This is a genomic window from Rhodovastum atsumiense (assembly GCF_937425535.1).
GTDB classification, from domain to species: Bacteria; Pseudomonadota; Alphaproteobacteria; order Acetobacterales; family Acetobacteraceae; genus Rhodovastum; species Rhodovastum atsumiense.
The window spans coordinates 4,867,918-4,924,537 of record NZ_OW485601.1 but is presented as its reverse complement, the minus strand read 5'-3'; the positions used below and the strand labels follow the sequence as shown (position 1 = coordinate 4,924,537).

At 63.2% G+C, this 56,620-nt stretch carries 48 protein-coding genes and 10 pseudogenes (2 of these 58 running past the window's edge); 25 read left to right on the top strand and 33 right to left on the bottom strand.

From position 1 onward, the window contains the following. Positions 1-895, top strand: partial view of a diguanylate cyclase gene (locus NBY65_RS22220; RefSeq protein WP_250265727.1) — the 3' portion only. Its footprint begins 734 nt before the window's first position; only the last 895 of its 1,629 coding nucleotides appear in the window; its start codon lies beyond the left edge, outside the window; it ends in the stop codon at positions 893-895. Here NBY65_RS22220 and NBY65_RS22215 read toward each other — a convergent pair. After that, positions 859-1,518: a response regulator transcription factor gene (locus NBY65_RS22215; protein WP_150043620.1), complete on the bottom strand. Its 660-nt coding sequence runs from the start codon at positions 1,516-1,518 to the stop codon at positions 859-861. The genes NBY65_RS22220 and NBY65_RS22215 overlap by 37 nt on opposite strands. Further along, positions 1,515-3,857: a GAF domain-containing protein gene (locus NBY65_RS22210; RefSeq protein ID WP_150043619.1), complete on the bottom strand. Its 2,343-nt coding sequence runs from the start codon at positions 3,855-3,857 to the stop codon at positions 1,515-1,517. Before NBY65_RS22210 ends, NBY65_RS22215 begins: the two co-directional genes overlap by 4 nt. Positions 3,858-4,445: 588 nt before the next feature. On the opposite strand from NBY65_RS22210, the gene pufB (NBY65_RS22205) reads away from it, so the two are divergent. The 5 genes from pufB (NBY65_RS22205) to NBY65_RS22185 all read left to right on the top strand — a co-directional run bounded on the left by pufB (NBY65_RS22205) (position 4,446) and on the right by NBY65_RS22185 (position 5,929). Beyond that, positions 4,446-4,583, top strand: coding sequence for a light-harvesting antenna LH1, beta subunit (pufB, locus tag NBY65_RS22205; protein WP_150043617.1), 138 nt, complete (start codon positions 4,446-4,448; stop codon positions 4,581-4,583). Between the two features lie 18 nt (positions 4,584-4,601). Further along, positions 4,602-4,775 (top strand): light-harvesting antenna LH1, alpha subunit, encoded by a 174-nt coding sequence (pufA, locus tag NBY65_RS22200; protein WP_150043615.1) that lies wholly within the window; start codon positions 4,602-4,604, stop codon positions 4,773-4,775. 189 nt (positions 4,776-4,964) lie between these two features. Then, entirely contained in the window at positions 4,965-5,102 is a 138-nt protein-coding gene (pufB, locus tag NBY65_RS22195) for a light-harvesting antenna LH1, beta subunit (RefSeq protein WP_150043613.1), read from the top strand. A gap of 16 nt (positions 5,103-5,118) precedes the next feature. Continuing rightward, positions 5,119-5,295, top strand: a complete 177-nt coding sequence (pufA, locus tag NBY65_RS22190) for a light-harvesting antenna LH1, alpha subunit (RefSeq protein ID WP_150043611.1) — start codon at positions 5,119-5,121, stop codon at positions 5,293-5,295. A 154-nt stretch (positions 5,296-5,449) separates the two neighbouring features. Then, positions 5,450-5,929: a transposase gene (locus NBY65_RS22185; RefSeq protein ID WP_150043610.1), complete on the top strand. Its 480-nt coding sequence runs from the start codon at positions 5,450-5,452 to the stop codon at positions 5,927-5,929. A 266-nt stretch (positions 5,930-6,195) separates the two neighbouring features. Here NBY65_RS22185 and NBY65_RS22180 read toward each other — a convergent pair whose 3' ends face one another. Continuing rightward, on the bottom strand, positions 6,196-6,378 hold the full coding sequence (locus tag NBY65_RS22180; protein WP_150043608.1) for a (2Fe-2S)-binding protein: 183 nt from the start codon (positions 6,376-6,378) through the stop codon (positions 6,196-6,198). Between the two features lie 286 nt (positions 6,379-6,664). Between NBY65_RS22180 and ypfJ the strand changes: the two genes are divergently transcribed. After that, positions 6,665-7,546 (top strand): KPN_02809 family neutral zinc metallopeptidase, encoded by an 882-nt coding sequence (ypfJ, locus tag NBY65_RS22175; RefSeq protein ID WP_150043606.1) that lies wholly within the window; start codon positions 6,665-6,667, stop codon positions 7,544-7,546. Positions 7,547-8,218: 672 nt separating this feature from the next. On the opposite strand, the pseudogene NBY65_RS22170 reads toward ypfJ, so the two are convergent. The 3 pseudogenes from NBY65_RS22170 to NBY65_RS22160 all read right to left on the bottom strand — a co-directional run. Next, a pseudogene (locus NBY65_RS22170) lies at positions 8,219-8,341 on the bottom strand (IS5-like element ISMex42 family transposase); the annotation flags it as partial. A 738-nt stretch (positions 8,342-9,079) separates the two neighbouring features. Next, positions 9,080-10,617: pseudogene (locus tag NBY65_RS22165) on the bottom strand (IS3 family transposase); the annotation flags it as partial. 40 nt (positions 10,618-10,657) lie between these two features. Next, positions 10,658-10,810 (bottom strand): annotated as a pseudogene (locus NBY65_RS22160) (IS256 family transposase); the annotation flags it as partial. A 163-nt stretch (positions 10,811-10,973) separates the two neighbouring features. On the opposite strand from NBY65_RS22160, the gene tnpA (NBY65_RS22155) reads away from it, so the two are divergent. From tnpA (NBY65_RS22155) to NBY65_RS22145, 4 genes are read left to right on the top strand one after another with little or no spacing between them, the layout of a single operon-like run. Next, positions 10,974-11,393 carry an IS66-like element accessory protein TnpA gene (gene tnpA, locus NBY65_RS22155; RefSeq protein ID WP_150045713.1) on the top strand — a complete coding sequence of 140 codons (420 nt, stop codon included), beginning with the start codon at positions 10,974-10,976 and terminating at the stop codon, positions 11,391-11,393. Between the two features lie 29 nt (positions 11,394-11,422). Further along, entirely contained in the window at positions 11,423-11,785 is a 363-nt protein-coding gene (gene tnpB / locus NBY65_RS34125; protein ID WP_150045712.1) for an IS66 family insertion sequence element accessory protein TnpB, read from the top strand. A gap of 7 nt (positions 11,786-11,792) precedes the next feature. Further along, positions 11,793-13,370 (top strand): IS66 family transposase, encoded by a 1,578-nt coding sequence (tnpC, locus tag NBY65_RS22150; protein WP_250265718.1) that lies wholly within the window; start codon positions 11,793-11,795, stop codon positions 13,368-13,370. Next, a complete protein-coding gene (locus NBY65_RS22145) occupies positions 13,367-13,999 on the top strand; it encodes a UPF0149 family protein (RefSeq protein WP_203330783.1) in 633 nt (210 codons plus the stop codon). The genes tnpC (NBY65_RS22150) and NBY65_RS22145 overlap by 4 nt, the downstream gene beginning before the upstream one ends. Before the next feature lie 40 nt (positions 14,000-14,039). Here the strand turns inward: NBY65_RS22145 and NBY65_RS22140 are convergent, their stop codons facing one another. Next, positions 14,040-14,567: a helix-turn-helix domain-containing protein gene (locus NBY65_RS22140; protein ID WP_250265726.1), complete on the bottom strand. Its 528-nt coding sequence runs from the start codon at positions 14,565-14,567 to the stop codon at positions 14,040-14,042. A 1-nt stretch (position 14,568) separates the two neighbouring features. Further along, positions 14,569-15,945 (bottom strand): IS701 family transposase, encoded by a 1,377-nt coding sequence (locus tag NBY65_RS22135; protein WP_150045838.1) that lies wholly within the window; start codon positions 15,943-15,945, stop codon positions 14,569-14,571. A gap of 147 nt (positions 15,946-16,092) precedes the next feature. Between NBY65_RS22135 and NBY65_RS22130 the strand changes: the two genes are divergently transcribed. Further along, on the top strand, positions 16,093-16,734 hold the full coding sequence (locus NBY65_RS22130) for a hypothetical protein (RefSeq protein WP_150045837.1): 642 nt from the start codon (positions 16,093-16,095) through the stop codon (positions 16,732-16,734). On the opposite strand, the gene NBY65_RS22125 is transcribed toward NBY65_RS22130, so the two are convergent. The 6 genes and pseudogenes from NBY65_RS22125 to NBY65_RS22100 all read right to left on the bottom strand — a co-directional run bounded on the left by NBY65_RS22125 (position 16,683) and on the right by NBY65_RS22100 (position 23,864). Beyond that, positions 16,683-17,483 (bottom strand): zinc ribbon domain-containing protein, encoded by an 801-nt coding sequence (locus NBY65_RS22125; protein ID WP_284347523.1) that lies wholly within the window; start codon positions 17,481-17,483, stop codon positions 16,683-16,685. The two genes, NBY65_RS22130 and NBY65_RS22125, sit on opposite strands and share 52 nt — an antisense overlap. A gap of 166 nt (positions 17,484-17,649) precedes the next feature. Then, entirely contained in the window at positions 17,650-18,846 is a 1,197-nt protein-coding gene (locus NBY65_RS22120) for an IS256 family transposase (protein ID WP_250265724.1), read from the bottom strand. Between the two features lie 54 nt (positions 18,847-18,900). Beyond that, complete coding sequence (locus NBY65_RS22115; RefSeq protein WP_150045787.1) at positions 18,901-19,836, bottom strand: recombinase family protein; 936 nt, start codon at positions 19,834-19,836, stop codon at positions 18,901-18,903. Between the two features lie 198 nt (positions 19,837-20,034). Beyond that, positions 20,035-21,120: pseudogene (locus NBY65_RS22110) on the bottom strand (IS256 family transposase); the annotation flags it as partial. Beyond that, positions 21,077-22,439: pseudogene (locus NBY65_RS22105) on the bottom strand (IS701 family transposase). The pseudogenes NBY65_RS22110 and NBY65_RS22105, both read right to left, overlap by 44 nt. An 81-nt stretch (positions 22,440-22,520) precedes the next feature. Continuing rightward, the gene (locus NBY65_RS22100; protein ID WP_150045786.1) at positions 22,521-23,864 is read right to left on the bottom strand and encodes a hypothetical protein; all 1,344 of its coding nucleotides are present in this window, start codon (positions 23,862-23,864) and stop codon (positions 22,521-22,523) included. A gap of 726 nt (positions 23,865-24,590) precedes the next feature. Here NBY65_RS22100 and NBY65_RS22095 point away from each other — a divergent pair. The 4 genes from NBY65_RS22095 to radC all read left to right on the top strand — a co-directional run bounded on the left by NBY65_RS22095 (position 24,591) and on the right by radC (position 28,487). Then, positions 24,591-25,283: a transposase gene (locus NBY65_RS22095; RefSeq protein ID WP_250265723.1), complete on the top strand. Its 693-nt coding sequence runs from the start codon at positions 24,591-24,593 to the stop codon at positions 25,281-25,283. After that, positions 25,175-26,392, top strand: a complete 1,218-nt coding sequence (locus NBY65_RS22090; protein ID WP_250265722.1) for an IS256 family transposase — start codon at positions 25,175-25,177, stop codon at positions 26,390-26,392. Before NBY65_RS22095 ends, NBY65_RS22090 begins: the two co-directional genes overlap by 109 nt. A gap of 155 nt (positions 26,393-26,547) precedes the next feature. Further along, on the top strand, positions 26,548-27,234 hold the full coding sequence (locus tag NBY65_RS22085) for a transposase (RefSeq protein WP_203330782.1): 687 nt from the start codon (positions 26,548-26,550) through the stop codon (positions 27,232-27,234). Positions 27,235-27,725: 491 nt separating this feature from the next. After that, entirely contained in the window at positions 27,726-28,487 is a 762-nt protein-coding gene (gene radC / locus NBY65_RS22080; RefSeq protein ID WP_162530940.1) for a RadC family protein, read from the top strand. 437 nt (positions 28,488-28,924) lie between these two features. Here the strand turns inward: radC and NBY65_RS22075 are convergent. From NBY65_RS22075 to NBY65_RS22040, 7 genes and pseudogenes are all read right to left on the bottom strand, one after another. Beyond that, positions 28,925-29,763 (bottom strand): annotated as a pseudogene (locus NBY65_RS22075) (IS5 family transposase). A 620-nt stretch (positions 29,764-30,383) separates the two neighbouring features. Then, a pseudogene (locus tag NBY65_RS22070) lies at positions 30,384-30,572 on the bottom strand (IS3-like element ISAzo10 family transposase); the annotation flags it as partial. A 44-nt stretch (positions 30,573-30,616) separates the two neighbouring features. Next, positions 30,617-31,834 carry an IS256 family transposase gene (locus NBY65_RS22065; RefSeq protein WP_250265698.1) on the bottom strand — a complete coding sequence of 406 codons (1,218 nt, stop codon included), beginning with the start codon at positions 31,832-31,834 and terminating at the stop codon, positions 30,617-30,619. Positions 31,835-31,890: 56 nt separating this feature from the next. Continuing rightward, positions 31,891-33,238: pseudogene (locus NBY65_RS22060) on the bottom strand (IS3 family transposase); the annotation flags it as partial. 129 nt (positions 33,239-33,367) lie between these two features. Continuing rightward, the gene (locus NBY65_RS22055) at positions 33,368-34,000 is read right to left on the bottom strand and encodes a hypothetical protein (RefSeq protein WP_150045773.1); all 633 of its coding nucleotides are present in this window, start codon (positions 33,998-34,000) and stop codon (positions 33,368-33,370) included. A 657-nt stretch (positions 34,001-34,657) separates the two neighbouring features. Further along, positions 34,658-34,960 carry a hypothetical protein gene (locus tag NBY65_RS22045; RefSeq protein WP_150045772.1) on the bottom strand — a complete coding sequence of 101 codons (303 nt, stop codon included), beginning with the start codon at positions 34,958-34,960 and terminating at the stop codon, positions 34,658-34,660. Positions 34,961-36,401: 1,441 nt separating this feature from the next. Beyond that, positions 36,402-37,964 carry an AcrVA2 family anti-CRISPR protein gene (locus NBY65_RS22040; RefSeq protein ID WP_150045771.1) on the bottom strand — a complete coding sequence of 521 codons (1,563 nt, stop codon included), beginning with the start codon at positions 37,962-37,964 and terminating at the stop codon, positions 36,402-36,404. Positions 37,965-38,943: 979 nt separating this feature from the next. On the opposite strand from NBY65_RS22040, the gene NBY65_RS22035 reads away from it, so the two are divergent. After that, positions 38,944-39,258: a hypothetical protein gene (locus tag NBY65_RS22035; RefSeq protein ID WP_150045770.1), complete on the top strand. Its 315-nt coding sequence runs from the start codon at positions 38,944-38,946 to the stop codon at positions 39,256-39,258. A 671-nt stretch (positions 39,259-39,929) separates the two neighbouring features. Here the strand turns inward: NBY65_RS22035 and istA (NBY65_RS22030) are convergent. The 3 genes and pseudogenes from istA (NBY65_RS22030) to NBY65_RS22020 form a co-directional block, all read right to left on the bottom strand. After that, positions 39,930-40,910: an IS21 family transposase gene (gene istA / locus NBY65_RS22030; protein WP_250265721.1), complete on the bottom strand. Its 981-nt coding sequence runs from the start codon at positions 40,908-40,910 to the stop codon at positions 39,930-39,932. A 327-nt stretch (positions 40,911-41,237) separates the two neighbouring features. After that, positions 41,238-41,543 (bottom strand): annotated as a pseudogene (locus NBY65_RS22025) (transposase); the annotation flags it as partial. 64 nt (positions 41,544-41,607) lie between these two features. Beyond that, positions 41,608-41,952: pseudogene (locus tag NBY65_RS22020) on the bottom strand (transposase); the annotation flags it as partial. A 156-nt stretch (positions 41,953-42,108) separates the two neighbouring features. On the opposite strand from NBY65_RS22020, the gene NBY65_RS22015 reads away from it, so the two are divergent. Further along, entirely contained in the window at positions 42,109-43,284 is a 1,176-nt protein-coding gene (locus tag NBY65_RS22015) for an IS256 family transposase (RefSeq protein WP_150045824.1), read from the top strand. A 96-nt stretch (positions 43,285-43,380) separates the two neighbouring features. On the opposite strand, the gene NBY65_RS34120 is transcribed toward NBY65_RS22015, so the two are convergent. The 5 genes from NBY65_RS34120 to NBY65_RS21995 form a co-directional block, all read right to left on the bottom strand. Continuing rightward, positions 43,381-43,587, bottom strand: a complete 207-nt coding sequence (locus NBY65_RS34120) for a helix-turn-helix domain-containing protein (RefSeq protein WP_408895611.1) — start codon at positions 43,585-43,587, stop codon at positions 43,381-43,383. A 12-nt stretch (positions 43,588-43,599) separates the two neighbouring features. Next, positions 43,600-43,848, bottom strand: coding sequence for a helix-turn-helix domain-containing protein (locus tag NBY65_RS22010; protein ID WP_162530938.1), 249 nt, complete (start codon positions 43,846-43,848; stop codon positions 43,600-43,602). Positions 43,849-43,988: 140 nt separating this feature from the next. Then, positions 43,989-44,489 (bottom strand): IS630 family transposase, encoded by a 501-nt coding sequence (locus tag NBY65_RS22005; protein ID WP_250265720.1) that lies wholly within the window; start codon positions 44,487-44,489, stop codon positions 43,989-43,991. A 47-nt stretch (positions 44,490-44,536) separates the two neighbouring features. Continuing rightward, complete coding sequence (locus NBY65_RS22000; protein ID WP_250265719.1) at positions 44,537-45,055, bottom strand: winged helix-turn-helix domain-containing protein; 519 nt, start codon at positions 45,053-45,055, stop codon at positions 44,537-44,539. A 270-nt stretch (positions 45,056-45,325) separates the two neighbouring features. Next, positions 45,326-47,914 (bottom strand): hypothetical protein, encoded by a 2,589-nt coding sequence (locus NBY65_RS21995; RefSeq protein WP_150045719.1) that lies wholly within the window; start codon positions 47,912-47,914, stop codon positions 45,326-45,328. A 528-nt stretch (positions 47,915-48,442) separates the two neighbouring features. Here NBY65_RS21995 and NBY65_RS21990 point away from each other — a divergent pair. After that, on the top strand, positions 48,443-48,715 hold the full coding sequence (locus tag NBY65_RS21990) for a hypothetical protein (protein ID WP_150045718.1): 273 nt from the start codon (positions 48,443-48,445) through the stop codon (positions 48,713-48,715). A 120-nt stretch (positions 48,716-48,835) separates the two neighbouring features. Here NBY65_RS21990 and NBY65_RS21985 read toward each other — a convergent pair whose 3' ends face one another. Continuing rightward, complete coding sequence (locus tag NBY65_RS21985) at positions 48,836-49,402, bottom strand: hypothetical protein (RefSeq protein ID WP_150045717.1); 567 nt, start codon at positions 49,400-49,402, stop codon at positions 48,836-48,838. A gap of 532 nt (positions 49,403-49,934) precedes the next feature. Then, positions 49,935-50,438 carry an IS1595 family transposase gene (locus NBY65_RS21980; protein WP_203330767.1) on the bottom strand — a complete coding sequence of 168 codons (504 nt, stop codon included), beginning with the start codon at positions 50,436-50,438 and terminating at the stop codon, positions 49,935-49,937. A gap of 161 nt (positions 50,439-50,599) precedes the next feature. Here NBY65_RS21980 and istA (NBY65_RS21975) point away from each other — a divergent pair, with 161 nt between their 5' ends. Continuing rightward, complete coding sequence (gene istA, locus NBY65_RS21975) at positions 50,600-52,135, top strand: IS21 family transposase (RefSeq protein ID WP_150045716.1); 1,536 nt, start codon at positions 50,600-50,602, stop codon at positions 52,133-52,135. An 11-nt stretch (positions 52,136-52,146) separates the two neighbouring features. Continuing rightward, the gene (gene istB, locus NBY65_RS21970) at positions 52,147-52,899 is read left to right on the top strand and encodes an IS21-like element helper ATPase IstB (protein ID WP_150045715.1); all 753 of its coding nucleotides are present in this window, start codon (positions 52,147-52,149) and stop codon (positions 52,897-52,899) included. A gap of 58 nt (positions 52,900-52,957) precedes the next feature. On the opposite strand, the gene NBY65_RS21965 is transcribed toward istB, so the two are convergent. Continuing rightward, entirely contained in the window at positions 52,958-53,452 is a 495-nt protein-coding gene (locus NBY65_RS21965) for an IS1/IS1595 family N-terminal zinc-binding domain-containing protein (protein ID WP_150045714.1), read from the bottom strand. 77 nt (positions 53,453-53,529) lie between these two features. Between NBY65_RS21965 and tnpA (NBY65_RS21960) the strand changes: the two genes are divergently transcribed. The 4 genes from tnpA (NBY65_RS21960) to NBY65_RS21950 are packed head-to-tail and all read left to right on the top strand — an operon-like array spanning position 53,530 to position 56,555. Then, a complete protein-coding gene (gene tnpA, locus NBY65_RS21960; protein ID WP_150045713.1) occupies positions 53,530-53,949 on the top strand; it encodes an IS66-like element accessory protein TnpA in 420 nt (139 codons plus the stop codon). Between the two features lie 29 nt (positions 53,950-53,978). Then, complete coding sequence (tnpB, locus tag NBY65_RS34115; protein ID WP_150045712.1) at positions 53,979-54,341, top strand: IS66 family insertion sequence element accessory protein TnpB; 363 nt, start codon at positions 53,979-53,981, stop codon at positions 54,339-54,341. Between the two features lie 7 nt (positions 54,342-54,348). Next, a complete protein-coding gene (tnpC, locus tag NBY65_RS21955; RefSeq protein ID WP_250265718.1) occupies positions 54,349-55,926 on the top strand; it encodes an IS66 family transposase in 1,578 nt (525 codons plus the stop codon). Continuing rightward, positions 55,923-56,555: a UPF0149 family protein gene (locus NBY65_RS21950; protein ID WP_203330783.1), complete on the top strand. Its 633-nt coding sequence runs from the start codon at positions 55,923-55,925 to the stop codon at positions 56,553-56,555. The genes tnpC (NBY65_RS21955) and NBY65_RS21950 overlap by 4 nt, the downstream gene beginning before the upstream one ends. Before the next feature lie 40 nt (positions 56,556-56,595). Here NBY65_RS21950 and NBY65_RS21945 read toward each other — a convergent pair whose 3' ends face one another. Continuing rightward, positions 56,596-56,620: the 3' portion of a hypothetical protein gene (locus tag NBY65_RS21945; RefSeq protein WP_150045840.1), read on the bottom strand. It continues 167 nt past the right edge of the window; 25 of the gene's 192 nt are visible here — the last part of the coding sequence; its start codon lies off the right edge, out of view — the gene reads right to left on this strand; it ends in the stop codon at positions 56,596-56,598.

The window sequence follows — 56,620 nt, the reverse complement described above, 5'->3', positions numbered from 1 at the left end:
CCTGCGCCGTTACGCGCATCCGGCCTGCGTGATCCTCGTCGACCTCGACCATTTCAAGAACGTCAACGACCGCCATGGCCATGAGGCCGGCGACGCGGTGTTGCGCGACTTCGCGCAGATCGCGCGGGAATGCATCCGTGCCACCGACATCCTCGGCCGCTGGGGCGGCGAGGAATTCATCGTGATCCTGCCGATGAGCGACCTGCCCGAAGCGCTGGTCATAGCCGAGCGGATGCGCCGGTGCATCGAACGGCATATCTTTCCACAGGGGCTGCGCATCACCATCAGCCTCGGCGTCGCCGCCTGTCTCGCCACCGACACCTGGACTGACTGGTTCCGCCGTGCCGATGCCGCACTGTACCGCGCCAAAGCAGGCGGGCGCAACAAGATACAGATCGAGGGATTCGATCCCCCGTCGCTGCCGGCCAATGACAGCCGCCACTACGTCTCGCAACTGGTCTGGCGCGAAGACTATCTCTGCGGCGAGCCCGAGATCGACGCCCAGCACCGGCGGCTGTTCGAACAGGGTAATGCACTGCTCGCCCTGGCCGGCAGGACGTCGCCCCCGGGGGAGATTCTCGCCGCCACCCGCGCCCTCATCGCCGGGACCTGCGCGCATTTCGCCACCGAGGACCGGATCCTCGCCGCGGCCGGCTATGCCGGGGCGGCGGAGCATGCCCGCATCCATCGCGACCTGCTGGCCCGCGGGGAGACGTTGCTGCAGGCCTATGGACGCGGGGAAATCGAGCCGGCGCAGATCTTCCACTTCGTCCTGCACGACATGTTCGCCAACCATATCCTGGTGCACGACCGGCAATTCAGCACCTGCTTCGCGCCCAGCCCCCTCCTTGAACCCGCTCAGCACTCCTCCAGCCAGCCCTTGCCCAGGGCATAGCGCAGGACCTCCACCCGGCTGTGGAAGCCCAGCTTGTCCATCGCCCGGCTCTTGTAGGTCTCGACGCTCTTGACCCCGATGCGCAGCCGGGTAGCGATGGTCTTGTTGCTGTGCCCGGCGGCGGTCAGGCGCAACACCGCCACCTCGCGCTCGCTCAGACGCGGCTCGACGCCACGGCCCATCGGCGCCTCGCGCGGACGGGCCGGACCGCTGCCCACCGCGCGCGCGGCAATGGCCGGATCGAGATAGACCCCGCCATCCGCGACCGCATGCACGCCGCGCAACAACTCCTCCGCCGCCGAGCGCTTGAGCACATAGCCGACCGCGCCCCCGTCCAGCAGCTCGCGCACATAGGACCGATCCTCGTGCACGCTGAGCACCAGCACCTTGCACCGCGGGCAATCAGCGCGCAGTTGCCGCGCCACCTCGGCCCCGTTCAGGCCGGGCATCGACAGGTCCAACACCACCACGTCCGGCTGCAGATCTTCGGCCAGTTGCAGCGTGGTCCGCCCGTCGCGCGCCTCGCCGACCACTTCCAGGCCGGAATCGGCAGTGAGCAGCGCCTTCATGCCGGCCAGCACCACCGGATGGTCGTCGGCCAGCAGCACCCGCACCCCGCTCATGACCGGCCTCCGGCCAGGGGCACGCGGACGAACAGGGTGGCGCCCTGGCCTGGCGCCGATTCCACCTCCAGCGTGCCGCCGACCAGGGAAAGGCGCTCGCGGATGCCCAGCAGGCCGAGGCGCCTGGCCGGCAGGTCGGCCGGCCGGCCCTCCTCCCACACGAAGCCACGGCCGTCATCCTCGACGATCATCCGCACCTCCTGTTCCTTCGCCTCCAGGATCACCCCGACCCGGCTGGCCGCGGCATGGCGGGCGACATTGGTGATCGCCTCCTGCAGCACGCGGTACAGCGTGGTCTCGACCGCCGGATCCAGGCGGCGGTCCTCCAGCGTCAGATGCAGGTCGAACTGCAGCTGCGTCCGCTCGGCCCAGGTCTCGACCAGATGGCGGATCGCAGTCGGCAGGCCGAGATCATCGAGCGCGGTCGGGCGGATTTCCCAGGCCAGCCGGTTGGCCTGCCGGCCGATATCGGTGGTCAGGTCCTTCAGCGCCGCGAGCCGTTCCTGCAGATCCCCGCTCGCAGGCGCGGCGTGGCCGATCTCCTCCAGCCCCAGCCGCAGCAGCGTCAGCGTCTGGCCGAGGCTGTCGTGCAGTTCACGGGCGATGCGCCGGCGTTCGGCCTCCTGGTCGTCCACGGTGCGGCGCAACACCTGCGACAACTCGGATTCCACCAGGGCACGGCGGCGCGTCTCTTCCTTTAACTCGCAGGCAACGGCCTGCCACTGATCGAGCCGGCGGTTCAGCTCGGCCAGCAGCATCTGCTGCTTCAGCCGTGCCTTCTCGCGCTCGCGCGCCACCTGGTCGATGCGGCGCAGAATCACTTCCAGCAGCGACAGGCGCAGCGTCTGCGCCGCTTCCACGTCGACGCTGCGCCAGGGCTGCGACTGCATCCGCACTGATTCGCACCAGGCGGCGAAGCTCTTGCGCGGCGTCAGCCGGATGCCGTCCGGCTCCGTCTCCACCGGCTTGTTCGGATTGCCGGCCCAGGTGACGGTACGGATCACCTCCGGGCGGAACCACAGCACATAGTCGCGCGGCGCCCGCGACACCGCGAGCGCGATCAGCCCGCTCGCGACACCGGCGAAGGCGGCGGCCGGCGGGTAGAGATGCGGCAGGCGATCGGTGTGGAACACGCCTTCGGTCGCGGTCTCGTTCAGCCAGGCGACCAGGGCCGCCACCTGATCGCCGGTCGGGGCGTGGCCGAGGCTGGTGTAATGCCCTTCCACCCAGAGCCCGACACCATCGGCCGGAATATAATCCAGCAGGTTCGGTCGGTAGCGGGTCAGCCCCTGGGCAAGATCGGCCTCCTGGCTCATGCGCGTCACCAGTTCCTCGTGCACGCGCTTGGTGTGCAGCCGGGCCTCGAATTCCTCGGCGGCGACCTTCATTTCCAGTTGCGCGGAGGCCATCTGCGCAAACAGCTCGCAGGCGATGCGCAGCCGGTGCGGCAGGAAGCGCGGCGCATGGTGATGGCAGGCGATCAGCCCCCACAGATACCCGTGCATGACGATGGACAGCGACATCGACGCCTGCACGCCCATGTTCGCCAGGTACTGCAGGTGGATCGGCGAAACGCTGCGCAGCACGCTGTGGCTGAGGTCGAGCGGCCTGCCGTCACGCGGATGCACCGGCGGCACGATCGGTGCGGGGACGTACTGCGCATCGGGGATCAGCCGGAGCCAGTTGCGCAGATAGAGCTGGCGCGCCTGACGGGGAATGTCGGAGGCCGGGTAATGCAGGCCAAGGAAGGATTCGACCCCGGGCGACCGTGCCTCGGCATCGACCACGCCGCTGCCATCGGGGAGGAAACGATAGACCATCACACGGTCGAAGCCGGAGACGGCGCGCACGACATCGGCCATCGCCTGGCAGAAGGCGTGCGAGCTGTCCGCCTGCTGCGTGCGCAGCAACATGGTCTGCACCAACGCCAGCGTGTCTTCCGGCGAGGCCTCGCGCAACGGCTCGAGTTCCAGCAGGATCAGATCGCCGCTGCGATGGACGATGACGTCGGTCGGCTGGCCTTCGGGGGCGATGACGAGGGAAAAGGCATGCAGCGGCCGCGTCATCGGCTCGCCGCCTTCCAGCAGGGCGCGCAGGCGCGCGATCTGCGGGGGGGTGAACCAGGCATCGGCGCCCTTCCCGGTCATGTCCGCAGGCGCCGTGCCGAGGATCCTGAGGGTGTCGCCGCCGGCATGAACGATGTGCAGCTGCCGTGGCTCGAGCGCGAGCAGCGCCCCATGCGGCTGCACCGATGCCGGGATGTGGATCGGCTCGCGGTCGCAATTGGTCAGGTCCGCGCCCCCGAAAGCGGGTACCTGGCTGCCTGGAAACTCGCTCATGGCGCGAGCGACGCCGGGCTGGAGCGCATCGGTCGACCTTTGGCAACGACGCAGGGCCAGTCAGTGTAGGCGCTTTGTGGGCTGGACCCAACCATGACCGCCGCCGCAGATCCTGGGCACATATCCGGGAAAATTCACCCTCGTCTCGGCAATGCCCGTCACATCCATGCAGGCGTGCGGTCCTGGCCGGGGGAAAACCTCCTCCGGCCCGTCGCCCCCCTTTTCCAGGCCCCCTGGCATCCTGTCCGGATGTGTCCGGACAGGGGCGGCGCTATGTCAGGAAAATTCCCGACAATTGTGACGCGTTGTCAGAAAACACACTGACATAACCCGTTACCTGTCCGGAAACTTCCTGACAGAATGACTGTCAATTTCGCTAGACATCCCGATCCGTCCAGCTAACATTACAGCCAGTCAATGTCGCTGAAAGCCGGACGCCTTTCGAAAAGGACTGAAAGCTTCTGGTGAATGACTGAAGTGTGCCCGGCCATTACGGGCAATGCTTGATCGTGACTATCAGATCATTGCACCCTCGCCGCGAGGGATGTGCGCGGCAACGGCTGAAAACTCCTTCTGGAGGATTGACGCATGGCAAACACGCTGTCGGGCCTGACCGACGAAGAAGCCCAGGAATTCCACAACCAGTTCAAGACCACCTTCAGCGCCTTCCTCGGCGTCGCCGCGGTCGCGCACCTGCTGGTGTGGGTCTGGAAGCCCTGGTTCTGAGCTGAGGAGAACGCACCCATGGCAAACCCGCAGGACGACTGGAAGATCTGGCTCGTCATCAACCCGGCCAAGTACCTGGTGCCGATCTGGATCGCCGTGCTCGCGACGGTCGTGGTCATCCATGTCGCCGTGATCGGCAGCCCGAAATACAACTTCCTCGCCGCCCCGGCCAAGGTCGTCGCGGCGAAGTAAGCGCCGCCGCCGCATCACGTACCGACAGTGGGCAGGACGCATCGGTGTTCGTTGCCTCCACCCACTGCCAGGTGAACCGCTCCTATCCGGGCGAACGCATCCAGGACATGGCCAGTGGCAGGATGCCGTTTCGGCATCCCGAAGGGGTCATGCGGCGCCGTCCACCCCACTCCATCGGAGGACAGCTCAATGGCGAACAGCCTGTCGGGCCTCAGCGAGGCTGAAGCTCAGGAATTCCACGAACAGTTCAAGACCACCTTCAGCACGTTCCTCGGCGCCGCCGCCGTGGCGCACCTGCTGGTGTGGATCTGGAAGCCCTGGTTCTGAAGCAGGAGAAACGGACATGCAGTACGATCCCAAGAACGACTACAAGATCTGGCTCGTCATCAATCCTGCCACCTGGCTGGTGCCGATCTGGATTGCCCTGCTCGCGCTGGTGGTGGTGATCCACCTCGCCGTGGTCAGCAGCCCGAAATTCAACTTCCTCGCCGCCAGCAAGGTGACGGAAGCCGTCAAGTAGGACGCGACAGCGTCACCTGCCTGGTGTGGACGGGGCTCCGGTGCATGTGCCCGGCTCCGCCCACACCAGGGCTTGCACGTGGACCACAATCCGGAGGAACAGGCGACGCGACCGGGCCGGGCAAACCCGTCGCGCGCGGCGAAGAGCGAAGCCCGTGACGAAGAACCGCTCCTTCAGCATCGCCTTCAAGCGGCAGGTGGTGCAGGAATACCTCGCCGGTGAGAATCTCAACCGCATCGCCCGCCGGCACGGCATCGCCCGCAATCTCCTCGCCATCTGGGTCGACAAGTTCGCTGCCGGCGCCTTCGACGATCCCGCCCGCGAATTGCACCTGCTGCCCGCCTACAAGGAACGGATCGCGGCCTTGGAGCGCATGGTCGGCCGGCAGGCGCTGGAAATCGAGAAGCTTCGCGACAAGCTGGGGAACACGCGCCCCGCCGCGGCTGTCCCCGCGAACCTCGGCACGATCTCGGCGCCCTGGAACAGGACCGCCCTGGAGCGCCGGCTCGGTCAGCAGGCGCTGGAAATCGAAAGCCTCCGGCAGGCCCTGGACGGCTCGGGGGAGGCTCGGTCGGATGCTGCCCCCATGCCGTCAGCCTGCCTGCCCGTGCGCCCCCTCGATACAACGCCGTGACGCTGCCACGCCCCCCCCGGGGCGGACCGCCCCCGCCCTTGTGACTGACGGCAATGCCGACCGTTCCGAGCCACGCTCCGACAGATTTCGACAGGCTTTACCGGATCAGACGGAACAGCAGGCCGACCGCCAGGATCCAGGCAGCAGCAAACGCCGCCACCACCACGAGTTCAACATCCATGATGTGCTCTCCTGCCGGGACGGGCCATCGCGCGGGCCCCGGGCGACAATTGCCTTTCGTCCGTCCCTGACCAGGGACGCCGCGGTCAGGATCTGGTGCCGCCCTGGCAATCCCCCGCGCGCAGGCATTCCAGCATCGTCCTGACGCAACCGCCGCATTGCGCGCAACACCCACGCCTGCGGTAGATCTCGGCGGGCCGATGGGCCCCTTCCTTGATCGCTTCCGCGACATCCGCGTCGGTCAGGGCATTGCAGGAACAGATATACATTCGCCCCCCTTGCCGACAGGCCAGCCATGGCCACGCGCCCGGTATAAAATTCTATCCTCGGGCACATTCAACAATACGTGAAATTCCGATGTCGCACAAGCTGAATGAAGTTGAATTTTTCTACTTGATACTCACGCCATGGATGAGCAGGCATGCCCGGTCATTGCGGCCGGACTGATGCAATCAGAACCGGCGGCGGTATCATGGTGCGCAATACTGGAACGGCCGCGTCGCGGCGTCGTTGCGGCCCGCGGACACGGCACGGGCTGCGGGAGAGACAAGGACCATGCGAGAGGACGACCTTCGGCCCTCGGAAAACGTCGAGGACCGACGCGGTGAGAGCGGCGGCTTCGGTGGACTCGGCGGCGGCGGCCTTGGGATCGGCGCCATCGTTGCCCTCGGGCTGCTCGGCTGGGCGCTCGGCATCGATCCCCGCCTGCTGATCAGCGGCGCCGAGAAGGTGGCCGGGACCCGTGCGCCGGCACACCAGGAAAGCACCGGCCCCCGTGGCGCACCGCAGGACCAGATGGGACAGTTCGTCGCCCGGGTGCTGGGCGAGACCGAGGATGTCTGGGCGCAGCTGCTGCCCGCGCAGGCGGGGCGGCCCTACCAGCCGCCGGTGCTGGTGCTGTTCTCCGGCGCCACCGGATCTGCCTGCGGCCTCGCGCAGTCGGCAGCAGGGCCGTTCTATTGCCCGCCCGACCGCAAGGTCTACCTCGACACCGCCTTCTTCCAGGACATGCAACGGCGCCTGGGCGGCGGCGGCGCCTTCGCCTATGCCTACGTGATCGCCCACGAGGTCGGGCATCACGTCGAGAACCTGCTCGGCCTGCTGTCGCGGGCGCAGGAGGCGCAGCGCGCGGCCCCGAACCAGGCCGCGGCCAACCGCCTTTCGGTGCGAATCGAGCTGATGGCGGATTGCCTCGCCGGCGTCTGGGCGAACCGGATGAACCAGCGCCACCAGAATATCGACGAGGCCGACGTGCGCCAGGCGGTCGCCACCGCCACCGCGATCGGTGACGACCGGCTGCAGCGACACGCACAGGGCACGGTGGTGCCGGACAGCTTTACCCACGGATCCTCCGAGCAGCGCGTGCACTGGCTGATGACCGGCCTGCGCAGCGGCAGCGTGCAGGCTTGCGACACGTTTCAGGGACAACCTCTATGAGAGAAGGAGTCAGCTCGGCTCACATGAGGTCTGAGGGTCGGATGCTGTATGTATCCTACAAATGCTGCAACCGGCAGCTAGATATCATTTCGATGATGGGATCCAGATCCCGTCGGAGCAAATCAAATTCTATCCAGTAAAATCGTTGATCTTCTCGAAGTTCAGGCCCAACGACAGACCGCACTGTGCCAGGTCGACCCAACCTCGCTATCCGCTTTAGCCGCGGGTCGCGCCACAGTGTCGCAGTCTCGGAGCGGATTCGCACGCGATCGCCGATAGCAAACATTATCATTCTCCATCAATCCTGATATGTCGACGGCATCCCCTTCAGAACATAATAGGAATAATTACACGACCAATGTGGAAAGACCCGTGGATTTTCGATTTAGCCGACCACAGCAGGCCCATCCCAGAATTTGTACCACCGATGCGGATCATCAAAATCAGATGTTGTGCCTTTGTTAGCAATCGCGACATCATAATTATGCACAACAATAGGCACCGAACTCGATGGTGTACTGCACCCAGACTACTGGACAATAGGTTGCGCTATGCGGCCCGCCTGATGTTGAGTTCATCTCATGCTGCACGCATGCCGAGCGGGCTACGGTAGCCGTTCTTCTCGATCGGCCACGTGGCGTTGTAGCGGGCGGCGAAGATGCGAACCGCATCGCGCCACTTGGCGCCATTCTGATGGCGCCAGAAGATCGCCGAGATGGTCCGGCGTAGCTCCTTCGGCGGCGTCTTCCCGCGCGGCCGCACTTCTTCGATCAGCGGCTCCCACATCGCCCACATCTCATTGGTGAAGATCGTGTCCTGCTCCATGCAGCCGATATAGGGACAGACTCAAGCTCTTCCGTAATGGGCCTCCGAGTGTCAAGTCCTCCCGAGTGAGTACCGCGCCACCGGCTGTTCAACGCTGCCGACGGCCTGAGGTGAGTCTCGGCTGCAACAGCTGCGGGCCAAAGTGAACCCGCTGACAAAAAAGGGTATTCTCGCGTCACCGGATCTCTGACTCATGAGGTGGCAACCGAGCCGGAGGTTGCCGTGGCCGCTTTCACGCCGTTGCTGACTCTGTGTCAATCGGCGTCGAAAAGGGAGCTATGCTGGAAACTGGGTGACGGCCCGATCAGGCGGCGGTCTGCACTGGGGCCTCGATGACCTCGAGGCCGTTGCGGAATCTGACACCCCGGACGACCTTCGGCAACTGGTTATCGCCCTTCAGACGGCGGTGCGTGTCAACGTAGTTGCCGCTTGTCTCTCGTAACGAATATTCCCCTATCCCGACTGTGCTGACGGTGCGTGGTTCGGATGTGGCTCACCTCCAACCAGGGCTGAGCCTGCCACGGGGCTCGCTGCGGGGAAGGTCCGGTGCTCGCCGTTCTCGCCATGCTCGCAGTGCTGCGCGTGGCTCCGAGCGGCTCTGCTCCTCTCTTCCCCTTCGCTGCGCGCCGTGGCCGGGGCACTGCCAGGTCGGGACGGGAAAGCAGGTGCACCGATCGAACCGGAAAGCGGGATTTTTGAGACGGCGAGCTGGATGGCCGTGTCGCGCTCCGGGTTCAGCGTGACTGCGCCGATCGGGGTCCAGTTGCGGGTGTGCCGGCTCCAGCGCCGGGGGTTGCGTTCGCGCGCCGCCTGATAGACGGCATGACGGGTGCCAAGCAGGCGGCGATCCTCACCGGCATGGCGCTGGGCGGGGGTGATGTAGCGGATGCCGCTGTGCCGATGCTCGTGGTTGTACCACTGCACGAACCACACCGCCCATTCCCGCGCCGCCGCGAGGTCGACGAATCCCGCCACCGGGAACTCGGGGCGGTATTTGGCGGTGCGAAACAGCGCCTCGGCGAAGGCGTTGTCGTCGCTCACCCGCGGGCGCGAGTAGGAAGGGCAGATGCCCAGCCAGTGCAGCATCGCCAGCACCGTGGTCGCCTTCAGCGTGGCGCCATTGTCGCCGTGCAGCACCGGCCGGGTCGGCATCGCATGCACCCCTTCCGCCAATGCCGTGCGCCGGACCAGATGGGCGGCGTGCTCGGCGGTGTCGCTGTCATGCACCTCGAAGCCGACGATCTTGCGGCTGTAGAGGTCGAGGATCAGGTACAGATAGAACCAGCGGCCCTGCACCGTGGCCGGCAGGAACGTCACGTCCCAGCACCACACCTCGCCGGGGCGGCTGGCGACGTGCGTGGTCGGCGGGCGCGAGGCCCTCGGCAGGTTGGCCCGGCCGCGACGCTTCATCTGGTCATGGGCACGCAGCACCCGATGAAAGCTCGATTCGCTGGCGATGTAGACCCCCTCGTCGGCCAGCATCGGGACGATCCGCGCCGGCGGCAGGTCAGCGAACCGCTTCTCGTTGGCCACTGCCACGATCCGCGCCCGCTCCTCGGCGCTCAGCGCCTGCGCGGGCACCGGGCGTTCAGCCTGCGGCCGGCGATCGACGTGCACCCCGCCCGCCGCCGTATCTGCGCCGGCGCGCCACCGCTGCCGTGTCCGCGGATCGATGCCCGCCTCGGCACAGGCCACGCGCAGCCGCGCCCCGGCCGCATGCGCCCGGGCAACCTCCTCCAGCAGGGTTTGGCGGTCTTCCCGCGAGGTCATGCGTCCTCGCCGTCCCCGAAGACCGCCGCCAGTTTTCCCCGCATCACCAGCAAGGCCGTGGTCTCCGCCAGCGCCTTGTCCTTCCGATGCAACTCCCGCTCCAGCTCCTTGATCCGCCGCCGGTCCTGCCGGGTGTCGGCGACACTGCCGCCGCGCGGCTCGCCCAGCCCGGCCATGGCGTCGCGCTTCCAGCGCTCCAGGTCCGCCACGTAGAGCCCGTGCTCCCGGCACCAGGCGCTGCGGCTCGCCTCGTCCAGCGACGCCGTGGCGATCACCGCTTCCAGCCGCGCCGCCGGCGTCCATCGTTCCGCACCACCCGGCCCCGCGCCAGGTTCGGCCAACGCCGTCGCCCGCCACCGCTCCAGCGTCGCCACGCTCACGCCCACCTCACGCGACACCGCCTCCGCCGCCGCGCTCTCCGGCGGCAGCAGTCGTGCCACCACCCGTCGCTTGTACGCCTCTCCGTATCGAGCCAATGCCCTCGTCCCGCGCCCCCATCGCCTCATCCTATCCAGGCGGCAACTTCAGTGACACAGGGGGACGGCGCCATGTCTTGGCGGCCATCATCACAAGCTTGAAGACCATGAGGCGGGCGGTGTCCTGCGAGAGCGCGCCCTTGGTCCGCACCGTGCGCAGGCGAACGGTGGCGAACACGCTTTCGAACGTGTTTCCATGCTGCCTCTCTATATGACGTTCCTGCTCGGTTTAGGGGGAGTGTGGCTCTGCCTGATCAGGTCGAGTTCAGCCGTAACCATTGTGACGACCCCACCTACGAAAGTCGCGTGCACGCGGAGATGATAGGTGCTGTTCCTGTTTGAAGGAGGGCACGGCGATGGACGGGATGGCAAGGGATGGTGGTCTGGCGAGCCGGGTGAGCGCAGGGGGCGGGCGCCGGCAGTGGTCGGCAGCGCAAAAGGCGGCGATTGTAGCGGAGAGCTATGCGGCCGGTGTGCGAGTGTCGGAGGTTGCGGCCCGGCATGGTGTGAACGAAAGCCTTGTGTTTACCTGGCGGCGGCAGGCGAGGACCTCGCAAGCGATGGTGGCGAGTGAAAGAGCAAACGAGGAATTGCAGTCCTCACCAGCGTCGTTTGTACCGGTGATGCTTTGTGATGACGCAGCTGCGGATCAGCGGCTTCAGCGGGCGGCCGGCAGCATTGAGATTGCGGTGGCGGATGTGAGCATCCGGGTCACGGTGGGCGCGGATGCGGCGACGCTGGCGATGGTGTTGGCGGCGGTGCGAGGGGTGGGGTGATTGCGCCACGAGCTGGGCTGCGGGTGTGGATGGCGACGCGGCCGGTGGATTTCCGAAAGGGGGTGCACGGCTTGGTCGCGTTGGTGGCAGATGTAATGTGCGCTGATCCGTACGGCGGAGATGTTTTCGTGTTCCGCTCGAAGCGAAACGATCGTGTCAAACTGCTGGCATGGGACGGTAGCGGAATTGTGTTAGCGACAAAGTGGTTGGAAAATGGACGATTCGTCTGGCCACCGGTCCAGGACGGCGCAATGAGCTTGTCTGCGAGCCAGCTGGCTCTGCTGTTGGACGGGCTGTCGTGGTCGCACGCGGTGGCGGCCCCTGTCAGACGGCCTGTCTGGCCGTCTGGGACGAGAAATCCCTCTGGTACGACCGCGGCCACGCTGGTATAGGTTGGCTATGCCGCTGCGCCGCGAAGATCTCCCCACCGATCCCGACCAGCTTATCGCGCTGGCCCTGGAACTCGCGGCGGAGAACGAGCGGCTGCGCGCAGCGCTGAAGACGATCAACACCCTGCATTTTGGCACGAAATCCGAGCGGCTGGTGGTCGTCGTGGACGGGCAGATGACGCTGGGTCTCGGCGACCTGGCCACCGACGCGAGTCCACCGCCACCGCCGGCCAACGACGCTGGCACGGCAAAGCCGAAGGCGTCGGCCAGACCTTCGCACAAACCGGCACGCCGCAACATCGGTGCCCTGCCCACGCACCTGCCACGGTGTGAGCGGGTGATCGAGCCGGACAATACCAGATGCCCGTGCTGCAGCGGCCGGATGCACCGCATCGGTGAATGTGCGACCGAGGAACTCGACATCGTGCCGGCGATCCTGCGGGTGCTGCGCACGGTGCGGCCGAAATATGGCTGCCGTGCCTGCGAGAGCGCCGTGGTGCAGGCGCCGGCTCCCTCGCGGCTGATCACCGCCGGCATGGCCTCCACGGCCCTGATCTCCTGGGTCGTGGTCTCCCGCTTCGCCTGGGCCATGCCGCTCAACCGACAGACCCGGATGCTCGCCAGCTACGGGATCGCGCTCGACTGCTCGACCCTGGTGCACTGGGTCGATCGCGCCGCCTGGTGGCTTGAGGGCTTGTATGACCTGCAGCTGAAGACGATCCACAGCTTCCAGCATGTCTTTTGTGACGAAACCCCATTGCCGGTGCTCGAGAAAGGACGTCGCCGGACGCGCAAGTGCCAGCTGTGGGCGCACGCGGTGGACGACGGGCCCTGGCAGGGACCGGCGCCGCCGGCGGTGGCCTACGTGTTCAGCACCGGACGCAACACCGAGGCGATCGCCACCCAACTCGGGGATGACTTCACCGGCATCCTGCAGGTCGACGGCTATGGCGCCTACAAGGCGTTGGTGAAGCGCACCCGGCGCGGCAAGATCCGGCTTGCCTTCTGCCTCGCGCACGCGCGTCGGAAGTTCGTGGCCGTGCACAAGACCACGCAGTCGACAGCCGCTGCCGAGATCCTCGTCGAGATCGCCGCGATCTATGCCATCGAGAAGCGCATTCGGGGCGGCACGGCCGACCAGCGACTGGCGGTGCGTCAGGTCGAGAGCAAGCCACTGATGGCAGCGCTGAAGCGCCGGCTGACCGAATTGCTCGCCGAGATCTCGGTGAAATCGACACTGGCAGCGGCGATCCGCTACACGCTGAGGCACTGGGACGGCCTGACGCTGTTTCTCGAAGACGGCCGCGTGGAAGTCGACTCCAACACGGTGGAGCGCTCGATGCGGATCATCGCTCAGGGCAGGCACAGTTCGCTCTTTGCCGGCTCGGAACGTGGCGGGCGCACTTGGGCGATCCTGGCGTCGCTGCTGAATACGTGCCGGCTGAACGACGTCGATCCGCTGACCTGGTTGACCGACGTGCTGGAGCGCATCGTCTCCGGCCGCACCAAGAGCCATCAACTGCACGAGTTGCTGGCCTGGAACTGGAAGGCCGCCCGCATGCCTCAGTCGTTGCAGGAAGCAGCATGACGCGCCGATTGACCAAGCCAGTGCCGCCATCGGCCGCAGCCAGCGTGGCTCGTCCGCCCATGCCGTTCGATGAACTCGACCGCTGGCTGCGCACACCCCGTCCGCGAACCCCCATCGCCGACGGCCTGACCATGCTCGACGGCTTTCTCACCGCCATCGTCGTCGGCCCGGTTACCTATGAACCGCTCGGCTGGATCTGCCCGCTGCTCGGCGTCAGCAAGGACGCGTATTGCCACGGCAACACGCCGGAGTTCGCCGCCATCGCCGCTGTCGCCAAATATCACAATGCGCTGGCCGCCACGCTGAGCGAGACGCCGGACCAGTTCACGCCGCGGTTCGACCGCAGCGAATCGGGTGCGGTTGATGTCGGGCCCTGGTGCCGCGGCTTCCACGCCGCCATCCAGCTCAATCCGAAATACTGGCGCCCCCTGCTGCCCGCACGCCGGCAGGCCCATCTCTGGCTGATCCCTATCCTCGCCCACTGCACCGACCCCGACGGCCGCCGGGTCCCGGGGGCCCCACCTCCGGGACCACTGACCGAACTGGCCCGCTTCGACGCCCATCGCAACATCCCATCCGCCATCGTCGCCATGCGCGAATTCTGGGCGCCCACCCGCTACGGCCGCTGACCACCGGGCGTGCGGAGCACGCAGCCGCCGTACCCTTACCTCAGCGGCCGCGCGCCTGTGCCAGCACTCCGCCTCCTGCTGCGTCTCCAATCATCGTCCGCGCCCCCGCCAGTCTCGCCGCGCGCGCGTGACAGCGCCAGGTGATCAGGCCGCAATGGTTACGTTCAGCCTCGCTCATCCGTACGAGCCAAACTCGCTGGTCACCACGATCAGCGATGCGCCCGGATAGCCGACCTTGGCGAAGCCAGCGATAGATGACGTGGCGATTGAGACCAAGCTGCGTGGCGATTTCCTGGAGCGTCCATTCAAGGCCCGTTTCCCGCGGGACATTGCTGGTCCAGATCGGTCTTCCCTCCGACAGCTTGTAATGGAGTATCAGGCGCTGGACCGTAGCTGCCTCGAACCGCGTGCACTTGGGTGGCCGCCATCCTGTCGCATTCAGCTGCTCAGCAATGGCCGCAGTCGAGCAGCCCTGTCGGCGCAGGTCACGAATGGCGGCCAACAATTGGTCGAAGCCACGCAACTGTTCAAAGCATCGGACAGGGCGGATCAGCTGGACATTCGCCATTTCAAGCGGCGTAGCAGGCCAAGTCTATCAAGGTGTTGAGTGTGGCTGCAGGAATTTTTGTCGGATCGAACATCTGCCGGGACCCTCGTAAATTGCCATGAGTCCATAGCTGCCGCCGCACGGCGGCAAGGGCGTCGCTGAAGGTTGGCAGTGATTTCCGGTACCAGCTCGCGAGCCGAACCGCAGGTGGGCGCGTGGCGTACAGGTTATTGGCCCACAGCGTGACCAGCGAAAACAAGCTGAGCAGGAACGGCGTGGTACGGGCGATCGCCAGGTCGGACCACTGCCGTTGGGTTTCGACGCCGAGGTGACGACGGACCTCGGAAAAAGTGACCTCGACCGACCAGCGGCGAACAAACCAACGGAGGATGTCGAGCGGATCAGCCTGGAGGTCGGTGCAGAGGAACGCTTGCGGCTCGAGTTTGCCCTTCGGGTCGCGCACCAGGACGTAGCGGATCGGAACGCGGTGGCCGGGCTTGTGCCATAGGGCGGTGCCGGAGACGATCTCGAGGGTTCTTTCGCCACGACCATACCATCCGGTCACCTGCAGAGGACACCAGCGTGTTCTCGGGTTGGCGAGGCGTTGCTTCAATGTGGGTTGGCGCTTGCCGACGAGGCGCGGGCGCCCGCGCTGGCCGGGCCTTCGCCGCGGTGGTGGGTGGTAAAGTCCGGCGTCGAGCCGCAGGCGGGTGATCATGGTGACCCAAGGGCGCACGTCGTTGAGCAGCTCGATGGCAGCGAAGCTGGCGTCGCCGACGCCGATGACGCGCCGGTCCGGGAGCCAGAGGGCCGCCTGGATCAGACCCTGCCGCGCCCAATCGGTGAGCTTTTTGTACTGGCGCTCTCCCGGCCTGTGCGTCTGCCAATACCGCAGCGAGGGGGCCAAGATGGTCAGGAATGGCAGCGCCCAGACGCGCCCGGCCCACGGGATCTCAGGCAGCACCATGAACGAAAGCCAGCGCAGGCCGCTCGCCTTGACGAAATGGCCGCGTGAGGAGCGTACCGGATCGCGGTAAATGCCACGTGCCTTGATTTTGATCCCCCATCGCCGCTCGATCGTGTCGTCGGGGCCGATCACGACCGGCTCGCCCTTCGGGACGAAGGTGTCGACGAGGAGGCGGAGCAGGCAGCCAGACAACCAGCGGTCGGACCATGTGTTGCGGCTCAGCACGCGGTGGTAGTTGCTGAAGCGTCGGACCTGGCCCAGTCCCATGACGCGCAGCACGGACGCGATCGTCCGCCGACCCGGGACGAGGATCGCGCCCGCCACCAGGACCAGCACGCGCTGCCAGGTCGGCGCGGTGAACGCCGCCTCGAATGGCTGCATCCAGGTTCCCAGCCTGCCTGCTGCGAACCCCCCGGCGTCAGTTGCCGACATCTGGTTCTCCCCGTACGACGCGCTGGCAAGCTTCGGCACAGACGGGCTGGCGGGGAATCCCGGCGTCTCTCAAAATCGGGTCACCGGCGTTGCGCCGTCCTGTCGCGCCGGTCGCGTTGCGTGAGCTTGTCGCCTCGGGAGGCAGGAATGACACGCCGGGAAATCCTCCATCGGTATCGCCGCCTGCGCGCGATCACTACCGACCATCACAGGGCCGCGCTGCGGTTCCTGGCCGCGGACACGATGCTCGACCAGGCGCGGCGCCTGGGAATGCGGGCCGGGCCATCGCTGGTTGTCGACGACGTCAAGGAGCTCTCGGTGCTCTACGAGTTTGCTCTTTACACTGCCAGGGCAGGTCGTTCGCGCGCCATCGACCGCTACGCGCGTGCCACCCCGCTGCCGGTCGGTTCCGATGAGGCACTCACGCTCGAGGCATTGCGTCTGGCCCGCTTCTCGCTTTGGCGTGTCGAGCGCCGCCACGACGTCACCGGCCTCATGGTGAGCGATCTTCGGAATGGATCCGCGCTGTGGCTGATCGACGAAGGCATGCAGGCGAGCGTTGCAAACGGCTGGGTATTCGCCGCCCGGATCTTGCAGCCAGACTGCTTCGCCATGACCAATGGCTTGATCGTGCCGGTGCAGCAGCAGACTATCGACAAGCTGGTCACCGGCGGGCAGGTCTCATGCCGGTCGGATCAGGCAGGCGCAGCCGACGAAAGCCGCTTCGCCGCCGAGGTCTACCGTGACGCTCTCGACAACCGGCTTCTGGATCGCGTCGCCTTCAAGTGACCCCATCCGTCAGCCGCAGCGAGCATCCCGAAAATGGCGAAAGTCGAGATCAGTGTATGGTGGGTCTGCGGACCGCCTGCCCAATCACATGCAAGCTCCACATGCTCGCTATTGCCATCCACACGCACCGCGACCTGCTCCAGCATCAGGCGTGTGATCATCTGGCGGTCGGCCGCCGTCGCGGTCGGCGCGCGCCACAGCGCAGGCACGTCCTCGGCCAAGTGTCGGATCGCTTCCATCTCCGTTGCCTGTAGCCGAGCGGGCTGGCGTGCCAGCTCACGATCATGCTCGGCCTGCAATGCCTGTTCGGCGGCAAGCGCCGTCTCCCAGTCCCGCTCCAGCGTGCGCGCCACCAGGCGGTTCTCGGGATCCACCACCTCATAGCGCCGGCGTGCAAGCGTGGTCTCGTAACGTGCCCGTTCCAGGCGCTGTGCCCAGTGTCGTTGCCGCTCGGCGTGCTCAAGTTCGATGTCTTCAGCCAGCTGCAGGCTGACATCGATTGCGGACGGCGTGAGGGCCGCCAGGATCAGCTCGCTGACCAAGTCATCCACTGGTTGGGCGCTGACCGACTGGCATCGCGGTCCGCCATAGGTACTTGCCAGCTGGCAACACTGGTAGCGTGCTTCGTGGCTATTATTGTGATAGCCAACCGACATACGCCGGCCACACCGACCACAACGAATGATGCCGCCCAACAGGGCCGGACCACCTCGTGGGACGCCGCTATTTTTCGTACGGTTCGCGGCCATTTGCTCTTGGTTGCGCGCGTAGGTTTCCCAATCGATATAGGCCGGCCAACAATCTCGGCGCAGCACCGCCCATTGCTCCGGCGAACGGACAACACGATCGTGTCCCGGGGAGTGGTGTAGGAGCGGCGGTGGCGGGCCTGTCTCCGGCGATCTGGGTTTGCCGCGGTCAGGCTGCGACGGCGGGCAGCTTGACGAGCTCAGTATTGCCCATAGGGGCCAGCGCCTCCAGAGGCATATAGCGCCGCTGGACCGCCCATTCGTCGTTCTGCTCCATCAGCAGCGCGCCGACGAGGCGAATGACTGCGGCATCGTTAGGAAAGATGCCGACGACATCGCAGCGGCGCTTGACCTCGGCATTGAGGCGTTCGAGCGGGTTGGTGCTGTGCAGCTTGCTCCAGTGCGTTTTGGGAAAGTCCATGTAGGCCAGCACGTCGGCCTCGGCGGCCTCCAGGAAGGCGGCCAGTTTGGGGAACTGCCCCCGCAGCCGGTCGGTGACGTCGCGCCATTGTGCCTGGGCGGCGGCACGGTCGGGCTGGGCGAAGATGGTCTTGAGCAGGGCGATCACCATCGGCCGCTGCGTGGCGCCGACATAGGCCAGTGCGTTGCGCATGAAATGAACCCGGCAGCGCTGCCAGGTGGCGCGCAGCGTCTTGGCCGCGGCCGCCTTCAGCCCCTCGTGGGCGTCCGAGATCACCAACTTGACCCCGCGCAGGCCGCGCCGGGTCAGGGAGCGCAGGAAGTCGGTCCAGAAGGTCTCCGCCTCCGACGGGCCGGTCGCCAGGCCAAGCACTTCGCGGCGGCCGTCGGTGTTCACCCCCACAGCGATTATCACCGCCGTCGAGACCACCCGACCGGCCTCACGCGTCTTCACGTAGGTGGCGTCGATCCACAGATATGGCCAATCGCCCTCGATCGGCCGGTTGCGGAACGCCGCCACCTGGCCATCGAGTTCGGCGCAGATGCGGCTGACCTCGCTTTTGGAAACACCCTCCAGGCCGAGCGCTTTGACCAGGTCATCCACGCTGCGCGTCGAGACACCGTGGACATAGGCTTCCTGGATCACCGCCGCCAGCGCCCGCTCGGCGGTGCGCCGCGGCTCAAGGAAGCTGGGAAAGTAAGAGCCGTGACGCAGCTTCGGGATCCTGACGTCCAGGCGGCCCGCCCGTGTGTCCCAGGGTCGCGACCGGGTGCCATTGCGCTGGTTGGTGCGCTCGGGGCTGCGCTCGCCGTGTCCGGCTCCGCAGAGTTGCGACACCTCGGCGTCCATCAGCCGGTGCACCATGAAGCTGAGCATCTCGCGCAGTAGGTCGGTCTCCGCCCCCTTCTCAAGCAACTCGGTAAGGGCGATCGTGTCGGCGGTCATGGTCGGTCTCCGGGTTAGGTTACGTGGTCGTGACAACCCAAACCTACCCGGTGATCAGGCCATGGCCACTCCCTCGGGGGGCGCCGCTCCTACACCACTCCCCGGGACACGATCGACAACACGCCGCCCGCTATGCGGCTTACCGGGCAGCTGGTACCTGCGCTCCATCCGGCGCCGACCATAGACATAGGCTCCAGCATAGGCCGGGTGGCGCAGCATGTCACCGATGGTCGCCTGGTTTGGTCGACCCCAGCAGACCTCACCCTTGTGCAACCCGGAGCGCACGCGGTCCGGCAGCTGAATGTCGTGCTCAACCAAGTACTGCAGCACACCTCGGGTCGAGCGGCGACGCTCGAATAGGTCAAACACCAGCCGAACCGTCGACTGGACCTGTTCGTCCGGATCAAGCGCGACCTCCCCCGAGGGACGCAGCACGTAGCCGCGTGGCAGTCCCATGACGAGGTCACCGCGTGCCGCCTTGGTACGACGACCCTCATGCATGCGCGCCTTGAGGATATGCAGCTCCGCCTCCGACATCGTGCCCTTCAACCCCAGCAGAAGGCGGTCGTTAAAATTGGCAGCGTCGTACACTCCGTCCGCATCCGCAATGAGCGTGTCGAACAGGGCGCACATCTCCAGCAGCTGATGCCAGTCGCGGCAGGAACGAGCCAGACGCGAGACCTCAATGCCGAGCACCAGACCCACGTGGCCGAGTCCCACCTCGGCAACGAGGCGCTGGAAGCCGGGACGATGCAGGGTGGATGCCGCCGAGCGGCCAAGATCGTCATCGATAACCACCACCTGCTCCTGGCTCCACCCGAGTTGGCGGGCCCGGTCGGTCAGCGCGTACTGCAGGCGCGTGGACTCCTGGTGCTGCAGCACTTGGCGCACCGTCGATTGCCGGACATAGACGACCGCCTGTCGCTCGCGATGCCGGGCCTGGATCTTGTCCGCAGGCAATGGGGCGGCACTCGGCGGGCTCGCGCTCATGGCCAGTCTCCGGATCGATCACTGCCGCGAGGCGCCGGCGAACCAGCTTGCCGATCAGTACGGTCAGGCGTCGCCGTCGCTCGCGCGGCAGGTCTCGCCACCGGATCTCCCTCTGCCTCGGACTGCCCATGGCGGCTCGCCATCCATCTGACCAAGGCGCGCAGGGCCCCATGGCCCAGCCGCGGTTCGACAAGAACGTCGCACTGAGCGGTCCCGTTGCCATCCCTTCTCAATCGGGTTGGAGGTGCGCAGGTGGTCCCAGTGTTCGGCTGGGAAGTCGTAGAAGGTCAGCAGTGCGTCACGATCTTTGAGCAGGCAGGCAACGGCCTTGGCGTATTTCGCCGCATATTTCTCGGCGAACGTATCCATGGCGTCCTCGGCGGTGGCACGGTCGGGGGCCTGCCAGATTTCACGCAGGTCATGCTTCACCGCGGGCTGAACCGACTTGGGCAGCTTGTCGAGGATATTGGCGGTTTTATGCACCCAGCAACGCTGGTGCCGGGTAGTCGGAAACACCTCCTCCAGGGCCTTCCAGAAGCCGAGACTTCCATCCCCGGTGGCCCCCCGCGGCGCGACCGCCAGGCCGCGGGCCTTGAGGTCGACCAGCAGTTCGCGCCAGCTCTGCGCGCTCTCACGCATCCCGACCTGAAAGCCCACGAGTTCCTTTTTGCCCTCGGGGGTCGCACCGATCAGCACCAGCATGCACTCGGCCTGCGGCTCCATGCGCGCCTGCAGGTAGACGCCGTCAGCCCAGAGATAGACGTAGTGCCGGGCCGACAGGTCGCGGCGTTGCCAGCACGTATAGTCGGCCTGCCATTCGTCCCGCAGGCGGCCAATGACCGCCGGCGACAGGTTCGGTGCCTCCGGGCCGAGCAGCGCCGTCAGCGCTTCCTGGAAATCGCCCATCGAGACCCCCCGGAGGTAAAGGATCGGCAACAGCGCATCCAGGCTGCGCGTCCGCCGCGCCCAGCGCGGCAGCAGCGCCGAGGTGAAGCGGATCCGTTCCGCTTCGGACGCGGCGCCGCGATCGCGCAGCTTCACCCGCCGCACCGGAACCGGCCCGATGCCGGTCTGCACCAGGCGTTCGGGCCCATACCCGTGCCGCACCAGCCGCTCGCGTCCGTCCGGCAGGCGCAAGCCACTCATCTCGGCAAGGAACGCTTCGGCTTCCGCTTCCACAGCCTGGGCCAACAGCCGCCGGGCGCCGCTCCTCAGCACCGCTGTCAGCGGGTCATCCACATCATCGGGCTGACGGAGGGCAACAACCCTGGTATGGCTCGTCATGGCGTATCGCTCCTTCGGGAGGTTCTGGCAGGCTCGTCACCAGCCTCGATACGCCGCCTCTCTCAGGCCGTCGTCACCCAGTTTCTCGCATAGCTCCGGCGACGACGGCGGTCCCGAAACGAGAGGGCTGATTTTTCCCCGGCCTCGTCCGACGGTGCTCGGCGAGGCGCAAATGCTGCAGGTAGGCGAAGGCGATGCAGGTCATCAGGGCGTGGCGATGCAGCCCGGTCCAGGAACGCCCCTCGAAGTGGCCGAACCCCAGTTCCTGCTTGAGCTGCTGGTGTGCCTGCTCGCAGACCCAGCGCGCCTTGATGGTTGCGGCGAGCGTCTTCAGCGACGTCCGGAGCGGCAAGTTGCTCAGGTGGTATTTGCGCTCGCCGCCCGGGCGCCACTCGCCGACCAGCCAGGCTTCCACCCCCGGCAGGTGCCGGTTGTTGGCGAAAGTCGGACCGTCGCCGACGCGGATGCGCATCGCGGCCCAGCGCACGGCGAGCGCTCCCTTGGTACCCTGCCGCCACGTCACGCGCCGCCACCGCCGCCCGGCCAGGATCCCCTCGGCCAGCCGCGGCTCCTCGTCTGGCACGGGACGGCACTTGCGCCCGGTCGGCGGGATAAGCTGCACGCCGCAGCGGTAAACCTTCTGGTTGCGTGGAATGCCAACCGCCCACGGCAACCCGCGCGCGTCCAGCCCCCGCCGGAACGCGGCACTGGCACCGTAGCCCGCGTCGGCCAGAACAGCCCCGAACCGCCCCCCGGCCGCGCGCAGACGATCCAGCTCGGCCAACGCGATCTCGCCCTTGCTGCAGGCAACGATCCGCGCCTCAGGCACGCCCGCTCCAGCGCAGCGTTCGGGATCATCGGTCCAGGTCTCCGGCAGGAACAGCCGCAGGCTGACGGCACCGGCACCTCCCCCTGCGCGAGCGTCAGCGACACCAACGCCTGGCAGTTCGCCCTCTTGCCCAGCGGCCCGCAGTATTGCCGCGCGACGCCGACCGACAGCTCGCCCTTCTTCGGTAGCACCGTGTCGTCGATTACCAGATAGGCGTCCGGCCCGCCCACCAGCCGATCCCCCGTGTGCGCCAGCTCCGTCCACAGCGGGCCGTCGTCCCAGGCCGGGCTGGCGATGAAATGCTGCAACTGGTCGTGCCTCGACAACCCAAGCCGCGCCGCCATGGGCTGCAGGCTCTTACGCTCCCCCAGACCAAGCAGCCCGCGCCGGTAGAGGGGCGCCAGGTCCGGCGCGTCTTGCGCCCGAGCACATTCAGAAAAAGCGCAAGCCAGGCATCCAGATCGCGCCCACCACCCCGGATATCGGCCACTATCTCTTCCCCCCAATCCCCCGCTCAGCAGATGGGGATGGAGAACCTCGTCAAAAAGTGCCCAAGTAATTCGAACCGCCTCTAGCAATTGATTATTTGAATATAGTCATGACCTCCCGTATTCCCAGTAGTATATTTGATGTGTTTGAGGTCTACATTTGTAAGTCCAGCCAGCGTTACGCTACATCCAATTCCATTGGAATTCAAGGCAACAAGTGTTAATCCTTCATAGTCCCTTGCCCCCATACCGTCGTGCCAATCCATGGAGCCACCTGTGTGAAAGTCCCAGATAGTGACCATGTCCCCTGGGTGGAAATTAACAATTGTATTCCATGTAGCTTGTCCAGGGCTCGCTGTCTCAAAGAATACGTCGTTACCGCTGCCTCCTACAAGCCAGTTAGACCCCCGTCCCGCGTCGATTACATTGTCTCCTGAGAGAGCCACGATCGCATCATCGCCATCGCCTGTGTATATCCAGCAGTCTGCTTGCTGCGCGCCAATTGCTAGATTGTGCCCACTGTTATCACCGTACTCCGATTTCAGGTAGTTTACAGGTCCGTCATAAGTCTTTCCGAGCTTAATTCCTGCCTCATTGGTAGTTATGTTTGTAACTGCATAGGAGATTGGATAAGAGGTGATGCCAACAGCGACTGGGCCGCTCGAATACGTTGCTAGATTTTTTATGTAGTCGTTCATTGTAAATGTGGCATTGCTATCACGCTCGACATTGATATCAGCCACGTCTATGCCAAGTCTGCAATTAGAATCAAATACCTCTGGCCCCAAGTACATCCCTGTTAGCTTCCAGTTTGATAAATCTTTCATGCCATCGGTAGCAAGGCCTGCCGCTTGGAAATCACAAACAACTTTGGCGACGTAGGCATTGAGGTTGTAGGTCAGGGTGTGCAAATCGCCATAATCTGTCTGTCTGGGTAGGTAATCGTCTCCTCCAAGAGTACACTGGTCAATGGCAGTGATGCTAGATTCAGATGTGTTATAGCTGAAGTAATTAAGCGGTTTAGATTCGCTATAGCCACCTGTCAGCTGCACGCCCATATAGACAAGAACTGATTTCTCACCATCTACGTATCCGCCCAGAGTCGGATTGTTATATTGAATCTCGAAACCGGCACCCACAAAGCCGTAGCCACCCGATGCCTCGCAAATGCGCGCCCGGAGACTGTAAGTAACTTGGCGTCCAAAATCGACGATGTCACCAGACCACTCGTTGCTAAGGTAAGTACTTGCGCCGCCCGGCCCAGTTCCTTCAATGTTGGCGTCAGGGGCGCCGTTGTCCTGTAGGTGAAAAACATATCCAGTATTAGTCTGGTATATTGAAAACTCAGCATGGTCGCCGGGGCTCGTCCATGAGGAGATCGGCATGCCGAAATAGGGGTCAGCATACCTCGTATCGTTGTAGATCACTACCGATGGGTCCAGAAAGCTCTGCATGTGCCATTGTACAATGGACCAGTCTGAAACCGTCCCATTTCCCGGGATGTTCGAGTACGCCTCAGCCTGCCCGTTAACAACCCGTCCGGTGTAGAATTTGAATCGAGGGTTCCCCGCGCTTGGGTTCGGATATACCTGCTGAATTGCCACTGGACGCATCCTTGCCAAAAATATAATCGGCGATGCGGGCCTGTATTGCGGGGTTCTCGCCAGTGTTAGGCCAGCACGCTATAACCAGTGCAATTAAAGGCAAATAGTTATAAAATCGTAACTAAGCCTGTTGCAAACTCTGCCTGCTGCTTGCATGCTTACTTTGAGCAAGGCGTATTCCAGCCTGTGGCATTGTCAGGTTCACGGTCTCTGGCCGGAACGATGCGGCTGGGGCATTCTGCCGAGATGACCTCCGAGCCTCTAATTGCTCACCGGGTTGGCTGCCGCGGGGTTCAGGCGAGGGCGAACGAACCGTCGATGAGGGCCCGGACGGCGTTGAGGGCAGTCGTTCCTTTCAGGCGGGCCGTCCCGGTGAGCGAGCGATAGCCGGTGTCAATCGGCTTCGAAAAAGGGCTCTTCCGCATTCCCGGTGCAGGCTTTGCCTTATCAGCCCGTTGACAAAATCGCGGTGGCCTGACTCGTTGCGGGTGCATTCAGCAAGGGCAACGGCGGATGGCACTGGGGCGGCAGCGGGAACGGCAGGCATCGATGATGGTGACCTGGGCGGAGCTGCCGCGCTCACCGGACCACGTCTTCTATGACCGCCTCCAGGCCGAGCTGATCGGCGCCGGGTTCGACGTGTTCGTGGAGGCGGAGTGCGCGCCCTACCACGCCGCGAAGCGTGGCCGCCCGTCGTTGCCGCCCGGTCGTTATTTTCGCATGCTGCCGGTCGGCTATTTTGAGGGCATCGACAGCGAGCGCGGCCTGGAGTGGCGCTGCGCCGATAGCCTGTCGCTGCGGGAGTTCCTGCGGCTGGGCGAATGCGACCCGGTGCCGGACCACTCGACGCTCAGCCGCACCCGCTCGCGCCTGCCCCTGGAGATGCACGACAAGGTCTTCACCTGGGTGCTGAAGCGGCTGGCCGAGCGCGGCCTGATCAAGGGCGAGCGGATCGGCGTGGACGCCTCGACGATGGAGGCCAATGCGGCGCTGCGCACGCTGGTGCGGCGCGACAGCGGCGAGACCTACCGCGAGATGCTGGCCCGTATGGCGCGCGAGAGCGGCATTGAGACACGAGACTGTCGGAAATTTCGTGTGCGGGATGACATGATGGGAAGGAAGGAGAATCCCTCATGGCCCGACGCAAGGAGCCGCGTATCCCGGACGCGGTGCTCGACCAACTGCTGGCGGGAGCTGACCCGAAGACGGCCTTTGACCCGAAAGGCCTGCTTGACGAGCTGAAGAAGGCGCTGGCGGAGCGGGTGCTGAACGCGGAGATGGATCACCATCTGGCTGGCGACGAGACCGGGAACAGCCGCAATGGCTATGGACGAAAGACGGTGATCACCGACACGGGGAAGCTGACCCTGGAGATCCCGCGGGACCGGCAGTCGACTTTCGATCCCCAGCTGATTGCGAAGTATCAGAGACGATTTCCTGGCTTCGACGACAAGATCATTTCCATGTATGCGCGTGGCATGAGCACGCGGGAGATTGTCGGCCATCTTCGTGAGCTTTATGGCATCGATGTCTCGCCGGATCTGATCAGTGCGGTGACTGATGCCGTTTTGGACGAGATCACCACCTGGCAGGCCCGACCGCTGGAGCCGGTCTACCCGCTGGTTTTCTTCGATGCCCTGCGGGTGAAGATCCGGGACGAAGGCATGGTCCGCAACAAGGCCGTCCATGTGGCACTTGGCGTGCGAGCCGACGGCACCAAGGAAGTCCTTGGTCTATGGCTCGAACAGAACGAGGGAGCGAAATTCTGGCTGCGGGTGATGAACGAGCTGCGCAATCGTGGCGTGGAAGACATCCTGGTTGCCGTAGTTGATGGATTGAAGGGCTTCCCCGAAGCCATCCTCGCGGTCTTTCCCCAGACCACCGTTCAGACCTGTATTGTTCATCTGCTGCGCCAGAGCCTGGATTTCGTCTCTTACAAAGATCGCAAGGCGGTCGCCGGTGCCCTCAAGGAAATCTACCGAGCAGTAGACGCCACCGCGGCAGAAGCGGCATTGACGGCTTTTGAAGAAGGGCCATGGGGCCAGAAATACCCGGCCATTGGCCAGAGTTGGCGCCGCGCCTGGAGTGAGGTGATCCCCTTCTACGCCTTCCCGAGCGAGGTTCGACGCATTCTCTATACGACCAATGCTATCGAATCTCTCAATGCCAAACTTCGGCGGGCGGTGCGGGCGAGAGGACATTTTCCGAATGACGACGCTGCATTGAAGCTGCTCTTTCTGGTCTTGAACCGGGCGGAGAAAGAGTGGATCATGCCAGCGCGTGAATGGTGCATGGCCAAGGCCCAGTTCGCCATCCTTTTCGGCGAACGGTTCACCCGGGCTCTGGCCTGAACGTGTGCAACGTCATCTCGCACACGAAATTCCGGATAGTCCCTTGAGAACCGACAACGGAGGACCTGATCCGGCTCGACCGCGGCCGCAAGAACAAGATGCTGTCCAACGCCGATTGGCAAAGGCGGGTCGACCCGGCGGCGAAGATCGCCTAGCTGAAGGGTGGCTGCACCTATCTGGCCTACAAGCCGGAGCATGCGGTCGATCTCGACACCGGCGCCATCATCGCCGCCGAGGTGCACACGGCCGACCAGGGTGACACCACGACGATGCCCGGCACGCTGACCGCCGCGACCAAGCAACTGACCGCGGTGGAGGCGGCGCCGACGCCCGACAATCCGGCCGAACTGGTTGCCGACAAAGGGTATCATGCGCGCGCCACGTTGAAGGCGCTGGAGGATGGCCCCTGGAAGACCCGCATTGCCGAGCCGGAGCGCAAACAATGCCTGCGTTGGCATGGTGATGGGGCCGCGCGCCGGGCCGTCTATAACAACAGGGCGCGTCTGCTGTCCGGGGTCGCTCGCGCCGCCTTCCGATTGCGGACCGAGCGCGTGGAACGCGGCTTTGCCCTGATCCTCGATCGTGGCGACATGCGACGAACCTGGCACCGCGGTGGCGAAAACGTTCAGAAGCGCTACCTCATCCACATCGCCGGATACAATCTGGGGCTGATCATGCGGTTCCTGATCGGAGCCGGGACAACCCCGGCAACTTCGGGACCGGGCTTCGGCCTGGCTTGGCGCCGTCGCCACACCGAATGGCGGGCTGGTCTTCCTGTTCATCGCGCCGGGAATTTGCAACAGAATCGGCAAGCATCGGCAAAGGCGCTGAAAACGATCTGATGGCAAATACGCCATCGGCGGTTCGACAGCTTACACTCAGCAACCACTATCACCGCGTCAGTACACTCTCATAAATGACATAACACAAGACAAAAGACAAGTGGCCAACTGGTTGTTCTCCCGTCGATCATAAGGCGGCCTCGGTAGCAACACCAAGTTTGCATTTTTCTATTATTATAGAAGCCATATTAGTTCTGGTAATTTATAGCATGATTTTTATAAGCATGCACATTATTTAAGATGTATGTGCTAATTAACTTCGAGCTCCAGAATATTACAATTTCGCTTTATATCAACTTCTTCAATAAGAAGGCATCTTCCTTCAGCCAAAAAGAGCTTTGTCAATTTATCGTTATCGTTAAATGGCAAATTAACGAATTTTTTATTTAAAATTAACGCTTTAATATTGTTTTTTAAACAAAAATAATTAACATATCGATACATTGTTGTGTAATTATAGAAGTATGAAACACTCTAATAAGAATCCGCCGTTGCCATCTGATGTTATCGCATCAGCTGTGGTAGTTCGTGGTGAGCATTATTCGGGATTCGCGGAACAAGGCCCTGGCCTTGTACAAGAATTCAATGATGCACAGGCCAACTTAGCTCGTTTGTATGATGAAACCGTTGAGCGCGAGTTGGGGGATATGTCTGATCAAGAATATTTAGAAATGCTTGTTTTACCTGGCACAAACAAGAGAAATTCAAGAAAAATTTCAAAAGCATTAATAACAAAGTTTGGAAATATTACAAATGTACTTTCAGCAACAGCATCTGAATTGCTTTCAGTTCAAGGTGTAAATGTTTCTATAGTTCGAATACTAGCAACAACTAAATCTGCTGCCGTTAAAATGGCAAAATCAGAAATAATTAATTTGCCGATTGTAAATAATATTGGTAAGCTTATTGGTTATCTTAATTCAAGAATTAGCAGATCAAGCACTGAACAATTCCTTGTATTATTTCTTGATGGGAAAAATCATCTACTAGCTGACGAAACGCTTGGAAGCGGAACGGTTAATCATACGCCCGTGTACCCACGAGAGGTAGTGAAGCGGGCTTTGGAGTTGCATGCTACCGCATTGATATTGGTACATAATCATCCGAGTGGCGATCCATCGCCTTCCTTGGATGATATACATATGACACAAAAAATAAAACAAGCCGCGAGTGCTCTCGATATATTTATACACGATCATATAATAATTGGAAAAGGGCGCTGGCTCAGCTTTAGATCTGCCAATCTATTGTAGTATCTTTCGTAGAAATCATATGTGAACTACTCCTCTGTTACAAAGAAACCGGGCTCTGTTGCAAATATTACGGCGAAATCCGTCGGAGGTATGATCATCCAGGACAGAGGATCGGAGACGGCGGCGGTGGCGAACTTCAAGGGGCGGCTCTTCACGGCCGAGGTGATCCTTTGGGCGGTGCGCTGCTACCTGATGTTGGACGGAACGGCTCCGCCAAGGAGCAAATCAAAGCTTGGCTGAGCAGCAGGATGTATCTCTTTGGGTCGGCGGGCTGATTGCTTACCGCAGTATCAGCCATAGGAGGTCGTCATGTCGCCGCTTCGCACCAGGATGATTGAGGACATGGACCTCGCCGGGCTGTCCCTGGAGACACAGCGGGCTTACGTGCGCGCGATCTAACCCATCTTATACCAATGCTCAGTGTCTGTCCGAGAAGTTCATGCGGGTTGGCAGAGCCTTCGGACCATCAGGCGAATTGAGGCGAGTCGCAGGAATGCGAGCGCCTTGCGGTTCAGGTTCTCCCAGTCCTTGGCGAGGCGGCGGCAACGGTTGAGCCAGCCGATCGTGCGCTCGACGATCCAGCGTTTCGGCAACACCACAAAGCCGTTGGCGGCATCGGCCCGACGGACGATCTCCAGCTTGACCTGCCGCAGGAGACGCTTCACTGCCGCCTCGAACTTGGGGCCTTGGTAGGCCGCATCAGCGTAGAGCCTGCGCAGGAACGGGAACAGGCCGAACAGGGCGGCCAACAGCAGGACGCCGCCGTCCCGATCCTGCAGGTCGGCGGCATGCACGATCGCCTCCAGCACGAAGCCCTCGGTATCTACGAGAATATGGCGCTTCTTGCCCCTGATCTTCTTGCCCGAATCGTACGCAGGCGGATCGATCGACTTCCCCCTTTTTCGGCGCTTTTCACGCTCTGGCTGTCGATGATCGCGGCCGTCGGGCTGGCCTCACGCCCAGCCTGTTCGCGGCATTGCACGTAGAGCGCATGATGGATGCGCTTCAGCGTGCCGTCCCATTCCCAGCGGTCGAAATAACCCCACAGCGTGCTGCGCGGTGGCAGGTCCTTCGGGATCGCCCGCCATTGGCAACCGGTGCTCAGGATGTACATCAGCCCGTTGACGATCTCCCGCTCGTCGACACTGCGTGTGGCACCACCATGCTTGGCCGGCGGAATCAACGGTGCCACCAACGCCCATTCAGCGTCGGTCAGGTCGCTCTCATAGCGCAGACCGCTACGATCGTAGCGGGCTCGGTTCTCCTTGGTCCACATACGAGGAAACTGGTAACTCATTACCCAAATTCAAGATCCTCGCGGACAGACACTCAGAGGTCGGAACCGATAGCCAGGGGGTTGCTTCCAGCAATGGGGCCATCCCGGGGCAACGATAGGTTCCGACCAACGGACATGGGTATTATTCATGGCATCGCCGGGACGCTGACGGACCTGATCACCGATCGGGGCAAACCCGCGAGACTGTCGGAAATTTATGGAATGGCCCGCCCCGTCGGCAAGCAGTTGCGGCTCTTCCGCGCTTTCGACACTGCTGGCGAAATGCGACCACCCATGGCGATTAGGCGTTAACGGGACCACCCTATCCCGCAGAGGTTGTCATGTGTCTGCGTCCTGCATCACCGCCGCCGGTCCCTGATGACACGGCCCATGTCACCCGCATGGCGTTCCCTCGGGGAACCGGTGCGTGTCAACGTGGTTGCCGCTTGTATCTCGTAACGAATATCCCCCTATCCGGGCTGTGCTGAGGGTGGGTGGGCTGGATGCTGTGCCCCTCCGACCAGGGCGGAGCCTGCCACGGCGCTGCCAGGTCGGGGCAGGAAAGCAGGTGCGCCGATCGAACCGGAAAGCTGGGTCTTTGTCGGGCAAGGCTGAATGACGATGTCGCGCTCCGGGTTGAGCGTGACCGCACCGATTGGGGTCCAATTGCGGGTGTGCCGGCTCCAGCGCCGGGGATGGCGCTCGCGTGCCGCCTGGTAGACGGCATGGCGGGCGGCGAGCAAGCCGCCATCCTCACCGGCATGGCGCTGCGCCGGGGTGACGTAGCGGATGCCGCTGTGCCGGTGCTCAGGGACTATCCGGAATTTCGTGTGCGAGATGACGTTGCACACGTTCAGGCCAGAGCCCGGGTGAACCGTTCGCCGAAAAGGATGGCGAACTGGGCCTTGGCCATGCACCATTCACGCGCTGGCATGGTCCACTCTTTCTCCGCCCGGTTCAAGACCAGAAAGAGCAGCTTCAATGCAGCGTCGTCATTCGGAAAATGTCCTCTCGCCCGCACCGCCCGCCGAAGTTTGGCATTGAGAGATTCGATAGCATTGGTCGTATAGAGAATGCGTCGAACCTCGCTCGGGAAGGCGTAGAAGGGGATCACCTCACTCCAGGCGCGGCGCCAACTCTGGCCAATGGCCGGGTATTTCTGGCCCCATGGCCCTTCTTCAAAAGCCGTCAATGCCGCTTCTGCCGCGGTGGCGTCTACTGCTCGGTAGATTTCCTTGAGGGCACCGGCGACCGCCTTGCGATCTTTGTAAGAGACGAAATCCAGGCTCTGGCGCAGCAGATGAACAATACAGGTCTGAACGGTGGTCTGGGGAAAGACCGCGAGGATGGCTTCGGGGAAGCCCTTCAATCCATCAACTACGGCAACCAGGATGTCTTCCACGCCACGATTGCGCAGCTCGTTCATCACCCGCAGCCAGAATTTCGCTCCCTCGTTCTGTTCGAGCCATAGACCAAGGACTTCCTTGGTGCCGTCGGCTCGCACGCCAAGTGCCACATGGACGGCCTTGTTGCGGACCATGCCTTCGTCCCGGATCTTCACCCGCAGGGCATCGAAGAAAACCAGCGGGTAGACCGGCTCCAGCGGTCGGGCCTGCCAGGTGGTGATCTCGTCCAAAACGGCATCAGTCACCGCACTGATCAGATCCGGCGAGACATCGATGCCATAAAGCTCACGAAGATGGCCGACAATCTCCCGCGTGCTCATGCCACGCGCATACATGGAAATGATCTTGTCGTCGAAGCCAGGAAATCGTCTCTGATACTTCGCAATCAGCTGGGGATCGAAAGTCGACTGCCGGTCCCGCGGGATCTCCAGGGTCAGCTTCCCCGTGTCGGTGATCACCGTCTTTCGTCCATAGCCATTGCGGCTGTTCCCGGTCTCGTCGCCAGCCAGATGGTGATCCATCTCCGCGTTCAGCACCCGCTCCGCCAGCGCCTTCTTCAGCTCGTCAAGCAGGCCTTTCGGGTCAAAGGCCGTCTTCGGGTCAGCTCCCGCCAGCAGTTGGTCGAGCACCGCGTCCGGGATACGCGGCTCCTTGCGTCGGGCCATGAGGGATTCTCCTTCCTTCCCATCATGTCATCCCGCACACGAAATTTCCGACAGTCTCGGTGCTCATGGTTGTACCACTGCACAAACCACGCTGCCCATGCCCGGGCCGCTTCCAGGTCGGCAAATCCCCTGGCCGGAAACGCGGGCCGATATTTGGCGGTGCGGAACACCGCCTCGGCAAAGGCATTGTCGTCGCTCACCCGCGGGCGCGAATACGAAGGGCTGATGCCGAGCCAGTGCAGCATGGCCAGCACCGTGGTCGCCTTCAGCGTGGCCCCGTTTCGCCGTGCAGCACCGGCCGGGCTGGCATCGCATGCACTCCTTCCGCGAGTGCCGTGCGTCGGACCAGATGGGCGGCGTGCTCGGCGGTGTCGCTGTCATGCACCTCGAAGCCAACAATCTTGCGGCTGTAGAGGTCGAGAATCAGGTACAGATAAAACCAGCGGCCCTGCACCGTGGCCGGCAGAAATGTCACGTCCCAGCACCAAACCTCGCCGGGACGGGTGGCGACATGCGTGGTCGGCGGGCGCGAGGCCCTCGGCAGGCTGGCCCGGCCGCGGCGCTTCATCTGGCCGTGGGCGCGCAGCACCCGATGGAAGCTGGATTCGCTGGCGATGTAGACACCCTCGTCGGCCAAGGCCGGGACGATGCGCGCCGGCGGCGCATCGGCAAACCGCGGCTCGTTGGCCACCGCCACAATCCGCGCTCGCTCCTCGGCGCTCAGCGCCTGCGCCGGCCGCGGACGCTCGGCCTGCGGCCGACGATCGGCGTGCACCGCGCCAGCGGCGGCGTCGGTGCCGGCACGCCAGCGCTGCCGCGTCCGCGGATCAATGCCCGCCTCGGCACAAGCCGCGCTCAGACGCGCCCCGGCCGCATGCGCCCGGGCAACCTCCTCCAGCAGGGTCCGGCGGTCTTCCGGCGAGGTCATGCGTCCTCGCCGTCGCGGAAGACCGCCGCCAGTTTTCCCCGCATCACCAGCAAGGCTGTGGTCTCCGCCAGCGCCTTGTCCTTGCGCTGCAACTCGCGCTCCAGCTCCTTGATCCGTCGCCGGTCCTGCTTGGTGTCGGCAGCACTGGCGCCTCGGGGCTCGCCCAGCCCGGCCATGGCGTCACGCTTCCAGCGCTCCAGGTCCGCGACGTAGAGCCCGTGCTCCCGGCACCAGGCACTGCGGCTCGCCTCGTCCATCGTCGCCGTGGTGATCACCGCTTCCAGCCGTGCCGCCGGCGTCCATCGTTCCTCCCCTCCCGCCGCCGCGCCGGGCTCAACCAACGCAGCCGCCCGCCAGCGCTCCAGCGTCGCCACGCTCACGCCCACCTCGCGCGACACCACCTCTACCGCCGCGCTCTCCGGTGGCAGCAACCGGGCCACCACTCGCCGCTTGTATGCCTCTCCGTATCGAGCCAATGCCCTCGTCCCGCGCCCCCATCGCCTCATCCTATCCAGGCGGCAACTTCACTGACACAGGGGGCGGCGGAGAAGGCAGCGGTGCCTCCTCGGCCTGCAGGTCAAAACGGGATGCTATCGGTATCGCCTTCAGAACGGGTTTTCAGCTTCAATACGGGCTTTCAGCGCTTTTCCGACAGTGCAGACGGTCGTCACGAGGCGCAGGGTCCGCTCGCACGATTGCCGGACGAGGCGCTGTTGTGTCTCTGTCGCGTTCTCGTCTTGGTATGTCGAGGGGCCCGCTTTGGTCCAGTAGAACGGCGGATACAGCACCCAACAACCGCTCTCACGAGTAAAGAAGTGTTGCACCAAGAGGGCGTCTTTATCCGTATCAGGACGGACACGGACAAGGTCGACCGATCCCTGGAAGCGGTCGTCGAGTGCGGCTACAAGGACATTGAGCCCCGGGTCGAAATCTGGCTCGCCAGAAACTGGCTGCTCAGCCATAGCTGCCGCGGTGACGAGCCACAGGCGGTGTGCCTGGTACATCATGTCTCGGGTGTCATGGCCGACGAAGCAAGACGTGCAGTGGTGCGGGTCGGAATGATGGTCCTCAATGTCGACCGGCGCCCATTCGCGCATCCAGTCGGCGCTCTGCATGACGTCGTTGAACCGGTTTATGTCGTCCATTTTGATGCCTGGGGACGGCGGGACATGGTGGAGCAGTGATCCCCATATGGTGACGTAGGGGTCAGATGTTTGGTGGGCGTCGTGGGTGAGCATGGGTGCCGTCCGGAATTTGGTTGGAAAGCGGGGTGGCGTAGTTCGGTTGGTAATTGAGGACAGGCGACGTGGCCAATACCAGCGCTTCTGCGCTGAGACCGTTACTGCCCGAACTTTCTTCTCCTTCCGGATCGGCCATTCTTTGACTGGCTTGACCTTGGCGTACGTGTCCAGGAGCTTGGAGTTTATGTCCCATTGCTCCGGTCCTTCATGGACGGAGAACACATTGAACCCTACATACCATTTTGTCCGATGCGTATCACAAACGAAATAATGGTTGCGTCCGACGTTCAGGTACCCGTCCGTCTGACCACACACTGGGCAGCCTCCGAACCGCAGGTCCGTCTCCGATCTTGTATAAAATAATTTTGATTTCATTTTATTTTCCATTCGAATTAATCGTGTTGCGTTGCGCCTATCAATATCGTTACCAGGACCAGCAATAGCCTATACACAAAGGTGCGGCGCCCGCCGATAGAGCACGGAGAACCCCTCCCGGCCGGCCTTGTGGCCGAGCGCACAGGCGAGCCAGGTCCTCGAGCAGCCGCTGGCACGGCGCCGTCTCGCGACTTCTTCGCCAACTTGAACGAGGGCTGGAAGAAGTTCACAAACAGCCGAACCGACCGGTACAGCGAGGCAATGCGCCCAATAGCCTTGTTAGTCATCCGCCTGCATCGTCCTGCAGTCCGGCAACGGCAACCGCCGACCGCGTCCATCCAGTACCTCGACGAGGTACGGCGCCGCCTCATCGTCGTCCCAGCCGAAATGCAAGCCGCTCATGTTAGGGCGCACACGTACGCGAGCGTCGGTCTGCCAGATCCGCCAGGTCAGCTGTGCTGCGCAGCCGTGCAGGTCGCCAGGCAGGCTGTAACGCCGAGCCTCGCGGAGCGCTGCCTGCGGCGTTGATCCCCTTCCCCAGCTCATTGGGCCGAGGCAGTAGTAAAAGATAGTTTCATTCATGTTCAGTTCCCCTATCAGACGCATCGCCACAAAATTATCGGCGATATAATATAATCATATATAGTTTTTTGACGAACCGCAACACGTTTTCCATAAAAATAGGATTTTATAGTATAGCTTTATTTATTTATACTAGCACAGGCCATTTAATAATTAAATTAGTAAAATACAACATGTTTACAAATAGACTATCCACGAGTATCGATTTTTCAAAGATATAAATTTATAATTAATTTAATAAATACCTGTTATTTACACTATTTTTACTTAAAAATCCGAATATAATTGAGAGATGGACTGTCGCATGATTTGGCAAAAACAAATGATAATCTGGGTTCTGTTGCAAATTCCCAGCGGAATGGGAATGGGGCATGATTGCCGGAGGCGAAGTGGCTGAGGAGTTGGTGCACGTTTCAAGGGGCGGCACATCACAGTCCATGTGATCCTCTTCGGTGGTACGCTGGCACTTTTCCGGAATGCGGACCGTCCCAAAGCAATTGCCCAGATGAAGGGCAGCCAACACTACAGTTGCAATCTTGCAAACGTGTTTTCATTTCTTTCTGCAAATGATAGAAAGAACAGAGCCGTCGTTTATGTCGCCTGAGGCGACGCTGAAGTTATTTTCGTCATCATTGGAAGAGGTGAAGGCGAGAATTCGTCCACTGTTTTCCCAGGAGTGAGTGGCGGAATCAGCCGGGTTATTCCTGGAAGCTTTGCTCGGGCCACATGGCTGTTCAGTTCTCTGAGCTTGCCAGGGGATTGAGACGTTCCAAGGCGTCAAGCATGAAGGCTCCATCCATACGCACCGGCGTCTGGTCAGCAGTAACGGGAGCGTCGTACGGCATTTGGGTAATCTCCTGTGTTAGTCGTTGATTTCAGCATGCGTTGGCACGGCGCTCCGTGCAGCGGAGCGTTCTGGTAGAAAGAGTCCATGCGGCCAAGTACAGGCCAGCGATTGCCGCTAATGCGACAGCTTTGCCTTCAACACCGCGCGCCACGCCCCCGGTACCCGCGCCCGTGCGGCGGCACCGATGCTGCTGGGCGGGCCTTCGCCGAAGCGGCGCCGCTGCAAAGTTGGGCACCCTGCCCTGGTGGTGCCGATGGTGCTGCGGGGAGTCCGCCTGGGCGCGGGTGTTCGGCCAGGGCTGGAAGGGCTCCGTTCCGGGCGAGGCTGGCAACCCGACGATCCTGCCCCGGGGCTAGGCGTGAGTGGCATGGACGGGTGATTGCCCGGTCCTCTATCAATGTGCCCCGCCAGCAACAGACCGGTCCCTCAGTCTCGCTGCTCGCGGGACGCAAGCCACACGATGTTGCAGGCGACGCCCGGCCCCTCGGGGGGGGGGGGGGAGGCCGGGTCTTCCTCGGAAGATTCCCTGCGGTGCCGCCCGCATTTCGACGCTGCTTCCCAGCCGGCCATCTGGCGCCGTCCCCAGCGATGATGTCATTTCTCCAACGTCTCCCCGTCCACCTCGCTGTTGCCAGCGACAAAGACCGGAGGGATCCAGTGGTAAATGAAAGCAGTCGGATTGGTCCGTGGGCCACGCCAGTAGCCGTGCCAATGCGCCCGACGCAAATGCGGACGCCTCGGCTTGCCGAGGTTGGCGCCTGCCCCGTCCCACTCGCGCGTCTGCCTGAGGCGCTGGCCGATGCGCGCACCGACATCAAAATATGATACCCGGTCAGCAGGAAACAAGCGCATGCCATCGCGGGTGCGCTTCGGCGCCGGGTTGCCCGGGCGGTGCCCCGGCTGATGAACGTTGTCGATTTCCGGCTCACCCGAGCACAGGTAGAGCACGATCGAGACGAGCGGGTTCACCCACTCGGACCACGTTTCGGCAAGAACAGCGTCGGCGGGAAAAAAGGGATCGTTCCGGCGCATTTCCACCACTGCCCGGTCGACGGCCTCGGTCACAGTCCAGTCGCCAATGTGCAGGATCACCGGCATCACCTCGCTGCCAACATCAAGCAGAAAGCGGAGTTCTGGTCGCCTCTGGTTCACATCCCATTCGAGATAGACCCAAAAGCCCAGGATGGTAAACGGACCGTATTTGAGCTGTGCACCGGGTTCGACGTACGAAGACCACTCTGGAAGACGGTAGAGAACCTCCGACGGGATCGGTCCCTTAACCACCGTTTCCGTCAGTGCCGCCTGCAGGTCGGGATCAATGCGGTAGACACCCTGCGAGTAGCGCCAAGCTCCGATGGCCGCAAGCTGTTGGAGGTCCGCGAGCTCCTGGGATGTCGGCCCAGAGCCGCTCAACCTCTCATGCATGCTAATGGCCAACCACCCGGCCATCGGCAAGACGCACCAGTCCGGCCAGTTGTCCAACCCATTGCCGCGGCCGGCCCGAAAGAGATCAACCGATTTGCCCAGGCCAGGGAACCGCTTCATCAATGCATTCAGGCGGGTGACGGGGCGGGGCAGCTTAGGATCGGGTTCCTCCGGACGCCATGACGGCCCGTTCTGCGGCCCGCTGTCCGGACTGGTGGCGGCCGATGCTGAGGCAGTCAACGGCATGGTTCCTGGGAAAGCCTCGGCGAGCGCGCGGACGACATGCAACTCGGCTTCCGAGAAGTCGATAGGCTGTAGCTTGGCGATCGGCGTTTCAACGACCACCAGCCACGGTACGGGTGGAGGGAACGAAGGCGGTTGCGACCACATCTGTGTGGCTTTGAGAACACTCTCGAGGGAAAGCAGGAGACTGTGCGCCTGCCCCCATGATTCTTTTGATATTGTTACATCAAAGCAGACGATGGCCATCATGGACGGCATCTTCGAAATCCCCGTCGTGCGGGCGATCTCGAAGAACGCTGCCCCGGCCTTGCGGACGCCGGGGGAAGCAAGTGGAAACAGGAGGTCGAGGGACCAACCTGGGTGGCCAGGGATTTCGCCGTCTTCATCGCGCACGATGTCCGCGTACGCGCGCCGCAGGGTGTCTGACTGCTCCGGAAGCGCAACCATGCTGGTGGCGCCCGTGTTCAGATTCAGGCGGGTGATTTCCATTTCGTATCCTGCCACTTTCCGTGGTTCGCGTCAGCGCCAGTGGGCTTCGATAGCGGCTGGAGCGGATGCCATGATCCGCATTTCCATTCCCAATAGGATGTGTTGCAGCGCAATGCCGAACACGGCTTTTGCACGTCACTGATTTTTGCGAAATTAAAAATATTATTGTCTCGTCATGGTTGCCGTTGTTTCTTCTGCCAAGAAAGATACAGTCGTGAATATCGGAACACAACATATTTACATTATTTTCTAAACGTTGACACGCCATCTTCCATTCGCAAAGAAAATTTGGATTTAGAAGGAAAAATTGGTCGTCCTAACGCATTTTATTTCAGTTTATCCTTGTCAATTCTGTAAAAATTCGCTGCGAATGGGTGCCATCATCTTCGATGAGGCGACTTCCAAGTAAAATTCAAGGAAATTTGGGAGCATCGTCCACTGCTGTGGCCATCAGTTCACGTCGTGGGCAAGGGGGTGCCTTGCTGCCTCCAGCCGAGCCGACGAATATCCCTCCGACGCCGACATGGAACACGGAGAATGCCGTGGATTGAGGAGGGATTGCGTCGGAGTGAACTTGTCCAGGAATTGATCGCCGATGCCCGTGCCGACAACCTGCTGCAAATCGTCCGGGTCCGCGGACTTGGGCGCGAGGCGGAAATCAAGGCGCTCTGCCGGAAGATATCCTGGGGCGGACTAAAATCGTTGTTGATTGCGGCGGACACCGTTTCCGATGCCGCGGAACTCATCAAGAGATTCGAGGCAACCGCCGCGCGAGAGAAAGCCGACTTGGAGGCGGGGCGGAGGCACGGGTGCGAGCGAAACTGCTGGACATGCGACAGTCGGTCTAAGTTACGGATCCGTTACCGTGCCACCTCCGTCCAGCCGACAGGGGCGAGAGCTTCCGGTATCTGAACAAGGCCATCAGCAAGCCGATATCTGACGCGTTGCTTGCTGCCGTTGCGCGTGAGAGCGGTATCGAGTGGATGCGCAGCATCGTGCTGATTTCGACAATGCAGGCTTCCACACGCTGCAGAACCTTGGCTGTTCCGGACACAGGCATCACGCTGGGGTTCCTGCCGTCCCACACACCGACCTGCAACAGGCCGAGCGGCTGCGACTCCTGTTCGACGAGCCGGTGGTCAATCAGGGCATGCCTGGCCGGGAACCCCAACCGATTCAAATCAATGCGAAGATGCTCTGTGGCACCGTGGTCGCGCAGATATCCTGCGAGCAGCGCCTGGACTGCCGGGATCTCGTTGGACTTCTCGGCGACATCGACACGGCACCAGGGTAGTGTCGGTGGCGGAGGCGCTCAGCATCTGGGCGGCGGCGTGGTCGTGGAAGGCGTCGAAGCTGCCGCGCAGGGTCTTCCTGCCCTGTCCGGGAATGGCGCGGGCTGCCTGCAACAGGGCTGCATGAAGTCCGAACGCAGCGTTGAGCCCGTAGCGTTGAACCCGTGGCGGTGAACAGCCAGACGATACCGCGGTAGGAGTTTGCCGCCAGTCACCGGCGCCAGGATCGAGAACAGTAACGTGGGAGTTTGTAGCGCTTCCCTTCCGCCTGGCGCGGATCGGGGATCTCGGTAACTGTGAGCCACCGGATTCACCGCAATCAAGATCAAAGAATTGAATAGCCATGAGGGGGGCCTGGCTCTGGCAGCTTCCGGAGGGTACGAATGCTTGTGGGTTATGTGGCAATGGCGATGAGGTGGAAGTTGGTTTGATATTGCCGTTGGCAAGCCGAATTATCCATGGATGCTTCCAGCATTACCATTAACCGTTCAACAGAATCGCCAGAATTGGCTGCATGGTGGTTGCAGGCTTATGGGGGAACAGCATTGAGGCATGAAATGACAGCCATGGCTGATGCCATTATGTGCAGTTCTCTTGCCACAAGCTGCTGTTCTCTTTAACAGGGACATGACCGAATGTGCTGTTTTCCGCCGGCCGTCTGCCGCGGATTCCGTCAGATGACGGCAGGTGGCGGCGGCTGCCAGGCGAGCCAGAACTCGACCACATCCAAATCCAACGTCTCCCCGAGATGTTTGGAGACGTGAACGGGCTCCAGCTCCTCCACCACCAGCTCACACTGGCCGATGACGAACGGCTCGGTGAGCAATGGTTTCAAGGCCGGGCGCTCGATCGCCTCGAACAGCGCGCGGCGGCTGCCCTCTCGCGGTGGGCTGAACGGGCGGTTGTTCCACGCCTCCACCAGTTCGGCGATCGCGGCGTTGGCCTCGGCCAACGACAGGAACCGGCGATGGCGCAACGGTGCCAGCACCCAGCGCTCCGCGTACTTCACGGCGCCTTCCACCGACGACTTGTCCCGCGGACGCCGCACCCGCGCCGGAACGACCGCGATGCCGTAGTGCTGCGCCAATTGCTGGTAGGCGCGGTTCAGCACCGGGTCGTAGTACGAGGCGTCGGTGACCCCGCTCCTGAGGTTGTCCGGCACCAGCTTCTCCGGGCAGCCGCCGATCGCCGTCAGCGCCCGCACGTGTGCGCCCAGCCAGTAGTCCTCCTGGCCCTGCGTCCAGGTCGCCTCGGCGTAGACCAGGTGCGAGCACGGCAGGCAGGCGACGAACACCTGCGCCTCGCGCGGCACGCCCAGGTCCATCACCGTCAGCGTCATCCCGGCGTAGTCGACCTCCAGCACTTCGCCCGCACGGTGCACCTGGCGCATCACCGTCGGCCGCGACGCCCGCTGCCAGGCGCGGAAATGCCGCAGGAACTGGGTGTACTGGTAGCCGTCCGGCTGCCCCGCGACGTACTCCAGCCACAACAGCCGCAGCGTCACGCCACGGCGACGGGATTCGCGGTCAATGACCTCCCAGTCCGGCAGTGGGCGCGACATGTCGCGCAGTTCGCGCGGCGGAAACAAACGGCGGTCGAGTTCCTCGTCGCTCAGGGCGCACAGTTGCGGGTAATCCAGCCCGGTGGCAGCCACCCTCAGCAGGTAGTCCTACACGGTCGACCGGGCCAGCCGCGCCCCGGCCGCGACTTGGCTATCGTTCAGTCCCAACTCGAATTTCAGGCGCAACACTTCCTTGATCCTGCGCATCAACGTTCTCGTCCTCGGCATCCATCACTCCCGGTGAAAGGGAGGGATGTTCTTGGCGATTACTCGCCTGCCAGGAGAGCCCCGTCCGCCGCAGCCGGTGCCGCTTCGCCCCGTGCCAGGGTGCCGGTTTCCTGCGTGATCCACCGCCGCTTTCCAGCGTGGTGAGTTGCCGGTTTCGAGCGTGATCCACAGCCGGTTTGCTCCGTGCTGTACACTCTCGCCTCCGGCCGACGCTCATCGACCGGGGGCCTTCCGCAAAAAATCCCGTTCCATCACCAACTGGCCAATCTTGGCGTGCAGCTTCTCGAGCTCCTCCGCCCGTGCCGTCTCCATCGCCTCCGCGCGGCCCGAGAACACCCCGGTCATCCCTTCAATGGCCTGCTTCTTCCAGGCGTTGATCAGCGTCTGGTGCACCCCGTGCTTGGCCACCAGTTGCGCCACCGTCAACTCGCCCCGGATCGCCTCCAGAGCTACCTTCGCCTTGAACTCCGCCGAGTAGCGCTTCCGCTGCCCGCTCATCCGTTCGTTCTTCGTCCAGTCGGACCAAGCTTATCCAACTGTCCGGGATCCGGGGACCAGCTCAGTCCCGTAAAAACTGCCATATATTCTCGGTCGGGTTGAGCTCAGGGCATTTCGGTGGCAGCGGCACCAAGGTGATGTTGGAGGGCACCGCGAGGCGCGCTGAGGTATGCCACCCCGCCTGATCGAGCATCAGCACAGCATGCGCACCGGGCACCACGGCGGCGGCGATCTCGACCAGATGCAGGTTCATCGCATCGAGATTACATCGGGGCAGAACCAGCGCGGCCTCCTTGCCCTCCCGAGGACAGATGGCGCCGAAGATCGCCGTGCGCTGGTCCTGGGGAGCAGAGGGCCGAGTGCCCCGTCGGGCCCAGCGGCGGGTGAGCTTGTTTTTCTGACCAATGCGGTTGATCGCCTTCGGCGCTCAACCACCACCAACACCATCGATCGTGTCCCGGGGAGTGGTGTAGGAGCGGCGCCCCGTGAGGGGGGGGTGGCCATGGCCTGATCGCCGGGTAGGTTTGGGTTGTCACGACCACGCAACCTTCCCCGGAGACCGACCATGACCGCCGACACGATCGCCCTTACCGAGTTGCTTGAGAAGGGGGCGGAGACCGACCTGCTGCGCGAGATGCTCAGCTTCATGGTGCACCGGCTGATGGACGCCGAGGTGTCGCAGCTCTGCGGTGCCGGGCACGGCGAGCGCAGCCCCGAGCGCACCAACCAGCGCAATGGTACCCGGTCACGTCCCTGGGACACGCGGGCAGGCCGCCTGGAAGTCAGGATCCCGAAGCTGCGTCACGGCTCTTACTTTCCCAGCTTCCTTGAGCCGCGGCGCACCGCCGAGCGGGCGCTGGCGGCAGTGATCCAGGAAGCCTACGTCCATGGTGTTTCGACGCGCAGCGTGGATGACCTGGTCAAAGCGCTCGGCCTGGAGGGTGTTTCCAAGAGCGAAGTCAGCCGCATCTGCGCCGAACTCGACGGCCAGGTGGCGGCGTTCCGCAACCGGCCGATCGAGGGCGATTGGCCATATCTGTGGATCGACGCCACCTACGTGAAGACGCGCGAGGCCGGGCGGGTGGTCTCGACGGCGGTGATAATCGCTGTGGGAGTGAACACCGACGGCCGCCGCGAAGTGCTCGGCCTGGCGACCGGCCCGTCGGAGGCGGAGATCTTCTGGACCGACTTCCTGCGCTCCCTGACCCGGCGCGGCCTGCGCGGGGTCAAGCTGGTGATTTCGGATGCCCACGAGGGGCTGAAAGCGGCCGCGGCCAAGACGCTGCGCGCCACCTGGCAGCGCTGCCGGGTGCATTTCATGCGCAACGCACTGGCCTATGTCGGCGCCACCCAGCGGCCGATGGTGATCGCCCTGCTCAAGACCATCTTCGCCCAGCCCGACCGCGCCGCCGCCCAGGCGCAATGGCGCGACGTCACCGACCGGTTGCGAGGGCAGTTCCCCAAACTGGCCGCCTTCCTGGAGGCCGCCGAGGCCGATGTGCTGGCCTACATGGATTTCCCCAAGGCGCACTGGAGCAAGCTGCACAGCACCAACCCGCTCGAACGCCTCAATGCCGAGGTCAAGCGCCGCTGCGATGTCGTCGGCATCTTTCCCAACGATGCCGCGGTCATCCGCCTCGTCGGCGCGCTGCTGATCGAATGGGCGGTCCAGCGGCGCTATATGCCTCTGGAGGCGCTGGCCCCCATGGGCAATACTGAGCTGCCCGCCGTCGCAGCCTGACCGCGGCAAACCCACACCGCCGGAGACAGGCCCGCCACTGCCGCTCCTACACCACTCCCCGGGACACGATCTCAACCCCATCGGCAAACCAGATCTCTATTCGTTCAGGGGCGATACCCTTCTCGGCGGCGATTTCTTCCAGCCGGGCCGGGAAACTTTTTTAAAATGTTCAATTGCCCCTTCGACCTGGGCATGATGGCGCGGCCGGACCGACAGCTTGCGAAAGCCCATCGCCCGCAACTCCCGGCTCATCGTTTGCCGCGACACCGATATCTGGAATTCTTCCCAGACCCACTGACACAGGTCGATTTGCCGTCAGCGCACCACACCGTGCGCCGCCGGGATCGGTCTGCTGTCGATGACCGCGGCCAATGCCGCACGCTGCTCCGCGCTCAGCAGAGGCACTGGCCCTGGCCGCTTGGGATCGATCAGCCCCGCCGGACCGGCCGCGTTGAACTTCACCACCCAGTCCCGAACAATCTGCGGCGTCACTCCGCCGATCTTCGCCGCCTCCGCCCGGCTCGCCCCCTCGTAGATCGCCGCCACGTACCGACACCGCGTCAAAATCACCTCGCAAGAGCAAGGGGCGAGCCATGGCGAACCTCCTTCGTTCGCCATCTTGAATCCGATTTCACCCGCGTCGGGCAACCCCCGCATGAGTCGTCATTCACGGGCATTGGCATAATTGTGTAATACCGCCCTGCCTATGAACTGATCTCTTTGAGCCACGGATAGGCGGTGAGCGACCTGAGCGTGTCGGGGGTGAGCGCGCACCAAGCGTCAGCGCAAGCCTGGACAATGTCGTCGTAGGTGGCGAACACGCAATGCGAGAGAAATCGTTCTCGCAGATAGAGCCACACACGCTCGACCGGGTTTAGTTCGGGCGCGTATGGAGGCAACATCACCAGGCTGACGCGGTCAGGCACTACAAGATCGCTGGAGGCATGCCAACCCGCACCGTCGAGCACCAGTACGGCCTGCGCATCGGCGGCAAAGCGTGCCGCGAACTCGTCGAGGAAAATCTGCATGGTCTCGGTCGAGACGGTGGGGAGGACCAGAGCGAGACCGTCGCCGGTGGCGGGACGGACAGCGCCAAAAATATAGGTGGATTCGAAGCGCCGGTCGCACAGCCCGCGTGGACGCTCGCCCCGCAACCACCAGCGATGGCCGGTGCGGCCCTTTTGGCCGACTCTGGCTTCGTCCATGAACCATACTTCGATCCGTCGGTCCGGATGGGCCTGCGCGACCTCGGTTACGGCATCGCGCAGCCCCCCTTTTTGAAGGCAGCCTGCGCTGCCTCGTCTGCTTTCGGATGCCGCGGGCGCGTCTTCTGGCGCGACAGGTCGAGCCGCCGCACCACGCGCGAGAGGTTGTCCGGATGCATGGTTTTGCCGAAATGGTCTTCCATCCAGCGGCACAGCATCGGCAACGTCCAGTCACCGCCACCATCGCAGGCAGGATCGGGGCCACGCAGGATCACGGCGCGCAAGGTCGCCTGCTCACCTTCCGTCAGCGTCGGTGTCCGACCCGGTTTGGGGCGGTCATGTAGTCCGGACAGACCCTCGGCGTTGTAGCGGATCACCGCATCCCGCAACGCCTGCTGCTCCATTCCGGCCAGCCGCGCCGCTTCAGCCCGTGTCATCCCCTCCATGGCATTGGGCAACGCCAGCATCCGCATCGCCGCGCGCCGGTCTTGCTCCTGACGCGCCATGCGTCGCAGAGCATCAGCCGTGTGCAAGTCGGTCCGGATTTCCAGCGCTTGCCTTGCCATCGGGGGCTCCTTCGTAACCGGACGAAGAGCATCACACCCCAACAGCCTCCCGCATTAAAAAATCAGTTCATCAGCAGGGCGGTATAACAGAATATAGCCAGAAGTGGCTGCATAGTGGTTGCAGGCCTATGGGGGAACAGCATTGATGTATGGAATGACAGCCATGGTTGATGCCATTATCTGCAGTTCTCTTGCCACAAGCTGCTGTTCTCTTTAACAGGGACATGACCGAATGAGCTGTTTTCCGCCGGCCGTCTGCCGCGGATTCCGTCAGATGACGGCAGGTGGCGGCGGTTGCCAGGCGAGCCAGAACTCGACCACATCCAAATCCAGCGTCTCCCCGAGATGTTTGGAGACGTGAACGGGCTCCAGCTCCTCCACCACCAGCTGCCGGACGTGGTGGCAGGCCATTTCGGGGTCAGAGACAGCGGAGGCGTTTTCCTTGTCTGGGGCGGCGGACACATCCTCCGGCGCCTCCGGGAGGGCAGCTTCCGGAGGGCAGCCGGCTATCGGCATGGCGGTAGCGCCGTCGGCTTCGACGGTGTCATCGACGGCGATCCAACGGATGGGGGCAGTGACGGAGGAATCCCGTTCACGCGGCGGCAGGCGGCAGGCGGCAGGACGCATCTTCGGATTCCAGCCGTTCGTGATGGCGTGCACAACGACATCCCAATAGCCGACCACCATCCAGGCGGCGCGGGTCGTCACGTAGCCGGCGGCGAGCCCGTCCTCGTAGTCGTTCGCGGACCCCTCGACGAGGTGAAAAGCCTTGATCTTACCGCGCGCAACCAGGTCCCTGGCTTCGGCGACGACGGCAGCGCCGCGTTCCAGGGTAGCACGTTCGCGGGCCTGGGGTGTGATGGGGGGCATAAGCATCTCGCGTGAGCCGTCCGCAAAACGGTTTGTGACCGCCTTCTTTGCCGTGGCAATCATCTTTTTCGCCGCCACGAGTTCATCCTCCGCCGCGACGACCTCTTTTCCCGCCGCCTCGCGCTGGCTTTCCGACTGTGCGGTCTCCAGCAGTTCCTTGAGCTCGTCCAGCCGCTCGATGACTGGGACAAGCAGTTCCTTCCCCGGCAGTTTCCCGCCCGTGGCGACGTGCGCATGCGCGGCGTCGAGGATGTCGCAGAGCGGCACGAGGGACGTCATGGCGTCGGACCAGTTCCGCTTCACCGTCTCCAACACGACCTTCCCGTCCAGTGCGCGGGTGACAGCCGCTTTCGTCGGCCTGTCGCCATCGCCAATGAGGCCAATGGCGGCGGCGGAAATCAGCCTTACAGACCCGGTACGGCGCTTGGTCGCCGAGGTTTGCCCGGCGGATTTCCGGGCGCGGTGGACGCCCGTGGCGTCGGCGTGCTTCCTCCGGGCGGCGTTGCGGATCTCGCGCGCATCAGCGGCGTCCGCCGCCTTCTGCTTCCTGCCGGCGTGTTCCTTCCATACGTATTTGGCGACACTGGCGCCCTGGCTTTCGACGCGCGTGATGCTGCCATGCGGGTTGATGCGGCGGGCTTGGGCGATCATGAATTCCTCGAACGCCTCGCGTCCGACGCCGTGAGTGCCGCCATTGCCGTCGGCATAGGAGGCGACACTGTCCAGGGCGACGGCGCGGAGGATGCGGAACGCCGGCTGGCTGCCCGCCTGGACCTCAGGGTCGGGATGTTCGACCGGAACCGGGCCGGCGCCGCGAAGGTCAGGCGTTGCCGCCTTCAGGAGGGCGAGGTTTTCCTTGTTCTTGCCGAAGCCGATGAGGTTCAGGTTCTCGCCCAGGACCTCCAGCGAATATGGCACCTGGGCACCGACGGTGCAGGACCAGAGCGGCGAAAGGGCGTTCTTGATCCAAGTGTCGTTCCAAATCGCGCAAGGATCGGCGCCGATCGGCAGGAGAGCGGCGTTGAGACCGCGCTTGACCGCGTCGAACTTGAAGCGGAAACGGGCTTCACCCTTCGACATCCAGCAGGCCGCGTCGGCCAGCAGCCAGTATGCTTGTGGATGCACGAATCGCCCCTGGCGGTCGACGTAACCGACGATCAGGTTCGGCGCCAAGATGGCGCACGAATTGATGAGACCCAGAAGCGCCTCAGCGGAATCGTAGGTGCGATCGAGGTCAACCCGGAGCAAGGACCGCATGTCCCGGTTAACGGAGGCGTAAGGGAGGTCGGCGCCGAGCAATTTGCTCCGGACCGACTGGTAATCCTCTTTTGTTCTGCCGCCGCGGAACTTTTTGACACGCGGCAGGATTGAGTTAAACAGCCGCAGGATAGGGTGTTCGTCAGACACGAACCCCTGGTAAGTAAATGGTTCCCGCCCGTATCCGTTGCCGAATTCGCCGCCGTCGTGGACATATCCGACCTCGATCCGTGCCTTGTTCAGAGCATTGGTGATGGCGCGTTCGGCGGCAGCCTTCTTGCCCCAATTCTCGGCCACGAGACGGGAGTGCCGGATGATGTCTCTGGCGCCGCGGTCGCCTTTCTCGGCTCGCGTTTCGAGATACGCATAGAGCCCGGGGTCTTCGGCACGGATATTCCGGAGTTCCCTGATCTTGGCGAGATGCCCAACGTCGCGGGCGTAATCGGCGCTGAGGCGGGCGAAAGCTTCGGCAGAACGGCGGCTCAGAGCTTCGCAGTATGCCTGGGCGCGGCGGTCGAGCTTGGCCGCCTTCTCGTCCTGCACCTCGGGTTTATCCAGCTTCCAGTCGCCGCGGTGCCTGGCGTAGACCTCGTCGAACGCCTCGGCCCAATCGGCGCCGTCGGCACGCGGATCGAAGTGCGTGCGTCCGGTGTCGGGATCAATGACAACGTGGGCGAGGGCGTCTTCGTTTTCGGTCCTGGCCTTCTTGCGGCGGTCAGCGCGGGATGACATGTGCTCAGCCCTCAGCTGCGGACGGACGGGCGCAGGACATGGCAGGCGTCAGGGACGTTGCAACCGGAAAGCCAATAAACGCGGAAACGGTAAAGAAGAACGCAGTAATCCCAGGACAATCCTTCTTGCGACATGTATTCGCAGAAGATCTCTTAAGGTTGCATTCGGCCACCGTCGATTTGAGCACGTTGGTTATTCCTTTACAACATCGCCTGATCTTGAGACATCACCCTCGCCCGCACAGCAAAGTTGGTGTTTCCGGTGCCCTCACCCGGATTCCAATCCCTACCCTTGGGGGCGTGGATTGTCCTGGTAAGGAACAGACTGAACCGGCGGACACGACGACATTGAGCTCGACGAGTAATTCACCTGTATTATGCGCTCGTTACAAGCATATTTCAAGAAAATATCGTCTATAAGTTGTATGAATTTTTGCTTGTAAATGGGCAAGGTGCGGCCCGGGGTCCCGCCATAGAATGAGGGGAACTGTCTCATGATTGGGGGTCAGGCCGCGCGGGCTGCTGGCGGATGCTGATCGTCGGCGATCTGAAAGCGTTGCCCGAAGCCGAGACCGAAGGTGCCGTTGTAGACAGCGCAGCGAACCTGCAGCAGAAGATCGGCATCATGGCGAGTCCAGCGTATCTGCTGCGACTTGTTCATCCGGCGGTCTACCAGGAAATTGTGCTATGCGATCGCGCCATCCGCCCGATCATACCAAAGCTCGTGGATCAGAACCTATGGATGGGTCGGGAGAGATGGCTTGCGCGAACCTCTCCTTGGGTCATCGGTTCTGGTCCATGAGCATTGGTATTAGCCGGAACCAATTCGGTGCCAAAAGAAACCACCATTCTTCCCGCAACCTAGGACATTACTCCCATGAACGGACCGAAGCGGCCACCCTGTGGCGACCGCCGCGGTTGTTCAGCTTTCTCCGCAGATAAGCGTGATCAGCCGGAGCACGAGGGCCGCTGTCTTCTCTGCTGCGTTTGCACGGAAAAAATTTGGCGGCAGAATAGAAAGGCGCTCTGCAGAAGCGATAATCTCATGACGGAGGAAAACGACTTCATCCTTTTTGTCGTGTTTTGCACAGCGGACTGAGAGCACTCTGCTATCACGCTTATCACGCTCATAAAGGAAGCCGAAGCGCACCCCTACCATATCCGGGACATTGCCTTCGACCCAGGTGACAGGAAAAGGCAGGCTCAACGCCGACACCTGATCAAGCGGCAGGTGATCCGCCACGTCGCCAGCGGCCCGGCTCAACTCGTTGCTGACATTGATCCATCCTGCCGCAGCGACCGAAGCAGCAAATTTGGTTGCGAATTCGTCGTTCGGGCGAGATTGCGCATAATCAAGGATAGCGCGAGCGAACGCATCTGCCGGGGAGTCGGCCACTTTTCTTGCAGACGGTTCCCACAGAATTTGCCAGTCATGCCGGTCATGCCAGTCATGCCAGTCATGCCAGTCAGACTTTTGATTTGATTCCATATTCAAACTCCTCATGCGACGTGCCTTATCATCTCAAGTATTAAGGGCCGAGTTCACCGCCCGAAGCGGAACCGGAGAGTGGCCCTTCCAACTGTTGCCAGTCTATCGTGGACAGAGTGACGGTGATCGTGCGTGTACCAGCCTCCACTGTCAAGATTATACTGTCAATATTAAAGTATTTTCATAGGATGATGAAAATAAGTATGAACTCCATCTACATAACTTCATCTAAATATATGACATGTCCAATCAGATTTATGTTATGCTACTTTCGAATAGCAGATCCCTAAACGAGTCTTTAAATGATTTACTTCCTGTGTAAAGGAAAACTGGATAAGTCCTGAAGTAATCCTTGCTTTTATATTTCTTTGCAAGGAATGATATCCATTTTTGCTTGCTGTTTGATATATTCTGTTCTTATAGATAAGAAGTTTTCCTTGGACGGCGTCAACCCGTGGACGGCCGGTTGGCCTTCGAGGACAGGAGACGGATCGACGGTGGCTCTTATCGGGTTCCGGGGTGGTAGGAAGCCTCACCCGACCAGACCGCTCACGAGGGCACTGAGCAGGGCCTTGCCGCGGCGCCGGGCGTTGTGCACGAACTGGAAGAAGCCGAGATAGAGCGGCAGCTTGTCCTGCGAGATGCCACGGTGAGGGCGAAGCCAGGAGCGCAGCAGCGACCAGAAACCCTCGATGGTATTGACGTGAACTTCACAGAACCCATCGCCATCTTCATCGCGCGCATACTCGCCGTGAGCGTGGCAGACCGTCTTGTGCGCGTAGCCCCAGGCTGGCAGCCGGGCGTAGATGTCGTATTCGTCGGTATGGATCAGCGTGCCTGGTCCAACCGCCTGCGTGATGATCGGCTTGATGGTCGCCTGTTGCACGTTGGCCAGCATGTGCAGGATCACCTGTCCGCCACGCTGGATCAGGCCGAGGATCGGCGGTTTCTCCTTTTCCAGAGTGCCGCGTCCCGGCGCACCCGGGAGCCTGCGACGTCGTCCCGGCTGCCCCTTTTTGTGCGTATTCCGACGCAAAGCAGCCAGTGATTCCGACGCAAGCCGGCCGGTGATTCCGACGGAACCCAGCCACCCATTCCGAAGCAAGCCAGCCAGGTCTGATCCAGGGTAGGCGGCACGGCTCGTGGGCAGTCCCCCAACGAGGGCAGGCTCTCTCCCGCACGACCCCGGGGAGCGCCATGCCAGGCCAGAGACTGCCGATGCGTCAGGTTCGAGAAGTTCTTCGTCTCAAGCACGTTTGCGGCCAGAGTGGTCACCGGATTGCCGCGGCGGTCGGTATCAGCCGCTACACGGTGGCCGAGTATCTGCGCCGGGCCACGGTGGTCGGGATCACCTGGCCGGTGCCGCCCGAACTCGACGACGCGGCACTGGAACGCAAGCTGTTCACCCCACCTTTCGTGGCGGAGCCAACGCGCCCGCAACCGGAATGGACGCGGATCCACGCGGAGCTGCGTCGTCCCGGAGTGACGCTGCTTCTGCTCTGGGAGGAATACCGGGCCGGGCAACCGGATGGGTATGGCTACAGCCGCTTTTGCGACCTCTATGCCGAGTGGCGGGGGCGGCTGTCGCCGACGATGCGTCAGGCCCACCCTGCTGGCGAGCGACTGTTTGTCGACTACGCCGGGCAGACGGTGGCGGTGATCGACGCGGCCACCGGGGCGACGCGGGCCGCGCAGATCTTCGTCGCCGCCCTCGGCGCGTCCAACCTGGTCTATGCCGAAGCACGCTGGAGCCAGGGGCTGGCGGATTGGATTGGCTGCCACGTCAATACCTTTGCCGCCTTCGGCGGGGTCACCCGCCAGATCGTCTGCGACAACCTCAAGGCCGGCGTCACCGCCGCCTGCCGCTACGAGCCGGGGATCAACCGTAGCTACGCGGAGATGGCCGCCCACTACGGCACCGCCGTCGTGCCGGCGCGGGTGCGTCGGCCACGCGACAAGGCCAAGGTCGAAGTGGCTGTCCAGGTCGTGCAACGGTGGATCCTGGCCCGGCTGCGGCACCGGCGGTTCTTCTCTCTGGCGGACCTGAACGGCGCGATCCGGGACCTGGTCACCGACCTCAACGCCCGGCCGATGCGCCATCTCGGCATCAGCCGGCAGGCCCTGTTCGAGCGTCTCGAGCGCGCCGTCCTATTGCCGCTGCCGGCGGAGCCCTATGCCTATGCCGAGTGGCATCGCTGCCGGGCCGGGCTCGACTACCACATTGAGTTGCATGGGCATTTCTACTCCGTACCTTACCGCTTGGCGCGGACGGTGATCGAAGCCCGGGTCACCGAGGCAACGGTCGAGCTATTCCATGGCGGCACGCGGGTGGCCAGCCACGCGCGCAGCCCGCAGTGCCCAGGTCAGACCACGACGCCTGGCCATATGCCGAGCGCACACCGACGCCATGCCGAGTGGACGCCGACCCGGCTGCTGCAGGAAGCCGCCGCGATCGGCCCCGCCACGGCCGAACTGATCAAGGCCCTGCTCGCCGACAAGCCCCATCCCGAGCAGGGGTTCCGGGCCGGGTTGGGCATCCTGCGCCTGGTGCGCGGCTACGGGCCCACCCGTGTCGAGGCGGCTTGTCGGCGCGGATTGGACATCGGCGCCCGCTCCTACGGCTCGGTGCAGTCGATCCTACGCAACAACCTCGACCGCCTGCCGACGCAGTCCGCGTCGGAGGAAAAGCCGCAGCTGCACAGCAACATTCGCGGCAGCCGCTATTACCACTGAGGAGATCCTCCATGCTCACCCACCCGACCAGTGACCGCCTGCGCGAGCTCGGTCTCGCCGGTATGGCTCGCGCGCTCGAGGACCAGCGTCGCCAGCCGGACCTCTCCGACCTCTGCTTTGAGGACCGGCTCGGCCTGCTTGTCGACCAGGAGGTACTGGAGCGCGACAACCGGCGGCTACGGATCCGTCTGCGCTTTGCCGGCCTGCGCCAGCAGGCAGCGCCGGAAAACATCGACTGGCGCACCTCTCGCGGCCTCGACCGTCCCCTGTTTCAGAAGTTGCTCATGGGCGAGTGGATCGAGCGCCATGAGAATATTCTCGTCACTGGGCCGACCGGTACCGGCAAAACCTGGCTGTCATGCGCCCTTGGTCATCGTGCCTGCCGTGACAACCGCTCCGTCCTTTATCACCGCGTGCCGCGGCTGCTGGAGGCCCTCGGCATCGCCCGTGGCGACGGGCGCTATGCACGTATGCTCAAAAGCCTGGCGCGGGTGCAGGTGCTGATCCTCGACGACTGGGGCATTACGCCGCTGACTGCCGAACAGCGGCGCGACCTGCTGGAGGTGGTCGATGACCGGCACGGTCGCGCCTCCACCATCATTACCAGCCAGTTGCCCGTGGAACTCTGGCATCAGCACATCGACAACCCGACTATCGCCGACGCGGTGCTCGACCGCCTCGTGCACGGTGCCCATCGCATCGAGCTCAAGGGGGAGTCACTGCGCAAGCTGCAGGCGGGCAAGCAGCCCCGGCTTGACGAGTAGCGTCTCCGACGAGCTCAATGTTCGCGTCCACGAACCGTGTCGCCCTCCCTGGCTGGCATCATCGGAATGCCCGGCTGGTTTGCCTCGGAACAGGTGGCTGGCTTGCGTCGGAATCGCCGGCTGTTTTCGTCGGAATACGCACCCTTTTTGCGACCTCTGTCGGTTGGCCCTTGTGTCCAGCCACGACATAGACTTCATCGATTTCCACGGCGCCTTCCAGCTTCGCGGCCGGTGTTCGGGCCACCAGCCCTTGGCGGAGCTGCTCGGTCATGGCCTGCACATCCGAGGTACCCAGATCCAGTTCCTGGGCAATCTGCCGGTTGGAAAGGTTCAACCCCATTAGGTAGAGGCACAGGACCCATACGCGCAGCGGCTGGTGGTGTCCCGCCAGCACCGTGCCGCTGAGGTCGTCGAAACGTCCGTGGCAAGCCTTGCAAAGATAGCGCTGTCGATGTGGCTGCCCTTCGTCGTGGCCGTTGCGGATCACCATGGCACTGTCGCACTCGGGACAGCGCACGCCGTCCGGCCAGCGATGTTGACGCACAGTAACCATTGTGACGACCCCACCTACGAAAGTCGCGTGCACGCGGAGATGATAGGTGCTGTTCCTGTTTGAAGGAGGGCACGGCGATGGACGGGATGGCAAGGGATGGTGGTCTGGCGAGCCGGGTGAGCGCAGGGGGCGGGCGCCGGCAGTGGTCGGCAGCGCAAAAGGCGGCGATTGTAGCGGAGAGCTATGCGGCCGGTGTGCGAGTGTCGGAGGTTGCGGCCCGGCATGGTGTGAACGAAAGCCTTGTGTTTACCTGGCGGCGGCAGGCGAGGACCTCGCAAGCGATGGTGGCGAGTGAAAGAGCAAACGAGGAATTGCAGTCCTCACCAGCGTCGTTTGTACCGGTGATGCTTTGTGATGACGCAGCTGCGGATCAGCGGCTTCAGCGGGCGGCCGGCAGCATTGAGATTGCGGTGGCGGATGTGAGCATCCGGGTCACGGTGGGCGCGGATGCGGCGACGCTGGCGATGGTGTTGGCGGCGGTGCGAGGGGTGGGGTGATTGCGCCACGAGCTGGGCTGCGGGTGTGGATGGCGACGCGGCCGGTGGATTTCCGAAAGGGGGTGCACGGCTTGGTCGCGTTGGTGGCAGATGTAATGTGCGCTGATCCGTACGGCGGAGATGTTTTCGTGTTCCGCTCGAAGCGAAACGATCGTGTCAAACTGCTGGCATGGGACGGTAGCGGAATTGTGTTAGCGACAAAGTGGTTGGAAAATGGACGATTCGTCTGGCCACCGGTCCAGGACGGCGCAATGAGCTTGTCTGCGAGCCAGCTGGCTCTGCTGTTGGACGGGCTGTCGTGGTCGCACGCGGTGGCGGCCCCTGTCAGACGGCCTGTCTGGCCGTCTGGGACGAGAAATCCCTCTGGTACGACCGCGGCCACGCTGGTATAGGTTGGCTATGCCGCTGCGCCGCGAAGATCTCCCCACCGATCCCGACCAGCTTATCGCGCTGGCCCTGGAACTCGCGGCGGAGAACGAGCGGCTGCGCGCAGCGCTGAAGACGATCAACACCCTGCATTTTGGCACGAAATCCGAGCGGCTGGTGGTCGTCGTGGACGGGCAGATGACGCTGGGTCTCGGCGACCTGGCCACCGACGCGAGTCCACCGCCACCGCCGGCCAACGACGCTGGCACGGCAAAGCCGAAGGCGTCGGCCAGACCTTCGCACAAACCGGCACGCCGCAACATCGGTGCCCTGCCCACGCACCTGCCACGGTGTGAGCGGGTGATCGAGCCGGACAATACCAGATGCCCGTGCTGCAGCGGCCGGATGCACCGCATCGGTGAATGTGCGACCGAGGAACTCGACATCGTGCCGGCGATCCTGCGGGTGCTGCGCACGGTGCGGCCGAAATATGGCTGCCGTGCCTGCGAGAGCGCCGTGGTGCAGGCGCCGGCTCCCTCGCGGCTGATCACCGCCGGCATGGCCTCCACGGCCCTGATCTCCTGGGTCGTGGTCTCCCGCTTCGCCTGGGCCATGCCGCTCAACCGACAGACCCGGATGCTCGCCAGCTACGGGATCGCGCTCGACTGCTCGACCCTGGTGCACTGGGTCGATCGCGCCGCCTGGTGGCTTGAGGGCTTGTATGACCTGCAGCTGAAGACGATCCACAGCTTCCAGCATGTCTTTTGTGACGAAACCCCATTGCCGGTGCTCGAGAAAGGACGTCGCCGGACGCGCAAGTGCCAGCTGTGGGCGCACGCGGTGGACGACGGGCCCTGGCAGGGACCGGCGCCGCCGGCGGTGGCCTACGTGTTCAGCACCGGACGCAACACCGAGGCGATCGCCACCCAACTCGGGGATGACTTCACCGGCATCCTGCAGGTCGACGGCTATGGCGCCTACAAGGCGTTGGTGAAGCGCACCCGGCGCGGCAAGATCCGGCTTGCCTTCTGCCTCGCGCACGCGCGTCGGAAGTTCGTGGCCGTGCACAAGACCACGCAGTCGACAGCCGCTGCCGAGATCCTCGTCGAGATCGCCGCGATCTATGCCATCGAGAAGCGCATTCGGGGCGGCACGGCCGACCAGCGACTGGCGGTGCGTCAGGTCGAGAGCAAGCCACTGATGGCAGCGCTGAAGCGCCGGCTGACCGAATTGCTCGCCGAGATCTCGGTGAAATCGACACTGGCAGCGGCGATCCGCTACACGCTGAGGCACTGGGACGGCCTGACGCTGTTTCTCGAAGACGGCCGCGTGGAAGTCGACTCCAACACGGTGGAGCGCTCGATGCGGATCATCGCTCAGGGCAGGCACAGTTCGCTCTTTGCCGGCTCGGAACGTGGCGGGCGCACTTGGGCGATCCTGGCGTCGCTGCTGAATACGTGCCGGCTGAACGACGTCGATCCGCTGACCTGGTTGACCGACGTGCTGGAGCGCATCGTCTCCGGCCGCACCAAGAGCCATCAACTGCACGAGTTGCTGGCCTGGAACTGGAAGGCCGCCCGCATGCCTCAGTCGTTGCAGGAAGCAGCATGACGCGCCGATTGACCAAGCCAGTGCCGCCATCGGCCGCAGCCAGCGTGGCTCGTCCGCCCATGCCGTTCGATGAACTCGACCGCTGGCTGCGCACACCCCGTCCGCGAACCCCCATCGCCGACGGCCTGACCATGCTCGACGGCTTTCTCACCGCCATCGTCGTCGGCCCGGTTACCTATGAACCGCTCGGCTGGATCTGCCCGCTGCTCGGCGTCAGCAAGGACGCGTATTGCCACGGCAACACGCCGGAGTTCGCCGCCATCGCCGCTGTCGCCAAATATCACAATGCGCTGGCCGCCACGCTGAGCGAGACGCCGGACCAGTTCACGCCGCGGTTCGACCGCAGCGAATCGGGTGCGGTTGATGTCGGGCCCTGGTGCCGCGGCTTCCACGCCGCCATCCAGCTCAATCCGAAATACTGGCGCCCCCTGCTGCCCGCACGCCGGCAGGCCCATCTCTGGCTGATCCCTATCCTCGCCCACTGCACCGACCCCGACGGCCGCCGGGTCCCGGGGGCCCCACCTCCGGGACCACTGACCGAACTGGCCCGCTTCGACGCCCATCGCAACATCCCATCCGCCATCGTCGCCATGCGCGAATTCTGGGCGCCCACCCGCTACGGCCGCTGACCACCGGGCGTGCGGAGCACGCAGCCGCCGTACCCTTACCTCAGCGGCCGCGCGCCTGTGCCAGC

What these genes read in the sequence shown, in the direction of transcription:
- NBY65_RS22215 (WP_150043620.1), bottom strand. Translation starts at nt 1,518, where the DNA reads ATGAGCGGGGTGCGGGTGCTGCTGGCCGACGACCATCCGGTGGTGCTG.
- NBY65_RS22210 (WP_150043619.1), bottom strand. Translation starts at nt 3,857, where the DNA reads ATGAGCGAGTTTCCAGGCAGCCAGGTACCCGCTTTCGGGGGCGCGGAC.
- pufB (WP_150043617.1), top strand. Translation starts at nt 4,446, where the DNA reads ATGGCAAACACGCTGTCGGGCCTGACCGACGAAGAAGCCCAGGAATTC.
- pufA (WP_150043615.1), top strand. Translation starts at nt 4,602, where the DNA reads ATGGCAAACCCGCAGGACGACTGGAAGATCTGGCTCGTCATCAACCCG.
- pufB (WP_150043613.1), top strand. Translation starts at nt 4,965, where the DNA reads ATGGCGAACAGCCTGTCGGGCCTCAGCGAGGCTGAAGCTCAGGAATTC.
- pufA (WP_150043611.1), top strand. Translation starts at nt 5,119, where the DNA reads ATGCAGTACGATCCCAAGAACGACTACAAGATCTGGCTCGTCATCAAT.
- NBY65_RS22180 (WP_150043608.1), bottom strand. Translation starts at nt 6,378, where the DNA reads ATGTATATCTGTTCCTGCAATGCCCTGACCGACGCGGATGTCGCGGAA.
- ypfJ (WP_150043606.1), top strand. Translation starts at nt 6,665, where the DNA reads ATGCGAGAGGACGACCTTCGGCCCTCGGAAAACGTCGAGGACCGACGC.
- tnpA (WP_150045713.1), top strand. Translation starts at nt 10,974, where the DNA reads ATGGACGGGATGGCAAGGGATGGTGGTCTGGCGAGCCGGGTGAGCGCA.
- tnpB (WP_150045712.1), top strand. Translation starts at nt 11,423, where the DNA reads ATGGCGACGCGGCCGGTGGATTTCCGAAAGGGGGTGCACGGCTTGGTC.
- tnpC (WP_250265718.1), top strand. Translation starts at nt 11,793, where the DNA reads ATGCCGCTGCGCCGCGAAGATCTCCCCACCGATCCCGACCAGCTTATC.
- NBY65_RS22145 (WP_203330783.1), top strand. Translation starts at nt 13,367, where the DNA reads ATGACGCGCCGATTGACCAAGCCAGTGCCGCCATCGGCCGCAGCCAGC.
- NBY65_RS22140 (WP_250265726.1), bottom strand. Translation starts at nt 14,567, where the DNA reads ATGGCGAATGTCCAGCTGATCCGCCCTGTCCGATGCTTTGAACAGTTG.
- NBY65_RS22135 (WP_150045838.1), bottom strand. Translation starts at nt 15,945, where the DNA reads ATGTCGGCAACTGACGCCGGGGGGTTCGCAGCAGGCAGGCTGGGAACC.
- NBY65_RS22130 (WP_150045837.1), top strand. Translation starts at nt 16,093, where the DNA reads ATGACACGCCGGGAAATCCTCCATCGGTATCGCCGCCTGCGCGCGATC.
- NBY65_RS22125 (WP_284347523.1), bottom strand. Translation starts at nt 17,483, where the DNA reads ATGGCCGCGAACCGTACGAAAAATAGCGGCGTCCCACGAGGTGGTCCG.
- NBY65_RS22120 (WP_250265724.1), bottom strand. Translation starts at nt 18,846, where the DNA reads ATGACCGCCGACACGATCGCCCTTACCGAGTTGCTTGAGAAGGGGGCG.
- NBY65_RS22115 (WP_150045787.1), bottom strand. Translation starts at nt 19,836, where the DNA reads ATGAGCGCGAGCCCGCCGAGTGCCGCCCCATTGCCTGCGGACAAGATC.
- NBY65_RS22095 (WP_250265723.1), top strand. Translation starts at nt 24,591, where the DNA reads ATGATGGTGACCTGGGCGGAGCTGCCGCGCTCACCGGACCACGTCTTC.
- NBY65_RS22090 (WP_250265722.1), top strand. Translation starts at nt 25,175, where the DNA reads ATGGCCCGACGCAAGGAGCCGCGTATCCCGGACGCGGTGCTCGACCAA.
- NBY65_RS22065 (WP_250265698.1), bottom strand. Translation starts at nt 31,834, where the DNA reads ATGGCCCGACGCAAGGAGCCGCGTATCCCGGACGCGGTGCTCGACCAA.
- NBY65_RS22055 (WP_150045773.1), bottom strand. Translation starts at nt 34,000, where the DNA reads ATGCTCACCCACGACGCCCACCAAACATCTGACCCCTACGTCACCATA.
- NBY65_RS22045 (WP_150045772.1), bottom strand. Translation starts at nt 34,960, where the DNA reads ATGAATGAAACTATCTTTTACTACTGCCTCGGCCCAATGAGCTGGGGA.
- NBY65_RS22040 (WP_150045771.1), bottom strand. Translation starts at nt 37,964, where the DNA reads ATGGAAATCACCCGCCTGAATCTGAACACGGGCGCCACCAGCATGGTT.
- NBY65_RS22015 (WP_150045824.1), top strand. Translation starts at nt 42,109, where the DNA reads ATGACCGCCGACACGATCGCCCTTACCGAGTTGCTTGAGAAGGGGGCG.
- NBY65_RS22005 (WP_250265720.1), bottom strand. Translation starts at nt 44,489, where the DNA reads ATGGACGAAGCCAGAGTCGGCCAAAAGGGCCGCACCGGCCATCGCTGG.
- NBY65_RS22000 (WP_250265719.1), bottom strand. Translation starts at nt 45,055, where the DNA reads ATGGCAAGGCAAGCGCTGGAAATCCGGACCGACTTGCACACGGCTGAT.
- NBY65_RS21995 (WP_150045719.1), bottom strand. Translation starts at nt 47,914, where the DNA reads ATGTCATCCCGCGCTGACCGCCGCAAGAAGGCCAGGACCGAAAACGAA.
- NBY65_RS21990 (WP_150045718.1), top strand. Translation starts at nt 48,443, where the DNA reads ATGCTGATCGTCGGCGATCTGAAAGCGTTGCCCGAAGCCGAGACCGAA.
- NBY65_RS21985 (WP_150045717.1), bottom strand. Translation starts at nt 49,402, where the DNA reads ATGGAATCAAATCAAAAGTCTGACTGGCATGACTGGCATGACTGGCAT.
- istA (WP_150045716.1), top strand. Translation starts at nt 50,600, where the DNA reads ATGCCAGGCCAGAGACTGCCGATGCGTCAGGTTCGAGAAGTTCTTCGT.
- istB (WP_150045715.1), top strand. Translation starts at nt 52,147, where the DNA reads ATGCTCACCCACCCGACCAGTGACCGCCTGCGCGAGCTCGGTCTCGCC.
- NBY65_RS21965 (WP_150045714.1), bottom strand. Translation starts at nt 53,452, where the DNA reads ATGGTTACTGTGCGTCAACATCGCTGGCCGGACGGCGTGCGCTGTCCC.
- tnpA (WP_150045713.1), top strand. Translation starts at nt 53,530, where the DNA reads ATGGACGGGATGGCAAGGGATGGTGGTCTGGCGAGCCGGGTGAGCGCA.
- tnpB (WP_150045712.1), top strand. Translation starts at nt 53,979, where the DNA reads ATGGCGACGCGGCCGGTGGATTTCCGAAAGGGGGTGCACGGCTTGGTC.
- tnpC (WP_250265718.1), top strand. Translation starts at nt 54,349, where the DNA reads ATGCCGCTGCGCCGCGAAGATCTCCCCACCGATCCCGACCAGCTTATC.
- NBY65_RS21950 (WP_203330783.1), top strand. Translation starts at nt 55,923, where the DNA reads ATGACGCGCCGATTGACCAAGCCAGTGCCGCCATCGGCCGCAGCCAGC.